At 71.1% G+C, this 56772-nt stretch carries 52 protein-coding genes, 1 rRNA gene and 1 pseudogene (1 of these 54 only partly in view); 25 read left to right on the top strand and 29 right to left on the bottom strand.

Annotated elements, in window-relative coordinates; genetic code table 11:
• Both INP57_RS16935 and INP57_RS16930 read right to left on the bottom strand, forming a co-directional pair.
• On the bottom strand, positions 1–676 hold the 5' portion of the coding sequence (locus INP57_RS16935; RefSeq protein WP_200071220.1) for a metallophosphoesterase family protein. 113 nt of this gene lie to the left of the window's left edge; the window shows 676 of its 789 coding nt (coding positions 1–676); it begins with the start codon at positions 674–676; its stop codon lies off the left edge, out of view.
• Positions 677–707: 31 nt separating this feature from the next.
• The gene (locus INP57_RS16930) at positions 708–1088 is read right to left on the bottom strand and encodes a polyketide cyclase / dehydrase and lipid transport (protein ID WP_200071219.1); all 381 of its coding nucleotides are present in this window, start codon (positions 1086–1088) and stop codon (positions 708–710) included.
• 226 nt (positions 1089–1314) lie between these two features.
• Between INP57_RS16930 and INP57_RS16925 the strand changes: the two genes are divergently transcribed.
• Positions 1315–3117, top strand: coding sequence for an AMP-dependent synthetase/ligase (locus tag INP57_RS16925; protein ID WP_200071218.1), 1803 nt, complete (start codon positions 1315–1317; stop codon positions 3115–3117).
• 59 nt (positions 3118–3176) lie between these two features.
• Here INP57_RS16925 and INP57_RS16920 read toward each other — a convergent pair whose 3' ends face one another.
• The 3 genes from INP57_RS16920 to INP57_RS16910 all read right to left on the bottom strand — a co-directional run bounded on the left by INP57_RS16920 (position 3177) and on the right by INP57_RS16910 (position 7364).
• Positions 3177–4412, bottom strand: a complete 1236-nt coding sequence (locus INP57_RS16920; RefSeq protein WP_200071217.1) for a M48 family metalloprotease — start codon at positions 4410–4412, stop codon at positions 3177–3179.
• A gap of 105 nt (positions 4413–4517) precedes the next feature.
• Positions 4518–5561, bottom strand: a complete 1044-nt coding sequence (locus INP57_RS16915) for a C40 family peptidase (RefSeq protein WP_307850124.1) — start codon at positions 5559–5561, stop codon at positions 4518–4520.
• Positions 5562–5975: 414 nt separating this feature from the next.
• Positions 5976–7364 (bottom strand): NYN domain-containing protein, encoded by a 1389-nt coding sequence (locus tag INP57_RS16910; protein WP_374220953.1) that lies wholly within the window; start codon positions 7362–7364, stop codon positions 5976–5978.
• Positions 7365–7439: 75 nt separating this feature from the next.
• Between INP57_RS16910 and INP57_RS16905 the strand changes: the two genes are divergently transcribed.
• Positions 7440–9146 carry a DEDD exonuclease domain-containing protein gene (locus INP57_RS16905; protein ID WP_200071216.1) on the top strand — a complete coding sequence of 569 codons (1707 nt, stop codon included), beginning with the start codon at positions 7440–7442 and terminating at the stop codon, positions 9144–9146.
• A gap of 139 nt (positions 9147–9285) precedes the next feature.
• Here INP57_RS16905 and qcrB read toward each other — a convergent pair whose 3' ends face one another.
• The 4 genes from qcrB to ctaE all read right to left on the bottom strand — a co-directional run bounded on the left by qcrB (position 9286) and on the right by ctaE (position 13583).
• Positions 9286–10950 (bottom strand): cytochrome bc1 complex cytochrome b subunit, encoded by a 1665-nt coding sequence (gene qcrB, locus INP57_RS16900; RefSeq protein ID WP_200071215.1) that lies wholly within the window; start codon positions 10948–10950, stop codon positions 9286–9288.
• A complete protein-coding gene (gene qcrA / locus INP57_RS16895; RefSeq protein WP_200071214.1) occupies positions 10947–12110 on the bottom strand; it encodes a cytochrome bc1 complex Rieske iron-sulfur subunit in 1164 nt (387 codons plus the stop codon). Before qcrA ends, qcrB begins: the two co-directional genes overlap by 4 nt.
• Entirely contained in the window at positions 12107–12910 is an 804-nt protein-coding gene (qcrC, locus tag INP57_RS16890; protein WP_200071213.1) for a cytochrome bc1 complex diheme cytochrome c subunit, read from the bottom strand. The genes qcrA and qcrC overlap by 4 nt, the downstream gene beginning before the upstream one ends.
• A gap of 61 nt (positions 12911–12971) precedes the next feature.
• Positions 12972–13583, bottom strand: coding sequence for an aa3-type cytochrome oxidase subunit III (ctaE, locus tag INP57_RS16885; protein ID WP_200071212.1), 612 nt, complete (start codon positions 13581–13583; stop codon positions 12972–12974).
• An 88-nt stretch (positions 13584–13671) separates the two neighbouring features.
• Here ctaE and INP57_RS16880 point away from each other — a divergent pair, with 88 nt between their 5' ends.
• The 3 genes from INP57_RS16880 to trpD all read left to right on the top strand — a co-directional run bounded on the left by INP57_RS16880 (position 13672) and on the right by trpD (position 15811).
• Entirely contained in the window at positions 13672–14130 is a 459-nt protein-coding gene (locus INP57_RS16880; RefSeq protein ID WP_233627748.1) for a hypothetical protein, read from the top strand.
• Between the two features lie 111 nt (positions 14131–14241).
• Complete coding sequence (locus INP57_RS16875) at positions 14242–14652, top strand: response regulator (RefSeq protein ID WP_200071211.1); 411 nt, start codon at positions 14242–14244, stop codon at positions 14650–14652.
• Positions 14653–14791: 139 nt separating this feature from the next.
• Complete coding sequence (gene trpD / locus INP57_RS16870) at positions 14792–15811, top strand: anthranilate phosphoribosyltransferase (protein WP_200071491.1); 1020 nt, start codon at positions 14792–14794, stop codon at positions 15809–15811.
• Between the two features lie 102 nt (positions 15812–15913).
• Here trpD and INP57_RS16865 read toward each other — a convergent pair whose 3' ends face one another.
• The 3 genes from INP57_RS16865 to ctaC form a co-directional block, all read right to left on the bottom strand.
• Positions 15914–16195 (bottom strand): Lrp/AsnC family transcriptional regulator, encoded by a 282-nt coding sequence (locus tag INP57_RS16865; protein WP_200071210.1) that lies wholly within the window; start codon positions 16193–16195, stop codon positions 15914–15916.
• A gap of 202 nt (positions 16196–16397) precedes the next feature.
• Positions 16398–16796 carry a cytochrome c oxidase subunit 4 gene (locus INP57_RS16860; protein ID WP_200071209.1) on the bottom strand — a complete coding sequence of 133 codons (399 nt, stop codon included), beginning with the start codon at positions 16794–16796 and terminating at the stop codon, positions 16398–16400.
• Positions 16797–16827: 31 nt separating this feature from the next.
• The gene (gene ctaC / locus INP57_RS16855; RefSeq protein ID WP_200071208.1) at positions 16828–17745 is read right to left on the bottom strand and encodes an aa3-type cytochrome oxidase subunit II; all 918 of its coding nucleotides are present in this window, start codon (positions 17743–17745) and stop codon (positions 16828–16830) included.
• A 385-nt stretch (positions 17746–18130) separates the two neighbouring features.
• On the opposite strand from ctaC, the gene asnB reads away from it, so the two are divergent.
• Complete coding sequence (asnB, locus tag INP57_RS16850) at positions 18131–20059, top strand: asparagine synthase (glutamine-hydrolyzing) (RefSeq protein WP_200071207.1); 1929 nt, start codon at positions 18131–18133, stop codon at positions 20057–20059.
• A 431-nt stretch (positions 20060–20490) separates the two neighbouring features.
• Here the strand turns inward: asnB and INP57_RS29620 are convergent.
• Positions 20491–20639, bottom strand: a pseudogene (locus tag INP57_RS29620) (alpha-amylase family glycosyl hydrolase); the annotation flags it as partial.
• Between the two features lie 131 nt (positions 20640–20770).
• Positions 20771–22351, bottom strand: coding sequence for an alpha-amylase (locus INP57_RS16840; protein ID WP_233627746.1), 1581 nt, complete (start codon positions 22349–22351; stop codon positions 20771–20773).
• Between the two features lie 159 nt (positions 22352–22510).
• Here INP57_RS16840 and INP57_RS16835 point away from each other — a divergent pair, with 159 nt between their 5' ends.
• Positions 22511–22723 carry an RNA-binding S4 domain-containing protein gene (locus INP57_RS16835; protein ID WP_200071205.1) on the top strand — a complete coding sequence of 71 codons (213 nt, stop codon included), beginning with the start codon at positions 22511–22513 and terminating at the stop codon, positions 22721–22723.
• A 100-nt stretch (positions 22724–22823) separates the two neighbouring features.
• Here INP57_RS16835 and INP57_RS16830 read toward each other — a convergent pair whose 3' ends face one another.
• Positions 22824–23186: a HesB/IscA family protein gene (locus INP57_RS16830; RefSeq protein ID WP_200071204.1), complete on the bottom strand. Its 363-nt coding sequence runs from the start codon at positions 23184–23186 to the stop codon at positions 22824–22826.
• Positions 23187–23468: 282 nt separating this feature from the next.
• On the opposite strand from INP57_RS16830, the gene INP57_RS16825 reads away from it, so the two are divergent.
• From INP57_RS16825 to cobS, 6 genes are all read left to right on the top strand, one after another.
• Positions 23469–24107, top strand: a complete 639-nt coding sequence (locus tag INP57_RS16825; protein WP_200071203.1) for a DUF3043 domain-containing protein — start codon at positions 23469–23471, stop codon at positions 24105–24107.
• Between the two features lie 82 nt (positions 24108–24189).
• Positions 24190–24567 carry a hypothetical protein gene (locus INP57_RS16820; RefSeq protein WP_200071202.1) on the top strand — a complete coding sequence of 126 codons (378 nt, stop codon included), beginning with the start codon at positions 24190–24192 and terminating at the stop codon, positions 24565–24567.
• Positions 24568–24685: 118 nt separating this feature from the next.
• Complete coding sequence (locus INP57_RS16815; protein WP_200071201.1) at positions 24686–25672, top strand: aldo/keto reductase family protein; 987 nt, start codon at positions 24686–24688, stop codon at positions 25670–25672.
• Positions 25673–25777: 105 nt separating this feature from the next.
• On the top strand, positions 25778–26338 hold the full coding sequence (gene cobU / locus INP57_RS16810) for a bifunctional adenosylcobinamide kinase/adenosylcobinamide-phosphate guanylyltransferase (protein ID WP_200071200.1): 561 nt from the start codon (positions 25778–25780) through the stop codon (positions 26336–26338).
• A gap of 38 nt (positions 26339–26376) precedes the next feature.
• Positions 26377–27477: a nicotinate-nucleotide--dimethylbenzimidazole phosphoribosyltransferase gene (gene cobT, locus INP57_RS16805; protein ID WP_200071199.1), complete on the top strand. Its 1101-nt coding sequence runs from the start codon at positions 26377–26379 to the stop codon at positions 27475–27477.
• A gap of 246 nt (positions 27478–27723) precedes the next feature.
• Entirely contained in the window at positions 27724–28479 is a 756-nt protein-coding gene (cobS, locus tag INP57_RS16795; RefSeq protein ID WP_200071197.1) for an adenosylcobinamide-GDP ribazoletransferase, read from the top strand.
• 10 nt (positions 28480–28489) lie between these two features.
• Here cobS and INP57_RS16790 read toward each other — a convergent pair whose 3' ends face one another.
• The 3 genes from INP57_RS16790 to INP57_RS16780 all read right to left on the bottom strand — a co-directional run bounded on the left by INP57_RS16790 (position 28490) and on the right by INP57_RS16780 (position 31267).
• Positions 28490–28774, bottom strand: coding sequence for a MoaD/ThiS family protein (locus INP57_RS16790; protein ID WP_200071196.1), 285 nt, complete (start codon positions 28772–28774; stop codon positions 28490–28492).
• A gap of 178 nt (positions 28775–28952) precedes the next feature.
• The gene (locus INP57_RS16785; protein ID WP_200071195.1) at positions 28953–30035 is read right to left on the bottom strand and encodes a WD40/YVTN/BNR-like repeat-containing protein; all 1083 of its coding nucleotides are present in this window, start codon (positions 30033–30035) and stop codon (positions 28953–28955) included.
• A 128-nt stretch (positions 30036–30163) separates the two neighbouring features.
• Positions 30164–31267, bottom strand: coding sequence for a branched-chain amino acid aminotransferase (locus tag INP57_RS16780; protein ID WP_200071194.1), 1104 nt, complete (start codon positions 31265–31267; stop codon positions 30164–30166).
• Between the two features lie 214 nt (positions 31268–31481).
• Here INP57_RS16780 and INP57_RS16775 point away from each other — a divergent pair, with 214 nt between their 5' ends.
• Positions 31482–31778 (top strand): hypothetical protein, encoded by a 297-nt coding sequence (locus INP57_RS16775; protein ID WP_200071193.1) that lies wholly within the window; start codon positions 31482–31484, stop codon positions 31776–31778.
• A gap of 59 nt (positions 31779–31837) precedes the next feature.
• On the opposite strand, the gene INP57_RS16770 is transcribed toward INP57_RS16775, so the two are convergent.
• Together INP57_RS16770 and INP57_RS16765 are read right to left on the bottom strand one after the other, a co-directional pair.
• Complete coding sequence (locus INP57_RS16770) at positions 31838–32503, bottom strand: ribonuclease FAU-1 family protein (RefSeq protein ID WP_200071192.1); 666 nt, start codon at positions 32501–32503, stop codon at positions 31838–31840.
• A 3-nt stretch (positions 32504–32506) separates the two neighbouring features.
• Positions 32507–33778, bottom strand: a complete 1272-nt coding sequence (locus INP57_RS16765) for an APC family permease (protein ID WP_233627745.1) — start codon at positions 33776–33778, stop codon at positions 32507–32509.
• Positions 33779–34109: 331 nt separating this feature from the next.
• Between INP57_RS16765 and INP57_RS16760 the strand changes: the two genes are divergently transcribed.
• Complete coding sequence (locus tag INP57_RS16760; RefSeq protein WP_200071191.1) at positions 34110–35600, top strand: leucyl aminopeptidase; 1491 nt, start codon at positions 34110–34112, stop codon at positions 35598–35600.
• A 136-nt stretch (positions 35601–35736) separates the two neighbouring features.
• Complete coding sequence (locus INP57_RS16755) at positions 35737–36249, top strand: OsmC family protein (RefSeq protein ID WP_200071190.1); 513 nt, start codon at positions 35737–35739, stop codon at positions 36247–36249.
• Between the two features lie 73 nt (positions 36250–36322).
• On the opposite strand, the gene INP57_RS16750 is transcribed toward INP57_RS16755, so the two are convergent.
• A complete protein-coding gene (locus INP57_RS16750; protein ID WP_200071189.1) occupies positions 36323–36676 on the bottom strand; it encodes an oxidoreductase in 354 nt (117 codons plus the stop codon).
• 292 nt (positions 36677–36968) lie between these two features.
• Here INP57_RS16750 and lpdA point away from each other — a divergent pair, with 292 nt between their 5' ends.
• From lpdA to lipB, 4 genes are all read left to right on the top strand, one after another.
• The gene (lpdA, locus tag INP57_RS16745; RefSeq protein WP_200071188.1) at positions 36969–38339 is read left to right on the top strand and encodes a dihydrolipoyl dehydrogenase; all 1371 of its coding nucleotides are present in this window, start codon (positions 36969–36971) and stop codon (positions 38337–38339) included.
• A 61-nt stretch (positions 38340–38400) separates the two neighbouring features.
• Positions 38401–40239 (top strand): 2-oxoglutarate dehydrogenase, E2 component, dihydrolipoamide succinyltransferase, encoded by a 1839-nt coding sequence (gene sucB / locus INP57_RS16740; protein WP_200071187.1) that lies wholly within the window; start codon positions 38401–38403, stop codon positions 40237–40239.
• A 117-nt stretch (positions 40240–40356) separates the two neighbouring features.
• Positions 40357–41241, top strand: a complete 885-nt coding sequence (locus INP57_RS16735) for a TIGR01777 family oxidoreductase (RefSeq protein WP_200071186.1) — start codon at positions 40357–40359, stop codon at positions 41239–41241.
• An 85-nt stretch (positions 41242–41326) separates the two neighbouring features.
• Positions 41327–42058: a lipoyl(octanoyl) transferase LipB gene (gene lipB / locus INP57_RS16730; RefSeq protein ID WP_200071488.1), complete on the top strand. Its 732-nt coding sequence runs from the start codon at positions 41327–41329 to the stop codon at positions 42056–42058.
• A 417-nt stretch (positions 42059–42475) separates the two neighbouring features.
• On the opposite strand, the gene INP57_RS16725 is transcribed toward lipB, so the two are convergent.
• Entirely contained in the window at positions 42476–43423 is a 948-nt protein-coding gene (locus INP57_RS16725; protein ID WP_200071185.1) for an LLM class F420-dependent oxidoreductase, read from the bottom strand.
• A gap of 18 nt (positions 43424–43441) precedes the next feature.
• Complete coding sequence (locus INP57_RS16720) at positions 43442–44041, bottom strand: TetR/AcrR family transcriptional regulator (protein WP_200071184.1); 600 nt, start codon at positions 44039–44041, stop codon at positions 43442–43444.
• A gap of 112 nt (positions 44042–44153) precedes the next feature.
• Between INP57_RS16720 and INP57_RS16715 the strand changes: the two genes are divergently transcribed.
• The 4 genes from INP57_RS16715 (at position 44154) to INP57_RS16700 (ending at position 47704) form a co-directional block, all read left to right on the top strand.
• The gene (locus tag INP57_RS16715) at positions 44154–44669 is read left to right on the top strand and encodes a hypothetical protein (RefSeq protein ID WP_200071183.1); all 516 of its coding nucleotides are present in this window, start codon (positions 44154–44156) and stop codon (positions 44667–44669) included.
• A 181-nt stretch (positions 44670–44850) separates the two neighbouring features.
• Positions 44851–45786: an oxidoreductase gene (locus INP57_RS16710; protein ID WP_200071182.1), complete on the top strand. Its 936-nt coding sequence runs from the start codon at positions 44851–44853 to the stop codon at positions 45784–45786.
• Positions 45787–45853: 67 nt separating this feature from the next.
• Positions 45854–46855, top strand: coding sequence for a lipoyl synthase (gene lipA / locus INP57_RS16705; RefSeq protein WP_200071181.1), 1002 nt, complete (start codon positions 45854–45856; stop codon positions 46853–46855).
• Between the two features lie 123 nt (positions 46856–46978).
• Positions 46979–47704, top strand: coding sequence for a DUF4191 domain-containing protein (locus INP57_RS16700; RefSeq protein WP_200071180.1), 726 nt, complete (start codon positions 46979–46981; stop codon positions 47702–47704).
• A gap of 184 nt (positions 47705–47888) precedes the next feature.
• Here the strand turns inward: INP57_RS16700 and INP57_RS16695 are convergent, their stop codons facing one another.
• Positions 47889–48353 (bottom strand): RDD family protein, encoded by a 465-nt coding sequence (locus tag INP57_RS16695; protein WP_374220952.1) that lies wholly within the window; start codon positions 48351–48353, stop codon positions 47889–47891.
• Positions 48354–48559: 206 nt separating this feature from the next.
• Here INP57_RS16695 and glnA point away from each other — a divergent pair, with 206 nt between their 5' ends.
• A complete protein-coding gene (glnA, locus tag INP57_RS16690; protein WP_200071179.1) occupies positions 48560–49984 on the top strand; it encodes a type I glutamate--ammonia ligase in 1425 nt (474 codons plus the stop codon).
• A 93-nt stretch (positions 49985–50077) separates the two neighbouring features.
• Here the strand turns inward: glnA and INP57_RS16685 are convergent, their stop codons facing one another.
• The 5 genes from INP57_RS16685 to rrf all read right to left on the bottom strand — a co-directional run.
• Positions 50078–50944 (bottom strand): SMP-30/gluconolactonase/LRE family protein, encoded by an 867-nt coding sequence (locus INP57_RS16685; RefSeq protein ID WP_200071178.1) that lies wholly within the window; start codon positions 50942–50944, stop codon positions 50078–50080.
• Positions 50945–51677: 733 nt separating this feature from the next.
• A complete protein-coding gene (locus INP57_RS16680; RefSeq protein WP_200071177.1) occupies positions 51678–52610 on the bottom strand; it encodes an NADP-dependent oxidoreductase in 933 nt (310 codons plus the stop codon).
• A gap of 76 nt (positions 52611–52686) precedes the next feature.
• Positions 52687–55707: a bifunctional [glutamine synthetase] adenylyltransferase/[glutamine synthetase]-adenylyl-L-tyrosine phosphorylase gene (locus INP57_RS16675; protein ID WP_200071176.1), complete on the bottom strand. Its 3021-nt coding sequence runs from the start codon at positions 55705–55707 to the stop codon at positions 52687–52689.
• A 54-nt stretch (positions 55708–55761) separates the two neighbouring features.
• Complete coding sequence (locus INP57_RS16670) at positions 55762–56514, bottom strand: type 1 glutamine amidotransferase (RefSeq protein ID WP_200071175.1); 753 nt, start codon at positions 56512–56514, stop codon at positions 55762–55764.
• A 144-nt stretch (positions 56515–56658) separates the two neighbouring features.
• Positions 56659–56772: ribosomal RNA gene (rrf, locus tag INP57_RS16665) — 5S ribosomal RNA — on the bottom strand; the annotation flags it as partial.

Genomic DNA, 56772 nt, shown 5'->3' with positions numbered 1-56772 from the left:
GCGACCAGCGCGGGCGGTCGCGGTGGATCCGCTCCAGCAGCGCGGCCGAGCCGTGCTCGGCGCGACGTGCGATGACGTCGTAGACCAGATCCGGGACCTTGGGCGGCAGGTGCGAGCACAACACGTCGACCTCGCCGAGCCCGGCGACCGCGGCGTCGAACTCCTCCTCCGGGCGCAGGTGCGGCACCCAAGCCGCGTCCCGGCGCAGCTTCCCGCCCGGAGCCAGGATCGTGCCGCCGACGAAGCCGAAACTCAGCCCGCCGATCTCCACCGTCTCGCCTTCCACGAAGTGCACGCCTTCGCGGGCGAACTCCGGCCACAGGCCCGGCTCGTCCACGTTGCCCGCGATCGCGTAGGTCGGCGCGGTCATCGCGGCGAACAGCTGCGAGTACTGGTCGCGCACCGCGTCCTGCACCACTGCGCGCGGATCGTCCAACGACTCCCACAGCGAGCGCGCGTAGGCGCCGATCTCCGGGCCGCGGTGGTTGCGGCGCAGCTCCGCGAAGTGCGCCACCTTCTCCGCGCCGAACACCGCGCCCAGGATCCCGCGCCCGTGGTCGTGGTAGTCCACGAAGTCGATCAGGTCGCCGAGCACGACCAGCGCGTCCGCCCCGTCACCGGCCCGCTTCAACGCCTCGGCGTTGCCATGGACGTCGGACACCACGTGCACCCGCACACTCTCTCCTCAATCACCGTTGGCTCGACGATCACCGCGACGGGGGTGGGCAGCCCGGTGCCCGGCCGGCCTCCAACCGGGACTTGAGCTCGAACACCAGCTCCCGCACGGCCAGCCTGCGCCGCCGCAGCTCGGCTGTCACCCACCGCCCACGTCGCGGACCGGGCGGGTCGGCGCGCAGGAAGTAGTGCAGCACGGTGCCGTCCAGCACCGGCTGCAACCACACCTCCATGCTGCCGCGCAGGTCACCGGTGAGCCGCCAGCGCATCCCCTCGATGCCGCGGTCGGCCTCGGCGACCGGCGCCAGCCCGGGCCATTGCCGCGGCCAGCGGTCCGGGTCGGCGAAGTGCGGGGCCAGCGCGGCGGGCGCCACGGCCAGGAAGACCTCCTCGGCGAGGTCGATCGCGGACATGCGGACCAGCCTGCCACGAGCGGCGCCACCGGCGGGAACCTCGCAGCCGCGGCGGCAGCCACTTGCGCGGCGGGCGGCGCCGCTGCTCGCGCGCGGGCATGGCAGGCTGCCACCGCACGACTAATCGAGCCCGAAAAGTTTCGCATCAATAACACGGGACTACCGCCGAGTAACCATCGGCGTTAGGTTGTGCCCACAATTAGGACGTTTATCGGAGGTTTCCAAGGTGCGAGAGTTCAGCGTCCCCGCCACCAACACCGTGGCCGACGACGAGAACCTCACCGACATGGTGTGGGCCAACGCGGAACGCTTCGGTGGCACCGTGAGCTTCCGCCGCCGGGTGGAGGGCACCTGGATCGACGTCACCGCGGCCGAATTCGCGACTCAGGTGCTGGCCGTGGCGAAAGGGCTCATCGCCGCGGGAATGCGGCACGGCGACCGCATCGGGCTGATGTCGCGCACCCGCTACGAATGGAGCCTGCTGGACTTCTCGATCTGGGCCGCGGGCTGCGTGACGGTGCCGATCTACGAGACCTCCGCGGCCGACCAGGCCGAGTGGATCCTCACCGACTCCGGCGCGCGGGCGGTCATCGTCGAGACCGAGGCGCACCGCGCGGAAATCGACAGCGTGCAGGACCGGCTGAGCGACGTCGCGCAGGTCTGGCAGATCGACCCGGCCGGCGACGCCTCCGGGGCCGTGGCGGAACTGACCGCGCTCGGCGCCGAGGTCTCCGACCAGACCGCGCACGAGCGCCGCCGCGAGGTGCGCGCGGACGAGATCGCGACGCTGATCTACACCTCCGGAACCACCGGCCGCCCCAAGGGCTGCGAACTGACCCACCGCAACCTGCTGGCCGAGGTGCGCGCGGACGTCGAGGCGTTCCCGCACCTGATGCGGCAGGGCAACTCGATGCTGATGTTCCTGCCGATGGCGCACGTGCTGGCCCGCGCCATCGCCACCGCCTGCGTCTACTCGCGCACCACGCTGGGCCACACCGGCGACGTCAAGGAACTGGTCACCGACCTCGGCTCGTTCCGCCCCACGCTGGTGCTGGCGGTCCCGCGGGTGTTCGAGAAGGTCTACAACACCGCGAAGCAGAAGGCGCACGGCGAGGGCAAGGGCCGCATCTTCGACGCCGCCGAGGACACCGCCGTCGCCTACAGCAAGGCGCTGGACCAGGGCGGGCCGGGCCTGGGGCTGCGGGCCAAGCACCTGCTGTTCGACAAGCTGGTCTACGGCAAGCTGCGCGCGGCACTGGGCGGTCGCTGCAGCGGCGCGGTCTCCGGCGGTGCTCCGCTGGGCGACCGGCTCGCGCACTTCTACCGCGGCGTCGGCGTGCCGGTGCTGGAGGGCTACGGGCTCACCGAGACCACCGCAGCGGCCGCGGTCAACGTGCAGGAGGCGGCCAAGATCGGCACCGTCGGCAAGCCGCTCGCGGGCACCAGCATCCGGATCGCCGAGGACGGCGAAGTGATGATCAAGGGTGACGTGGTGTTCCGGAAGTACTGGAACAACGAGACCGCCACCAAGGAGTCGCTGGAGGACGGCTGGTTCCACACCGGCGACCTCGGCTCCCTGGACGAGGACGGTTTCCTGCGGATCACCGGGCGCAAGAAGGAGATCATCGTGACCGCGGGCGGCAAGAACGTCGCCCCGGCCGTGCTCGAGGACAACCTGCGCGCGCACCCGCTGATCAGCCAGTGCATGGTGGTCGGGGACAAGAAGCCGTTCATCGGCGCGCTGGTCACCCTGGACCCGGAGTTCCTGCCGTCGTGGCTGAGCAACCACGGCCGCTCGCAGGACACCCCGCTGAGCGAGCTGGCCGAGGACTCGGAAGTGCGCGCCGAGGTCCAGTCCGCGATCGATCACGCGAACCAGGCGGTCTCCCGCGCCGAGCAGATCAAGTCCTTCCGCATCCTGGCGAAGGACTTCACCGAGGCCACCGGTGAGATGACGCCGAGCCTGAAGCTCAAGCGCAACAAGGTCGCCGAGAACCACGCGGAGGACATCGAAGCGATCTACTCGTAAGCGCCGGTCGCTGCGCAACCGGCCGGGAACCCAGTCCTGCAACGGCGCAGCCGCTGCCGTCAGCGGAAGCGGTTGGTGAGTTCCTCGTGCCACCCGCGCAACAGCTCGTCGGTGCTGATCCCGGCGAGTTCGCGCAGGGCAGGGTCGACCGCGTCCGGTGTGCCTGCCCGCGCGATGCGCCGGTACAGCTCGACGACCTTCGGCTCGCCCACCCGCCGCACCAGGTGCTCGATCAGCGACCACGACTGCTGGTAGGCCAGGTCCAGCCGCCGCCCCGCCTGGTGGAAGTCCGCTTCGCCGGGCGGGGCGGCGGGCAGCGCACCGGTCCGCGCCTGGGCGCGCAGGTCCGGGGCGATCCGTTCCGGCGGCAGCCCGCTGTCCCGGTACCCGATGTAGTCCGCGAACCCTTCCAGCAGCCACATCGGCGCGCCCTCTGCGGTGTCGGCCCGCGCCGCGACGTGCGCGATCTCGTGCCGGAGCACGACGCGCAGGGACGTGTCGGACAACCGGCTCGCGGTTTCGGTGTTCAGCACGACTCGGGGGCCTTCGACGCGTCCGGACGACACGTCGACCTTGTCGGCCACGGCGACCGCCGCGATGCCGTCCACGGCGAACTCGGCGCCCACCAGGGCGCGCAATTCCTCGCGGGACCGCGGCAGCAGCACGCCCACCTGGCGGCTCCAGTCCGGGCCCCAGACGTCGGTGACGGAAGCGACGGCGCCGTCGAGCTCTCCGGTCAGCCGCTCGGCGAGGCCGTCGGCGCCGTCGTGGCCGACGATCACGCCGTGCTCGGTGCGCAGCACCCGGGATCGGCCGAAGTCCCACGGTTCGTGCGGCGGCCGCGCATCAGCGCTGATGAACCAACGCCCGCCCCGCGCGGTGAAGGTGAAGTTCATCGGCCGCCGGGTGGGCACCGCGTCCACCCCGGCCAGGGCGTAGCTGAGTTCCACCCGCGGGCGAGCCGGGTCCCCGCCGGGAAGCTGCTCGACCTGGTAGTCCCACGATGCCAGCGGCAGCTCGGCGAGATCGCCGAACAGTTCCCGCTGCCGCCGCCGGAACTCGCCGGACGCCGCCGGATCCACCGAGGCCATGAACGCCGCCTCGTCGCGCTGCAACACCGCCTGCGAGCGCTGCCGCAACACGGTCTCCTGCGCCTGCCGCCAGTGGGTCGTCTCGGCACGGGCCGCGATGCTCGGAGCGGGCGGGGCCTGCGCGGGCAACGGGAGCAATGCGCCCACCGCGAGCGCGGCCGCAGCCGCCAACGCCGCCGGCCATCCCCGCGAAAACCCAGGCACGAGGCGGATCGTAGGCCGGGCAGCACCGCGCGGCGAGGCGGATCCCGAACGCGGAACGGGCCGCTACCCCTGTGGGTAACGGCCCGCCGGACGCCTCGCCGGGTCTCAGCCCGCGATGCGGCGCATCGAGCTCACGTCCGCGATGTCCTGGTAGTCGTCGACCTTCACCACGTCGCCCTCGGTCGGCGCGTGCACCGCCTTGCCGTTGCCGACGTACATCGACACGTGGCTGACCGGGCTGTAGTAGAAGATCAGGTCACCGGGTTTGAGCTCGCTCGCCGAGACGCTCTTGCCCTCGGAGACCTGCGACTTGGTGGAGCCGCCGATGCTGATCCCGGCCTGCTTGTAGGCCCACTGCATCAGCCCGGAGCAGTCGAACGTGCTCGGCCCCTTGGCGCCGTAGACGTAGGACGAGCCCTGCTTGCTCAGCGCCGCGGTGACCGCCTCCGCGGCCTTGCCGGAACCGCCGGGGCCGACGTAGTCGGTCTGCCCGCCGCCGGTCAGCGAGTCCTGATCGGCGGAGCTCAGCTGCGAGTACTGCTGCTTGACCTTGGCGATCTGCGCGTCCATATCGGCCTTCTTCTTGCCGATCTCGCCCTGGATGCGGGCGGCGTCGGCCTCGGCCTGGGCGGCCCGGCCGCGGGCGTCCTGGGCGCGCTGCTGCGCGCTCTCCGCCTGGTGCACCGCGGCGGAGAGCTGCTTGATCGCGTCGTTGTTGTCCTTGGCCAGCACGTCCAGCGCGGACGCGCGGTCCAGGAAGTCGTTCGGGGATTTGCTGACCAATAACGCGGAGAGCTTGTTCAACCGGGCGCCCTGGTAGGAGGCGGCGGTCATCTTGTCGACCTGGCCGCGGAAGCGCTCCTCCTCGGCGCGCGCCTGGTTCGCGACCTGCTCGGCCTGGCCCGCCTCGGCGGTGGACCGGTCCAGCTCGGCCTTCTTCGCGTTGTGGTCGTCCTCGGCCTTCTTGTAGTCCTCGGTGAGGGCTTCGGCCTGGTGCGAGAGCTCCCGCACCTGCTTGGCCGCCTCCGAGGCGCTCTCGGGGGGCTTGGGGTCTGCGACAGCCGGCGCGGAGGTCATGCTGACGGCGGCGGCGACCGCCGAGGCCGCCAAGGCTCCGCGCATCGTGCGCTTCAATCGGTGCGACGCCACGTCGCGCACTGCTCCTTCGTCTCTCGACCGCCCACCGAGACCACCCACCGAGGATGCAGCGGCGGTCCGGGGCAGTCCCGGACTCCGGGCACCAGGACGGCGCCCACGCACCCCACGGGGGCAGGTTCCCGGTTCGACTCCCCGAAGCCGATTCGGCGGCGCCGCGCGGAGGACCCGGAGTGGGCCGCTGATCGCCGCGCGGACGCGCTAAGGCTACGAAAGGTCATGCGTGACGTCTATACGAGGGGGGTTAATTCTTCTGTGCACTACACAATCCCACGATAGGATTACTTGTATGTGCAGACAGTGACCAGTGAGGCATCGGCTCACCTGCGCGTCAGCCGACCACCACAGCGCCGGACACCGCGACCGGAAGCAACGGGACCGCTATGACCTCCGCCACGAGCAGCCCGCTCAGACCCGGTTGATCCGCTCCAGCAGCAACGGGGACGACACCGCGTACGCCCCGGCGCGCCGCACCGACGTCACCACCGCCCGGTCCGAAGTCGCCACCACCAGCTGGCGCCCCTGCGGCTCGGCCTCCACGAGCGCGCGGATCACGTCGTCGGCGATCACCCCGGGATCGCTGAACAGCACCCGCACCCCGCGCGGGCCCGCCGTGGGCACCGCCAGCACGTCCGCGCCGTCGAACACCACCGTGACCTCCGCGCCGGTGCGCGCGGCCAGCGCGGCCAGCTGGTGCGCCAGCCGGTTGCGCTGATCGGCCAGCGGCAGGTCCGGATAGCCGGTCTTGGTGACGTTGTAGCCGTCGACGATCAGGTGCACCGCGGGCAGCGCCAGCAGCTTGTCCAGCTCGGCGGCATCGCCGACCTGCCCGGTGGCCCCGGTGTCCGAGCGCACCCGCTGCACCACGTCGGCCGGGCGCGGTCCGCTGCCGCCCGCGCGCAGCTCGCGGCGCAGGCCGCCGAGCGCGCCCTCCATGGTCTCCAGCAGCAGGGCCAGCCGGACCTCGTCGCCCTGCCGGGCTTCCCGCGCGGAGTGCCGTGCGACTTCCGCGTCGGACTCCGCCCGGCGGGCGCGCTCGCGCTCCTCGGCCGCCTTGGCGCGTTCCCGGTCGCGTTGCTCGCGCAGCTCGGCGAGTTCCGACTCGATCTGTTCGCGGGCCGAGGCCAGTTCGGTGCGCGCGGACTCCGCATCGTCCTTGGCGTCGCGGAGCCGCTGCCCCTGCTCCCGCAACCGCTTGCGCAGCCGGTCGGCCTCCGTGCTGGTCTCGTTGCCGACCTGGTCGGCGGCCCGCCGGGCCTCGGCGAGCTCGCCCCTGAGCCGTTCGGCCTCGGCGCTGAGCCGCTGCGCGCGGGCCACCGCGGAATCCCGTTCCCCGCGCAGCTTGCCCTGCTCGACGCGGAACGCGACCAGCTCCAAGTAGTGCGGCGTGGCCGGCGCGGCGAGCAGCAGACCGGCCGCGGCGACCACGACCGGATCGGAGTCGGCCAACTCCAGCGCCGCCGGGCGGTGCTCCCGGCACCAGTCGACGACCGCGGTGCGGAACACCGTCGACCCCCGGAGCGCATCGACCAGCGGGGCCTGGCCGAGCCGGGCGCGCTTGGCAGGCGCGAACCGCATCACCGGGCGCACCGGGGCGGGCACGTCCGCGGGCCGGATGCCGTCGAGGGCTTCCCCGGCGATCTCCGCCAGCCGCGAGCGCACCGGAGCGGGCAGTTCCGGCTGCTCACCGGGACAGGACTCCGCCGCCTCCCGCGCGTCGTCGGCATCCTGCAGCGGACCGTCCACTGCGGACTCATCAGGGCGCGGATCATCGGCACCCGGCGAAGGCGAAACCACGCTCCCAGGCTAGTCGGCCGCCCCACGATCACCCGATCCGGCGGTTGTCGGTGGCCGCCCGTAGCGTGCCCGCCGATGACCGGCCAGCTGACCTTCGACGAGCTCGACGACGATCTCCCGCTGCACCTGGCGACGTTCGTGATCGTCGACCTGGAGACCACCGGCGGCAGCGCCCAGCGGGACGCGGTCACCGAGATCGGCGCGGTGAAGGTCCGCGGCGGCGAAGTGCTCGGCGAGTTCAGCACGCTGGTGGATCCCGGCCAGGAGATCCCGCCCGCGGTGGTCTCGATCACCGGCATCACCGACGCGATGGTGCACGGCGCGCCGCGCTTCGACTCGGTGCTGCCCGCATTCCTGGAATTCAGCAACGGCGCGGTCCTGGTCGCGCACAACGCCCCGTTCGACGTGGGGTTCCTCAAGGCGCAATGCGCCCAGCTCGGCCTGGACTGGCCGAAACCGCAGGTGCTGTGCACCGCCAAGCTCGCCCGCCGGGTGCTGACCAAGGACGAGACGCCGAACCACAAGCTCGGCACCCTCGCCCGCGTGCTGCACGCCCGCACCACACCGGTGCACCGGGCGTTGGACGACGCTCGCGCCACCGTGGACGTGCTGCACTCGCTGCTGGAACGGCTCGGACCGTTCGGCGTCCGCTCGGTCCGGGAGTTGCTGGAGCACTTGCCGGACGTGACGCCGCAGCAGCGGCGCAAGCGCGGGCTCGCCGACGAGCTGCCGAACGCGCCCGGCGTGTACCTGTTCCGGGGCCCGAACGACGAAGTGCTCTACATCGGCACGGCAACCGATCTGCGCCGCCGGGTGCGCCAGTACTTCACCGCGGGCGAACGCCGCGGGCGGATCAAGGAGATGGTCGGGCTCGCCGACCGGGTCGATCACGTCACCTGCGCGCACCCGCTGGAAGCGGAGGTGCGGGAGCAGCGGCTGCTCGGCGCGCACCAGCCGCGCTACAACCGGCGCTCGAAGTTTCCCAAACGCGCCTGGTGGGTGGTGCTCACGGACGAGCCGTTCCCCCGGTTGTCGATCGTGCGCATCGCTCGCGAAGGTGCCCTGGGGCCGTTCCGCTCCCGGGCAGCGGCGGGCGAGGCCGTGGAAGCGTTGCAGTCGGCGACGATGCTGCGCCGCTGCACCGACCGCATTCCGGCGAGGAACCCGAGCGGGCGGCCCTGCGCCGTTCACGAGCTCGGCCGCTGCGCCGCACCGTGCGCGGGATACCAGAGCGTCGACGAGTACGCGCCGGAAGTGATCTCGGTGCGCGAGGTCGTCGAGGGCCGCGGCGACGGCGTCCTGGAGCGGTTGCGCGACGAGCTCACCCGGCTCTCGGTCGAGCAGCGCTTCGAAGACGCGGCAGGCGCGCGGGACCGGCTGGCCGGGCTGGTGCGCGCGCTGGACCAGGCACAACGCTGGGCGGCGCTGGCAGCGGTCGCCGAGCTGATCGGCGCGCGCCCGGACGGATCAGGTGGCTGGCACCTGGCCGTGATCCGGCACGGCAGGCTCGCCGCGGCGGGCCACGCGCGGCGCGGGACGCCACCGATGCCCGTGGTGGACGGCTTGCAGGCCGCGGCCGAAACGGTGCGACCGGGAGCCGGCCCGCTGCGCGGTGCACCGGCGGACGAGGTGCGGGCGGTGCACCGCTGGCTCACCACCGGAGGCACCCGCATGGTCCGCTGTTCGCAGCAGTGGGCGGAGCCCGCGGGTTCGGCCGCGTCCTGGCGCGACTGGCTCGACCGCGCCACCCAGGCCCGCAACCCCTACCCCGCCACCAACTGATCCCCGCCGTTCGGAGTGCACGGCCTCTTCGCCCCACTGGATTGGTCGAACGGTCCGTTCACTCCGGACGCTTGGGGGTCGAACGCAGTGCGGCCCGGCACCCCGTTTCGGGATGCCGGGCCGCGAGTGCGCGATCGGCTTACTCGGTCGGCTGCTGCTGCCTGCCCGAGACGAGTTCGCGTTGCTCGAGCTCCTCGCGCTCGCGGCGCTCGTTCTCCGCGTGCGCTCGCTCCAGCGCCTCGGTCTCCTCGGCCGGGTCCGGCTTGAGCAAGCTGCCCGCGACCGGAGTGCCCGCGGCGCCGAGCTTGTTCATCTTCTTCGGCACCGGAGCGCCCTGGTACGGCAGCTCCTCCGGGTGGCCGTGCGAGTCCACCGGCCCCAGCGGCTGGTGCACCTCGATGAACTCGCCGTGCGGCAACCGCTTGATGATGCCGGTCTCCACACCGTGCTCCAGCACCTCGTGGTCGGCCCGCTGCAAGCCCAGGCAGATCCGGTAGGTGAAGAAGTAGGTGATCGGCGGCAACAGCAGCAGCCCGATGCGGCCCATCCAGGTCATCGCGTTCAGCGAGATGTTCAGCTCGAACGCGATCACGTCGTTCATCCCGGACAGCTGCAGCACCAGGAAGAACGACAGCGCCATCATGCCGAGGCTGGTGCGCACCGGAACGTCCCGCGGCCGCTGCAGCAGGTTGTGGTGCGCGTCGTCCTTGTTCAGCTTGCGCTCGATCATCGGGTAGCTGATCAGCAGCGTGAACAGGATCCCCATGCCGAGGGCGCCGCAGAAGAACACCGGCGGCACCGTGTACGGCCCGATGTAGAGCTCCCACGCGGGCCAGATCCGCAAGATCCCGTCCGCCCACATCAGGTACCAGTCCGGCTGCGAGGCCGCGGAGACCTGCGAGGCGATGTACGGCCCGAGGTTCCAGATCGGGTTGATCTGGAAGACCCCGCCCATGATCGCCAGCACGCCGGTGGTCAGCGCGAAGAACGCGCCGCTCTTGAGCGCGAAGGTCGGCAGGATGCGGATGCCGACGACGTTGCTCTCCTTGCGCCGCACCCCCGGGAACTGGGTGTGCTTCTGGTACCAGACCAGCGCCAGGTGCACCGCGATCAAGCCGAGCATGATCCCGGGCAGCACCAGCACGTGCAGGATGTAGAGCCGCGGGATGATCACCATGCCGGGGAATTCGCCGCCGAACAGCGCCCAGTGCACCCAGGTGCCGATCACCGGCACGGACAGCACGATGCCGGACATGGTCGCGCGGACGCCGGTGCCGGAGAGCAGGTCGTCCGGCAGCGAGTAGCCGAAGAAGCCCTCGAACATGCCCAGGATCAGCAGCAGCGCGCCGATCGTCCAGTTCCCCTCACGCGGGCGCCGGAACGCACCGGTGAAGAAGATCCGGAACATGTGCGCCATCATCCCGGCGACGAACAGCAGCGCCGCCCAGTGGTGCAGCTGCCGGATGAACAGGCCACCGCGCACCTCGAACGAGATGTCCAGCGTGCTGGCGAACGCCTTGGACATCTCCACGTCCTGCAGGTTCCGGAACACCCCGTGGTAGGTGACCTCCTCCATGGAGGGGTCGAAGAACAACGTCAGGTAGATCCCGGTGAGGATCAGGATGATGAAGGTGTACAACGCGATCTCGCCGAGCAGGAACGACCAGTGCGTCGGGAAGACCTTGTTGAGCTGGCGGCGGATGCCCGGCGCCATGTTGTAGCGCAGGTCGGCCTGGTCGGCCGCGTCCGCCGCCTGCCGGTAGAGCTTGCTCTCCGGCTTCGTGGGCGTCGTGATCGAACTCATGCGTTTCGCTCCCAGTACGCTGGCCCGACCGGCTCGATGAAGTCGTGCTTGGCCACGAAGTATCCCTGCTCGTCAACCGTGATCGGCAGTTGCGGCAGCGGGCGGGTGGCCGGACCGAACACCGGCTTGGCGTAGGTGTTGACCACGTCGAACTGCGACTGGTGGCAGGGGCACAGCAGCCGGCCGGTCTGCTGCTCGAACAGCGAGGTCGGGCAGCCGACGTGCGTGCACACCTTCGAGTACGCGTAGTAGTCGCCGTAGTTGAAGTCCTCCTGGCCCTTGCGCCGGACCGGGGCGCTGCCGGGCCGCAGCCGGATGAGCATCACCGGGGCGTCGGAGCGCCGCAGCACCGAGGCCAGCTCTTCCTCGTTGTGCCGGTCGGCCTCGCGGAACGGGAAGACCGTCTCGAACCCGCCCGCGTCGATGTCCTCCGGGCGCAGCAGCGACACGTCGTGCGGATCGCCGGTGTCGCGCCGCAGGTAGACCTTCTCGCCGGGCTTGTGCTGCAACCACGCGGTGTGCTCGAGGTTGTCCGGGCCCGCGGTGGCCCACGGGTCCTTGATGAACCCGCCGATCGCGATCACGCCGGTGCCCAGCCCGAGCGCCCCGGCGCCGAAGCCCAGCGAGCGGCGGATCAGCGAACGCCGCGCGAAACCGCTGCGGTCGCCGGCGTCGGCCAGGATCGCGGTCGCGGTCTGCCGGTCCACCTCATCCGAGCCGTGCCCGTCGTGGCGCTGCTGGACGGCGACCTCGTGCGGGATGAACTTCTTGGTGTACATCACCACACCGGCGCCGACCGCGAAGATCGACAATCCGAGGAACAGGCCGACCAGCGGGTTGTACAGGTGGTAGAGCAGGTAGGCCGCGCCGCCCTCCTGCGGGCTGACGTACTCCCACGGCCACCAGATGAACACCACGATGAACGCCAGCGCGGAGAACCCGGCGAGGGCGAACCAGGCGGCGACGGCGCGCTCGGCGCGGCGCTCGGCCCGGGTGTCCTGCACCGGCCACGGGTCCTGGTAGCTGACCAGCTCGACGTCGTCGAGGGCCAGCCCGAGCCGCATCTTCTCGTCGCGGCTCATCTCGGCCAGCTCGGCTTCGGTGTACTCCCGCTTGGGGGTGTGCCCGCCTTCTCCCTGCGGGCTCTCGTTCTCGCTCATGCCCTGGCTCCGATCCACAGCGTGATGCCGATCAGCGCACCGAGGCCGACGACCCAGGCGATGATGAACTCCGAGGCGGGACCCCAGCCGCCGAGGGAGTTGCCGCCGGGGCTGTTGTTGCTTTCGGTCACGGACTTGACGTAGGCGATGATGTCCTTCTTCTCCTCCGGCGTGAGCTGCCGGTCGGAGAACTTGGGCATGTTCTGCGGGCCGGTGAGCATGGCCTCGTAGATCTGCTGCTCGCTGGCCGGGTCGAGGTTCGGCGCGAACTTCCCGGACGACATCGCGATGCCGCGGCCGGTGAAGTTGTGGCAGGAGGCGCAGTTGAGCCGGAACAGCTCGCCGCCGCGCGCCGAGTCACCGGTCGCCGAGGCGTTGGCCAGGTCCGGGCTCTGCGGCCCGCCGCCGTAGGTCTGCACGTAGGCGGCCAGCGCGTCGATCTGCTCCGGGTCGAACTTCGGCGGCTTGCGCGTCGCCTGCGCTTCCTGCCGCACCATCGGCATCCGGCCGGAGGAGACCTGGAAGTGCGTGGCTGCCTCGCCGACGCCGACCAGGCTCGGCCCGCGGTCCTTGACCCCGCCCAGGTTCGCGCCGTGGCAGCTGATGCAGGCGTTGTTGTAGAGCTGCTCGCCCTGCCTGACCAGTGCCGGGTCCGCCGCCGCGTGCGCGGTCTGCGGCTCGGGGGTCAGGACCGTGTACAGCCCGCCCGCGCCGACCAGCGCGATCCCGAGCGCGAGAGCACCGGAAAGCCTGCGCCGGAACTTCGACCCCGCGCGCTTCCGTTTCTTGATGGTGGTCATGAGTGCGGCAACCCTTGCTGTCAGGTTCGGGTGTTACGTGGCGGCCGATGCGGCCGTCGGGTCACGGAACGAGGTAGATCACGGCGAACAGTCCGATCCACACGATGTCCACGAAGTGCCAGTAGTAGGACACGACGATCGCGGCGATGGCCTGCGCGGGGGTGAACTTGCTCAGCCGCGTCCGCATGATCAGGAACACGAACGCGATCAACCCGCCGATGACGTGCAAGCCGTGGAAGCCGGTCGTCATGAAGAAGACCGTGCCGAAGGCCGACGAAGCCATCGTCGTGTGGTGGGAGGTGACCAGCGTGTAGTACTCCCCGGCCTGTCCGAGCACGAAGATCGCGCCCATGATCAGGGTCACCACGTACCAGCGGCGGAGGCCGAACACGTCCCCGCGCTCGGCCGCGAACACCCCCCACTGGCAGGTGAACGAGGAGGCCACGAGGATCACGGTGAACGGGAGGGCGTAGGCGAGGTTGAGCTCGCTGGGCGGCGGGGGCCACTCGCCCTCGTTCTGCGCCTTCACCGTGAAGAACATGGCGAAGAGCCCAGCGAAGAACATCAGCTCGCTGGCCAACCAAACGATGGTGCCCACGCTGACCATGTTCGGCCGGTTCAGCGAGTGCACACGTGAACTGATTGAGGGCGCTGCCGTTGTCACGCGACGCATTATGTCTCCCGCGATTTTCGCGTGCGCCCTCGGGTCCGGGGCGTGCCGTCCGGGTGATCAGATCGCGACCTGGAGGTGACCCGCTGTGATGAATTTCGGGCGTTTTCTGCCCCGGCTGGCCTTTTGGCGGCGGTCGCAGGAGCCCGCCGCACCCGCACTGGACGATCCGAGCCTGGTCATCGTGGTGCGGGCGTTCGACGACACGGAGGCCGCATCGGCGGTGCTCGCCCGTTCCGAGCGGTGGACCGCGGAACGTCCCGCGGTGCTGCGCCACCACTTGCGGCTGCCGCAGGAATCCGTGGACCAAGCCGGTGAGCTGCTGGAACAGGACGGCTGGCGGCTCCGGCACGCACCGGCCGCGGACGAGAGCGCATCCGACGGGGATGCAACGGCGGGCACGGTCGCCTTGTTCGCGGAGCGTGCGCAGAAACTCGATGCGTTGCATTGCTCACAGGAGAGCTCGCGGATGGCGAGCCTGGCGCAACGGCTGCGCGGCCGCGCGCTCGGCTGGGAAGCCTTGCAACCCGCCGGGCACGACGGGTCTTAGCAGGCCGGAACGGACGCATCTACTGTTCGGCGGCGCGCGGCGGCTAACATCACCGGCAGCGACATCACCACAGCGCCGTGAGCCGATCGTCGAGCAGCGAGGAGCACGCTGATGAGCACCCCGACCACGACCGTTCTCGTGTTCAGCCATCGGCAGGAGGTCCGCGAGGCCATCATCAACGCCATCGGCAGGCGGCCGGCGCCGGACCTGGCGCGGGTGCGGTTCACCGAGGCCGCCGGGGTCGCCGACGTGCTCACCGAGCTCGACGCCGGTCGCGCGGACCTGGTGGTGCTCGACGGCGAGGCGCAGCCCACCGGCGGCATGGGCGTGTCCCGCCAGCTCAAGAACGAGATCCCGAACTGCCCGCCGATCGCGGTCACGGTGCGCCGCCGCGACGACCGCTGGCTGGCGACCTGGTCGCAGGCCGACGCGGTGCTGGTGCACCCGCTGGACCCGCTGACCGCGGCCGAAACGGTCGCCGAGGTGCTGCGCGCCAACGCGCAGGCCGCGGTTCGCGCCTGAGACGCTGTCCTCGGACCTGGCGTCCGGTGCGCGGGGAGCACGTCCGCGCAGGCGCGACCGCGGAACTCGGTCGAGCCAGCCGCGCGGCGCAGGTTCGACGACACGCCATTGACCGAACCGGAGAACGATCGTGGGCACCATGTCGGGCAGCTGGCCTGCACTGCTCGGGCACCTAGTCGCGGGCAACGACCTTTCCGCGCAGGACACCGCCTGGGCGATGGATCTGGTGATGACCGGCGAGGCCACTCCCGCCAGGGTCGCGGCGTTCGTGGTGGCGCTGCGCGCCAAGGGCGAGACGCCGGCGGAAGTCCGCGGGATGGCCGACACGATGCTCGCGCACTCGCTGCCGCTGGAGATCGACCGCCGCGCGGTCGACGTGGTCGGCACCGGCGGTGACCGCAGCGGCAGTGTGAACATTTCCACGATGACCGCGATCGTGCTCGCCTCCTGCGGCGCGACGGTCGTCAAGCACGGCAACCGCGCGGCGTCGTCGAAGTGCGGCACCGCGGACGTGCTGGAGGAGCTGGGCGTAACCATCGATCTGCCGCCGGAGGGCGTGCGGGAGTGCGTGCGCGACGTCGGCATCGGGTTCTGCTTCGCCCCGGTGTTCCACCCCGCGTTCAAGTACACGGCCGGACCGCGCCGGGAGATCGGCATCCCCACCGCGTTCAACATCCTCGGCCCGCTGACCAACCCGGCACGTCCGTCGGCGGGCCTGATCGGTTGCGCGGACCCGCGGCTGGCGCCGGTGATGGCCGAGGTGTTCGCCGCACGCGGCAACTCGGTGCTGCTGGTGCGCGGCGACGACGGCATGGACGAGATCACCACCGCGGCGGGCAGCACGGTCTGGGCGGTCGGCGGCGGTCAGGTCCGGCAGACCCGGATCGAGCCTGCGGAGCTGGGCATCCCGCTCAGCTCGCCGGATGCGCTGCGCGGCGGGGACGCCACGGTCAACGCCCGAGCGGTACGGGACCTGCTGGCGGGCGAGTCCGGGCCGGTGCGCGACGCGGTGGTGCTCAACGTGGCGGGGGCGCTGGCCGCGCACGACGGGATCGCCGAGGACCTGACCGGGCAGTTGCGCGACGGCATCGAGCGCGCCAGGCAGGCGCTGGATTCCGGCGCCGCGGCCGCGCTGCTGGCCCGCTGGGCCGCGCACTGACCCACCGGTTGGTCCGGCGGTCCGTTCACGCGAGAGCCCGGAGCCAGAAGACGCCTGGCTGAGGTTCCGCCACCCGACCAGCTCGCGAACCAATTCCTGAACCTAGTCCTCCAGGCCGATGGAGAAGGCGGCTTCGGTGTCCTGGCGCGAGTAGGAGCGGAAGGCGATGTGCGTGTCGGTGTCGAGCACGCCGCTGACCTTGTTGATCCCGCCGGGCACGATCTCGGCGATCTTCTCGTGGTCGGGCACCCGCACGATCGCGATCAGGTCGACGTCGCCCGCGCAGGAGTAGACCTCGGCGACGCCGTCGATGTCGGCGATCTCCTGCGCCGCCTCGGGCAGGCGGTCGGCGACGGTCTGGATCAGCACGATCGCGGTGATCACGAGAACAACCTCCAAGGCATCCGCCGGACGCGGCGCCCGGCCGGGGAAATCCTAAGCGCTCGGACGCGGTCCCCGAGCGGTCTCGTCCTCCGGCGAGTCCGCCGCTCGGCGGTGCGAGCCCGCCGAGCGGCTCGAAACCCCCGCCGAACGGCGAAACGCCCCCCGGACCGGCGAGGTCCAGGGGGCGCGGAGTTCGCGGAACTCACTCGTGGTTCGGCCCGGTGTGGTACTCGAAGACCAGGCCGGCGACCGTGATCAAGATCGTTCCGACGGCTATCACGATCATCCAGGTGTGGAAGAACGCCAGCGCGACACCGGCGAACGCCGCCGAGGCGGCCACGCCCACCGGCCAGTAGCTGCCGGGGCTGAAGAAGCCCAGCTCGCCGGCGCCGTCGCTGATCTCCGCGTCCGGGTTGTCCTCCGGCCGGGTCTCGATGCGCCGCGCCACGAAGTTGAAGTAGCTGCCGATCAGCAGCGACAACCCGCCGACCAGGACCAGCGCCACCGTGCCCACCGGCTCCTTGGACCAGAGCCCGTAGACCACCGCGGACAGGAAGAAGAACAGCGTGATGATGTTGAAGATCTTCGCTTCGACCTTCATGGAGTCCTCACTCTCGCGCCGTGCGACGGCCTCAGTTGCCTGCCGACCTGCCGCCGATGGTGGATGCCTCACCGGAGGTGCGGTCGGTGTCGAACGGCACCGAGGTCACCGCCCGCGGCGAGCACAGCTCACCGCAGTTCATCGCACCCAACGCCTCGGCCGCGGTGTAGTACTCGCCGGTGGCCGGGTTGGTCTGTTTCCGCAAGTCCATGTACCTGTCGAACTTGTCCGGGGACAGCGCGCGGACCTCGAAGTTCATCATCGAGTGGTAGGTGCCGCACAGCTCCGCGCAGCGCCCGACGAACGAGCCTTCGCGCTGGATCGTGTTCTGGAAGCTGCTGTCCTGGTCGTTCTTGTCCGGGTGCGGGAAGGTGTCCCGCTTGAAGTTGAACTCCGGCACGAAGAACGAGTGGATCACGTCGGTCGAGCTGAGGTTGTACTCGATCCGCTCGTTGGTCGGCAGCACCAGCAGCGGGATCTCGCTGCTGCTGCCGACGGTGCGGACCGGCTGGCCGTCCGGGGTCTTGTGGCCGGGGTAGTTGAACTCCCAGTTCCACTGGAACGACACCACGTTGACCCGCTGGTCCGGGTTCGCGGGCTTGGCCATCACGTAGTTCTGGGTGACCGCGGTGAAGTAGAACAGCACCACGACCATGACGAACGGGACGGCGGTGTAGATGACCTCCAGCGGCACGTTGTACTGGAACTGCCGCGGGAGCTCCTCGCTCTTCTTGCGGTGGAAGGCCACCGACCAGAAGATCAGGCCCCACACCAGGACACCGACCGCCAGCGCAGCGATCACCGACCAGGTCCACAGCTGGCGCATCGACTCCGCCTGCGGGGTGACCCCTTGCGGCCAGCCGAACCGCAGGACCTCATCGGCCGAACAGCCCGTGGCCGCGACCGCGACCAGGCCCACCAGCCCGGCGACTTTGACCAGCCGTGGCACTCGGGTCCCCTCCTTCAGGCGCCCGTGCTGCTGCCGCAAGCCCACTGCGCGACGCCTCCTCGCTGCGTGATCCAACCCGTGCCGCCGGGATGCCGGGGCGCGCTGCGCACCGCGCGGCCCCGCGGCCGGAATGCTGCGGGGAGCCTAGCCCAGCAGTAGCCGCGATACTCCTTCGGGGTGGCGGGGTGAGCTGCACATCACCGAGATCCGCACAGCACGACCGGGTGATCGCGGAGCTGCGCCGGACCGATCACCGGAGGCGCGGCTACGAGCACGCGCGTGCAGGCGGCGACGGAGCACCCGGCATACTTGGGGCTTCCGCCCGCCGAGCACCCGCCGGCGGCGCGGAGCCTATCCATCGCCGACGCGAGAGGTGCACGAGAGCGTGTGCGGCCTGCTTGGACTAGTCAGTCCCACTGAAGAGAACGCCGGTTTCGCCGTCGACGCCGTGGCCAAAGCGCTGCCCTGCCAGCGGCACCGAGGACCGGACGAGAGCGACACCTGGCACGGCGGTGAAGCCGTCTTCGGGTTCAACCGGCTGTCCATCATCGACCTGGAGCACTCGCACCAGCCGCTGAGCTGGGGTCCGCCGGAGAACCCCGGCCGCTACACGATCCTGTTCAACGGCGAGATCTACAACTACCTGGAGCTGCGCGCGGAGCTGTCCGAGCAGTACGGCGCCCGGTTCGGCACCGACGGCGACAGCGAATCGATCATCGCGGCCTACCACTACCTGGGCACCTCGATGGTGGGCAGGCTGCGCGGCATGTTCGCGTTCCTGATCTGGGACAGCGAGCGGCGCGTGGTGTTCGGCGCCCGCGACCCGTTCGGGATCAAGCCGCTGTTCTGCGCGACCGGGCCCGGCGGCACGGCCTTCGCCAGCGAGAAGAAGAGCCTGCTGCACCTGTCGACCACGCTCGGCCTGGACGAGGACATCGACCACAAGGCGGTGCAGCACTACCTGACGATGCAGTACGTCCCGGAGCCGGAGACGCTGCACCGCAACATCCGCCGCATCGAGTCCGGCACCTCGTTCACCATCTCCCCCGGCGGCAAGCTGGTCACCGAGCGGTACTTCGTGCCGAACTTCCACAGCCGCACGATGAACACCGACGCCGACGCGCGGCGGCTGCACGACGACATCGTCGACGTGATGCGGGATTCGGTGGCCAAGCACATGCGCGCCGACGTGACCGTCGGGGCGTTCCTGTCCGGCGGGATCGACTCGACCGCGATCGCCTGCCTGGCCAAGGAGCACAACCCGAACCTGATCACCTTCACCACCGGGTTCGAGCGGCAGGGCTACTCGGAGGTGGACGTGGCCGCCGAGTCGGCCGCGGCGATCGGGGTCAAGCACGTCATCCGCACCGTCTCCGCCGAGGAGATGATGGAGACGTTACCGCTGATCATCTGGTACCTGGATGATCCGGTGGCCGACCCGGCGCTGGTGCCGCTGTGGTTCATCGCCCGCGAGGCGCGCCAGCACGTCAAGGTCGTGCTCTCCGGCGAGGGCGCGGACGAGCTGTTCGGCGGCTACTCGATCTACCGCGAGCCGCTGTCGCTGGCGCCGTTCGAGAAGGTGCCGGGCACGCTGCGCAAGGCGATGGGCCGGGTCTCGACCGCGCTGCCGGAGGGCGTGCGGGGCAAGGACCTGCTGCGCCGCGGGGCGCTGTCGCTGGAGGACCGCTACTACGGCAACGCGCGGATCTTCCGGGACGACCAGCTGGCCGCGATCATGGAAGGGTTCGATCCCGGGGTGTCGCACCGGGACATCACCGCGGCGCCGTACCGGGCATCGGCGGGCTGGGACCCGGTGACCCGGATGCAGCACGTGGACCTGTTCACCTGGCTGCGCGGGGACATCCTGGTCAAGGCGGATAAGGTGACGATGGCGAACTCGCTGGAGCTGCGGGTGCCGTTCCTGGACTCCGAGGTGTTCCGGGTGGCCAGCGGCATCCCGCTGGAGCAGAAGATCACCAGCGAGACCACGAAGTACGCGCTGCGGCAGGCGTTGCAGCAGGTCGTTCCGGCGCACGTGCTCAACCGCCGCAAGCTCGGCTTCCCGGTGCCGATCCGGCACTGGCTGCGCGACGAGATGCACGACTGGGCGCGCAACATCATCCAGCAGTCGCAGACCGAGCGGTTGCTGAACAAGACCGCGATCCTGCAACTGCTGGAGGAGCACCGCTCCGGGGTGCTCGACCACAGCCGCCGGTTGTGGGCACTGCTGGTGTTCATGCTCTGGCACGGGATCTTCGTGGAGGGCCGGCTGGCGCCGGAGGTTCCCGAGCCGCACTACCCCGTCAAGCTCTGAGCGGCCGGCGCCTGCCCGCGAGCAGGCGCCGATCGCCGCAAGTGCGGATCACGAGCACCGCGAGGCCGCCCCGCCCCCAGGCCGGGGCGGCCTCGTTGCGTTTCCGGCAGCTGACCAGCGCCTACCGGCGGATTCGGCCGCGCCTGGACGCACCGCGCCGCGGCGATCACGGCCGATCGAGGAGATCAGATCACGAAAGATCTTGGCAAGAACAGACCATTTCGGCAGTGCTCATCGAAAATCTTTGACGGATGCTCAGCGCTGCTGCCACACGGCCGTGTCGCCGGGGAGAACGGCGGACTCGGCTTCCCCGTCGCCGCGGAATCCGCCGCTGCGCAATAGCGTCCGGCCCGGCAGCTCGACCGGCTCGGCGCCGAAGTTCACCGCGCACGCGAAATGCGGAGGCCGCAGGAACGCCAGCACGCGGCGGAACCCAGGTCGGGCAGCTCCGGGTGCTTGATCATCCCGTGCGCCACGTCGAACCGGAAACCGTCCACCCCGCGGTCCAGCCAGAACCGCAGCGTTTCCCGGAATCCGCGCGCACCTGCGGGTTCCGCCAGTTCAGGTCGGGCTGCCGCGGGCTGGTACACCACGGCGTCGCGCCACCACCGCCGAGCCATTCGTCCTACCGGGGATCCGCCGGGCTCAGCTCTTGCGCGATCGTGCCGGGTGGATGGCGGGGGTGCCCGGACGAGCACCCCCGCCGCTGCCTCAGCTCAGCTTCTGCCCCGCGTGCAGGGCGACCGCCTCGTCGGGCCGGACGGTGACGTTGATCTTGCCGTCCTGGTAGACCTCCACGGTGCCTCCGGTGCACTGACCGTCCTGCAACGAGCCGTGCGCGACATCGCAGTAGGTGCCGGGCGGCAGCGAGGTCTGCAGGCTCTGCTGCCACTGCTCGCCCCCGCGGTTGATCGCGAGGAACCCGGCGTCGCCGCGGCCGAACGCGACCTTCCCGGAACCGTCGTCCCACCAGTTCACCAGGTCCTTGCCCTGCACGGACTTGTAGAACCCGAGCATCCCGGTGATCAGCGGGCTGCGGTGCGAGCAGACCCACGCCTGGTCGTCGCAGGAGGCCGGGCTGGTGGTCCCGTTCTGGTCGGCGGGCGGACCGGCATCGCTGTTGTCGAAGCCGAACCCGGACAGCAGCTTCGGCGTGCCGTACGGGTAGGCGAGCATGAACGCGTTCGCCAGGTCGTAGGCCGCGCCGTCCTTGTAGGTCAGCGTCGGCTCGCTGCGCTGGGTGTCGTGGTTGTCCACGAACACGACGGCCTGGTCCGAGGGCGTGGGCATCTCGTCCGGCGTGTTGCGCAGCCCGGCGATGTCGCCGTTCTTGAACGCGTCGCTGATCTTGTGGTGGTAGGCGAACTCGGTGACGTCGCCGTTACCGGTGTAATTGCTGGTCGGCGCGGCCTGATCCGCGATGACCTCCTGGTAGACGTACGGCTTGCGGTCGGTGCCCGGCAGGTTGTCCACCGCACCGGCGATCGCGCCGACGTCTTCCGGCGCCATGTGCTTGGCGCCGTCCATGCGGAAGCCGGTGACGCCGAGGCTGATCAGGTCGTTGAGGTAGGCCACCGCTTTCGAGCGGACCGCGTCGGACTCCGTTTTGAGATCGGAGAGCCCTTCCAGCTCGCAGGTCCGGACCTCTTCGGCGTTGTTGTAGTCCTCGATGTTGCGGCGGCACCCGTGGAAATCGCCGTCCTGGTAGACACCCGGGTAGTCGTACTTCGAGTAAGTCGACCCGGCGCTGCCCGGTCCGTGCTCGTCCGAGCTGCCCGCGGTCATGTGGTTGAGCACCGCGTCCGCGTAGATCTGCACACCGGCCGAGTTGCAGGTGCGGACCATCGCCGCGAACTGCTCGCGGTCGCCGCGGCGGCTCTGCAGCTGGTAGCTGACCGGCTGGTAGTCCTGGTACCAGGGGTGCGCCTGGTCGGCGAGCTGCACGTGCTCCTGCGGTGGCGAGACCTGCACGGCGCCGATGCCCGACGGCCCGAGGTTGCTGGTGCATTCCTGCGCGACCGATTCCCAGGGCCACTGGAACATCTGGATGATCGGCCCGTTCGCCGGGGCCACTGCCGGTGCGGGAGCCTGCGCGGGAGCACCGGACTGCGCAGCAGCGGTGCCCGGTCCGGGAGTTCCGGCCTGTCCGAGAGCGCTGGTCCGTCCGAGAGCACTGGTCTGCCCGACAGCGCTCGCCTGCCCGAGAACGCTGGGCGGCTCAGGTGCGGCGCACGCAGGTAGCGCTGCTACCGCCGCCATTCCAGCGGCCAGCGCCAGAGCTGATAATCGCAACGAAATCCTCCTAATCGATTCCGAATGCGATTCCATTAGCTCCGGGGCCGACCCGCAATGCGCCGATCAGCCGTCTCCGTAAACAGGGAACGTGTCTGCGCAGCGAATTTCCCGCGGGCCGCCGGAGCGGTCCGCGAGGCGGGCGGGAGAATGTGCGCCATGCGCGACGTCGAGATCCGGGACGGCACCATCCGGCTGGGTCAGCTGCTGAAGCTGGCCGGCCTCGCCGAGCACGGGGCGGAGGCGAAAGCCCTGCTGGAGGACGCCGAGGTGCTGGTCAACGACGAGGTGGAGGTCCGGCGCGGACGTCAGCTCGGCGATGGCGACCTGGTGACCCTCGGCGACGAGACCGTGCGGGTGGTCGCGGCCTGACCCTCCCGGCCGGACGCACCAAGCCCGGCGCACGCCGAGCCGAACGCGAAACGGGCCGGCCCTCCGCCAGGAGGACCGGCCCGTCGTGCGCGCGGGTGCGTCAGTGGAACGAGTCGCCGCAGGCGCAGGAGCCGCCCGCGTTCGGGTTGTCGATCGTGAAGCCCTGCTTCTCGATGGTGTCGACGAAGTCGATGACCGCACCCTGCACGTACGGGGCGCTCATCCGGTCGACGACCACGTCGAGCCCGTCGAACCCGCGCCGCGCGTCGCCGTCCAGTGCGCGCTCGTCGAAGAACAGCTGGTACCGCAGGCCGGCGCAGCCGCCGGGCTGGACGGCGATGCGCAGGTGCATGTCGTCGCGGCCCTCCTGCTCCAGCAGCGCCTTCGCCTTCTGCGCCGCGGAGTCGGTGAGGGTGACACCGTGCGAGGGAGCCTCGCTCTCAATGGTCTGGGCGGTCGTCATGACTCTCCCTAGGGGTCTCGCTCGTCCGCTTCCGGCCTGACGTGCAACGTCGACGCCGACCCGAGCTATTCCGCCGCGGGCGCTCCGCTCGGCTGATCAGCTCGGGGGCGAGTCCGTATCGGATTACCTGCCTCCCATGGTGGCACAGAACGCGCCGGTGCTGGTGTGAACGTCCCCGCACCGGGCCTGCGGCACCCGGCGGGCCGAATCTCGATCACGATCCCGGCACGGACCGCGCCCGTGCCGTGCCTGGCGCGACAGCCCGTCGAATACCCTGTAGGGGTGAGGTTCCTTCGCCGAAACAGCGCTGAGCAGACCGCGACCGCCGACCCCTCGACGCAGGACGGCGAGGTCACCGGGGAGACCGCCCGCGACCACACCCCCGGCAAGGGCCGCCCCACGCCGAAGCGGCGCGACGCCGAGACCCGCAAGCGCGGTCCCGTCGCCCCGCCGCCGAAGAACCAGCGGGAGGCGATGCGGCGCAACCGCGGCAACAAGGACGAGCGCCGCAAGGCCGCGAAGGAACGCCGCGAGCGCATGATGGCCGGCGACGACCGCTACCTCATGCCGCGGGACAAGGGCCCGGTGCGCCAGCACGTGCGCGACATCGTCGACACCCGGCGGCACGTGATGGGCGCGTTCATGCCGCTGGTGCTGGTCGTGTTCGCCACCACGCTGGTGCAGAACATGCTGGTGCAGCAGTACGCCACGCTGGTGTGCCTGGTGCTGCTGCTGGTGATGCTGTTCGAGGGCACGTTGCTGGGCCGTGCGGTGAACAAGCGGGTGCGGGAGAAGTTCCCGGACCACACCGACCGGCCGCTGGCGCTGGGCTGGTACGCGTTCACCCGGGCCATGCAGCTGCGCAGGCTGCGGGTGCCGCGCCCGCGGTACACGCCGAAGGACTTCCAGAAGATCGGCTGAGTCCGCGCGGGCGCCGCCGCTTCCGCCGCGCCCCAAGACCAGCGTGCAACGAGCTCGGGGGCTCGCCGGAGAGGTGACAGAAGTGAATCGGTACGAGGCGACGGTGCGACCGCAGGGGCCCGGTCCTCGTTGGGTCGTCGAAGTGGACGGCATCGGCGCGACGCGGGGCCGGACCGCCTCCGAGGCCCGCGACCTGGCCGCGGACATGGTCGCGGCCGCGCTGCAGGTGCCTGCCGCGGAGATCGCCGTCGACGTGCACTTCGCGCTGGACAGCGAGCTGGAGCGGGAGATCCTGGCCGCCCGGCGGGCCGCCAGGGAAGCGCAGGAGGCGCAGGAGAAGGCCGCGAAGCTCTCCCGCCGGGCCGTGCTGGACCTGAAGGAATCCGGCATGACCGGGCGGGACGTGGCAACCGTTCTCGGGCTGAGCCCGCAGCGGGTGTCCCAGCTCTCGCGCGGCTGAGTTCTCCCGCGGCTGAGTTCTCCGGCGGCTGAGCTCTCCGGCGGCTGGGCGATCCCCGCGGCCGGACCCGGATTTCCGCGGATGTTGGACCCCGCGGCCGCGGCATAGGGTCGGATCCATGGAGTTTCGACGGCTCGGCGACAGCGGACTTTCCATCAGCGAGATCGCCTACGGCAACTGGCTCACGCACGGATCGCAGGTCGAGGAGGACGCCGCGCGCGACTGCGTGCAGGCCGCGCTCGACGCCGGGATCACCACGTTCGACACGGCCGACGTGTACGCGCGGACGAAGGCCGAATCGGTGCTCGGCCGGGCGCTGTCCGGGCAGCGCCGGGAGGGCCTGGAGATCTGCACCAAGGTCTACTTCCCCACCGGTGAAGGACCGAACGACCGCGGCCTCGGGCGCAAGCACGTCATCGAGTCGTGCAACGCCTCGCTGCGGCGGTTGCAGACCGACTACGTCGACCTCTACCAAGCGCACCGCTTCGACCACACGGTGCCGCTGGAAGAGACGATGAGCGCGTTCGCCGACCTGGTCCGCCAGGGCAAAGCGCTCTACATCGGCGTTTCGGAGTGGACCGCCGAGCAGATCACCCGCGGTGCCGAGCTGGCGCGCGAGCTGTCGGTGCCGCTGATCTCGAACCAGCCGCAGTACTCGATGCTGTGGCGGGTCATCGAGCCGCAGGTGGTCCCGGCCAGCGAGCGCGAAGGGCTCGGGCAGATCGTGTGGTCGCCGATCGCGCAGGGCGTGCTCACCGGCAAGTACCTGCCCGGTCAGCAGCCTCCCGCCGGGTCGCGGGCCACCGACGAGGGCGGCGGTTCCACGATGATCTCGCGTTGGCTGCGGGACGAGGTGCTGAACGCGGTGCAGCAGCTCAAGCCGATCGCCGCGGATCTGGGCCTGTCGCAGGCGCAGCTCGCCGTGGCGTGGGTGCTGCAGAACCCGAACGTCTCCGCGGCGATCATCGGCGCGTCCCGGCCGGAGCAGGTCCGGGACAACGCGGCCGCCAGTGGCGTGCAGCTCGGCGAGGACGTGCTGGACCGGATCGACGAGGTGCTGGGCGATCTCGTCACCAGCGACCCGCGGCGGACCAGCTCGCACTGAGTCCGCCGCCCGGAAGCTCCGCGGCGAACGCCTCCGCTCACCCGGCCGAGGGGCGGGCAGGTAGCGTGCCGTGCGGTTGTCCGCACGATCGCAGGAGGTCCGCCCGTGCCCGCAGGCGAGCCCGCGCGGCGGACGCTGGTGCTCGGCGGCGCCAGGTCGGGCAAGTCCGCGCACGCCGAGGGGCTGGTGGCCGCCGAGGACGTCAGCTACCTCGCGACGTCCCGGCAGGACCCGTCCGACGCGGAGTGGACCGAACGCATCGCCGCGCACGTCGCCCGCCGCCCGGCAGCGTGGCGCACCGTCGAAGCCGGCGACCCCGAAGTGCTGGTGCAAGCCCTGCGCACCGCCACCGAGCACGGCCCGACGCTGCTGGTGGACGACCTCGCGACCTGGCTGACCGGGGTGCTCGACGACGCCTCGGCCTGGGACCGCGACCCCGCGGCGATGCGCGCGGTCGACGCGCACTGCGACGCGCTGGCGGCCGCGGTGGCCGAGTGCGCGGCGCGGCTGGTGCTGGTCTCGGCCGAGGTCGGGCTCGGGATCGTGCCCGCCACCAGGTCTGGAAGACTTTTCCGCGACCGCCTGGGCGCCCTCAACGCCCGGCTCGCCGAGGACTGCGACGCGGTGCTGCTGCTGGTGGCCGGCGTCCCCTTGACCCTGCGCTGACCAGCGACAACGCTCGCCCGCAACAACGGAGGTAACGCTTGTCCACCGAGAACACCCCGATCCGCTTCGGCGCCGTGCAGGCCCCGGACGAGCAGGCGCGGCGGCAGGCGGTGGCCCGGCAGGAGCAGCTCACCAAACCGGCCGGGTCGCTGGGGCGGCTGGAAGAGCTCGGCGTGTGGGCCGCGGCCCGCCAGGGAAGCTGCCCGCCGCGGCAGTTCACCCGGCCCCGCGTGGTGGTCTTCGCCGGCGACCACGGGGTCGCCCGGCAGGGCGTGTCGGCCTACCCGAGCGCGGTCACCGGGCAGATGGTGCGCAACTTCCTCGACGGCGGGGCCGCGGTGAACGCGCTCGCCCGCGGGGCGGGCGCGACGGTTCGGGTGCTGGACCTGGCGGTGGACGCGGACACCCCGGACGTGGTCGCGGCGCGCAAGGTCCGGCGCAGCTCCGGCGCGATCGACTGCGAGGACGCGCTGACCCCGGAGCAGGCCCGCGCCGCGATCCAGGCGGGGCGCGACGTCGCCGACGAAGAGGTCGACTCGGGCGCGGACCTGCTCATCGCCGGTGACATGGGCATCGGCAACACCACCCCGGCCGCGGTGCTGATCGCCGCGCTCACCGGCATCGAGCCGGTCGCGGTCGTCGGCCGCGGCACCGGCATCGACGACCGCGCGTGGATGCGCAAGACCGCCGCGATCCGGGACGCGCTGCGCCGCGCCCGCAAGGTCATCGACGACCCGGAGGCGTTGCTGCGCACTTCCGGCGGGGCCGACATCGCCGCGCTCGCCGGATTCCTCGCGCAGGCGGCGGTGCGCCGCACGCCGGTGCTGCTGGACGGGGTCGTGGTCGGCGCGGCGGCCATGGTCGCCGAAGAACTCGCGCCCGGAGCGCGGCAGTGGTGGCTGGCCGGGCACCGCTCCGCGGAGCCGGGCGGTTCGACGGTGCTGGAGCACCTGGACCTGAGCCCGGTGCTGGACCTGGAGATGCGGCTCGGCGAAGGCGCCGGGGCGCTGACCGCGCTGCCGGTGCTCACCTCGGCGGTGCGGGTGCTGGCGGAGATGGCGACGTTCGGCGAGGCCGGAGTGGGCGGCCCCACCGCCGCGGAAGCCGCCGGCCCGGATCCGGCCGAGCAGGAACTCTGAGGTGCGGGGTGTTCTTCCCTGCGCCGGTCGGCGGCTTGCTGATCAGCGTAGATCCGGTCCGGGAACTGGTCAGCGCTGCACCGGTCAGCCCCGCAGCGGTCAGCGCGGTACCGGGCAGCCCGGCGCTGGTCGGTCCCGCACCGATCAGCGCTGCACTGATCACCCCAGCCGCGGTCGGCTCCGTACCGGTCAGCCGAGCACGGCAGTATCCGCGGTGAGCGCAGCAATCACGCACGCGAGGACGCAGTGAACGGCCTGCGGCTCGCGGTGTCGTGGCTGACCGTGCTCCCCCTGCCCGCCCGCACCGTCGACGAACACGCCTGCCGCCGGGCGATCACGCTCGCTCCGCTGGTCGGCGTGCTCGTGGGAGTGTGCGGCGCGGCCGTGCTGTGGGCGCTGACCGCGCTCGGCGCGCCGCCGCTGCTGGCCGGGTTGCTCACCGTGGCGACGCTGGTGCTGGTCACCCGAGGAATGCACGTCGACGGGCTGGCCGACGCGGTGGACGGCCTCGGCTGCTACGGCCCGCCGGAACGCGCGCTGAGCGTGATGCGCGACGGCGGAACCGGCCCGTTCGCCGTGGTCGCGCTGATCGTGGTGATCGGCGTGCAGGCGACCGCGTTCGCGGAGATCGCCGCGTCCGGCCGGTGGGCCGCGGTGGTGCTGGCCTGCGCGGTCGGCCGCGCCGGTTTCGTGCTCTGCTGCCGGCGCGGCATTCCCGCGGCGCGGCCGGAAGGGATGGGAGCGCTCGTCGCGTCCTCGCAGCCGATCGGCACCGTGGTCGCCTGGTGGCTGTTGCTCGCCGCGGCCGCGTTCTGGCTGCCCGGAACCGGGTGGCACGGCCTCGGATGGCTCGGCCCGCTCGCGGTCGTCCTGGCGGCAGCGGCGCTCGCCGCGTTCAGCGCGCACACCCGCCGCAGGTTCGGCGGGATCACCGGCGACGTGCTCGGCGCCGCCGCCGAGCTGGGCTGCACCGTCGTGCTCGCGGTGACCGCGCTGGGCTGAGCAGCGCCGATCAACCGCCCGCGACCGAGGCCACGACCTGGATCTCGGCGCCTTCCCGCAGCCGCGAACCCGCCCCGGCGAGCCCGCGGCACTCCTGCCCGTCCAGGTAGAAGTTGACGTAACGGCGCAGCGCGCGGCTCTCGTCCCGCAGCCGCCGCTCCAACGCCGGATGCCGCGCCGCGACCACGTCCAGCGCCCCGTCCAGCGTCGGGTCGCCGTCCAGGTCGAGGTCCAGCCGCGCGACTCCCCCTGCCTTGTCCTGCAACATCCGCGGCAACACCAACGTCACCTGCATCGTGATCACCTCGAGAAGGTTCCGGATCTCTAAGAAGTTCTTTCAGGATGATTTGCGTAGCGGTGCCGGTAGCGGAATCTCAGCGGCTTCCTCGCTGCCCCTTGCCGGTGTGACCGCGCTTTCTGACGTATGCCCCGTCGGCCGCGATCGACCAGGTCGGCGAAACGCCTGCGAGGACTCACAACACCGCCGCGCGCAGCGACATCACGTCCGGCAAGTGGTCCGCCACCCGTTCCCAGCTGTCCCCGTCGTCGGCGCTGGCGAAGACCTCACCGGAACGGGAACCGAAGTACACGCCTGCCGGGTCGGCGTCGTCCACGCACAGCGCATCGCGCATCACCGCGGACCAGAACCGCTCCGGCAAGCCCTCGGACAGCGCGGTCCACGAATCACCCGCGTCCTCGCTGCGGTACACGCGGCACCGGCCTTCCGGTGGGTAGCGCGTTGCGTCGGCGGTCAGCGGGAAGCCGTAGATCACGTCCGGCCGGTGCGGGTGCGTCACGATCGGGAACCCGAAGTCGCTGGGCAGGCCGTCGGCGATGGATTGCCAGGACTCGGCCGCGTCATCGCTGCGGTACACGCCGTGGTGGTTCTGCAGGAAATAGCGCTCCGGTTTGGCCGGGTGCTGCGCGACCTTGTGCACGCATTGGCCGAACCGCGGGTATTCGTCCTCCGGGAAGAAGTACGCCCGCACGCCGCGGTTGCTCGCCTCCCAGTTCCCGCCGCCGTCGGTGGTGCGGTAGACGCCGCCGGTGGACATCGCGACCACCACCCGCCGGTGGTCGTGCGGATGCGGCAGCACCGAATGCACGGCCATCCCGCCGAAACCCGGCGTCCAGTGCTCCCGGTCCGGGTTGTCCCACAACCCGCGGACCAGCTCGTAGGTCCGGCCGTGGTCTTCCGAGCGGAACAGCGCGGAGGGTTCGGTGCCCGCGTAGACGACCTCGGGCTGGTCCACCGGCCCGGGCGCGAGCTGCCACACCCGCTCCAGCGCCGCGCCGGTGTCGGCGGGGAACGCGATCGGCGCCGCGTCCGGTTCCTGCCAGCTGGCACCGAGGTCGTCGCTGGTGACCACGCTCGGCCCGTAGTGCGTGCTGGACGCGCCGACCAGCAGCCGCGGCGCGCGCCGCCGGGTGTCCACGGCCACCGCGTAGATCTCGGCCATCGGCAGGTGCGGTCCGGTCACGTCCCAGCCCGATCCGGTGCGCCGCGCCAGCCAAAGTCCCTTGCGGGTTCCGATCATCAGTAGTGCGTTCGGCATGGTTGCTCCCCAGTGAGTGATGTGCCTCACCGGGAGAAGCTACTCCGCGCCCCCGACAACGACCCGGGACGAAAGCAACGGCGCCTCTCCGACCAGCGGAAAGGCGCCGTGGGACGTTCCGGAGCCGCTCAGGCGAGCTTGGTCATCCAGCCGTGCTCGTCGGGCTCGGCGCCCTGCTGGATCTTGGTGAGGCGCTCGCGCAGCCGCATCGTGACCGGGCCGGGCTCGCCGTCGGCGATGGTGAACTCGCCTTCCTGGTGCTTGACGTGTCCGACCGGCGTGATCACCGCGGCGGTGCCGCAGGCGAAGACCTCGGTCAGCTCGCCGGAGCGGGCCTTCTTCTCCCACTCGTCGGTGGTGATCCGCCGCTGTTCGACCTGCAAGCCCAGATCCGCGCCGAGCTCCAGCAGCGACGACCGGGTCACGCCGGGCAGCAGGCTGCCGGACAGCTCCGGGGTGACCAGCCGCGCGCCATGGCCCGAGCCGAGCACGAAGAACAGGTTCATCCCGCCCATCTCCTCGACCGCGCGGCGCTCCACCGCGTCCAGCCAGACGACCTGGTCGCAGCCGTTTTCCACGGCCTCGGCCTGCGCGGCGAACGAGGCCGCGTAGTTGCCGGCGAACTTCGCGGCGCCGGTGCCGCCGGGCGCGGCCCGCACGTACTCGTGGCTGAGCCACACCGTCACCGGCTTGATCCCGCCCGCGAAGTACGAACCGGCCGGTGAGGCGATCAACGCGTAAAGGTATTCACTGGCCGGGCGGTTCACCCCGAGGCTGACCTCGGTGGAGATCATGAACGGCCGCAGGTACAGCGAACTCTCGCCCGCCTCCGGCACCCACTGCCGATCGATGGCGACGAGTTCGCGCAGCGAGTCCAGGAACACCTGCTCCGGCAGCTCCGGCATCGCCAGCCGCCGCGCGGAGCGCTGGAAGCGGCGGGCGTTCTCGTCCGGGCGGAACGCAGCGACCGAGCCGTCGGGCTGCTGGTACGCCTTCAGGCCCTCGAAGATCGCCTGCGCGTAGTGCAGCACGGTGGTCGCCGGGTCCAGCTCCAGCGAGTGGTACGCCTCGACCTGCGCGTCGTGCCAGCCCCGCTCGGCGGAGTAGCGCGCGGTCGCCATGTGGTCGGTGAAGAACTTCCCGAAACCCGGGTTAGCCAGTACCTCGGCCCGTTGCCCATCGGTGGCCGGACGCGAACTGGGGAACCGGGAAAACGAGAGGTCTTCGCTCATGGCGCAACCGTATCGCGCGCCTCCGAGCAGTGGATACCGGGACTGCAGCGGTCGGGCCTCCGAGTTTTCCCGCAGCAGCAGCAGAGTTTCCTGGCCCGGGAACGGACCGCGATCGGACGTGCCGCCCCCGTGGCGAATCGATCCGCGGCGGTGCCGCAGAACTGTCCGGAAGAATCCGCGCCAACCCTTCACGGCGACGCTCTATGATGTCGGCATGACCCATCAGAACGACGTGCCCGCGACGACCGGGCCGACGACGGTGCAGCAGGACGCGCTGGCCGCCGCGCTCGGACTGCTGATGCCGTTGGGCGGCGGGCTCCTGGTGCTGTGGGGCTACGCGTGGCTGGGAGTGTTCGGCGCGGTCGTCGGCGTGGCGGCCGTCGCGTTCTGGGGTTTCTGGTGGTACGGCAAGCACCACTCGTTCTTCCCGAAGGATCTGCGCGGCGGCAGCGTCGGCGGGATCGCCGCGCTCACGGCGCTGTTCGGGTTGTTCTTCTTCCTCGCGCTGTAACTGTCACCCGTACGTCGCGGTGAAACCGGACCCGCGATGGAATCGCCGACCGGCTCCGATCACCGCACGAGTTCGGCGGGCAGCGTGGGCAGCGGCCAGGACGGGTCGGGCCGGGCGTCGCAATAGCTGCCGTCGAACGGGAACCGGCCCGCTTCGGCGAGTCCCGCCATCCGCTCCCCTTCGGAGCGCAACCGGCGCAGGTGCGCCTCGTCGATGCGGCCTGCGGCCAGCGCGGGCGCCAGCTCGTCCTCGTCCTTCCACGCCCAGCGGCCGCCGGGGAAGACCTCCAGGTCCAGCACCCCGTCCACGCGGTCCACACCGGTGTCGTCCCGGCCCAGCGGGACCTCCAGGTTCACGTACCAGTTGCGGAACTCCCCGTCCGGCTCGAAGAACCACCACACCGACGACCAGTGCCACGCGGAGACCATCCGCAGCGTGGGCGTGCCGTGCCAGACCGACAGCGCTGGGACGCGCACGCCGGAGAACCGCTCGTGCATCGGCAGCTCCCGGGGTTTGCGCCCGTCCGGCGAGGTCGTGATGCGGATCGGGGTGCCCGCGGGAACCCAGCACAGCGTCCGGTCCGGCGCGTCCTCGACGACCCGCGCGGGGTGCACGGTCCCGAGCGACCCGTCGAGGCGCCAGAAGCGGTAGAGGATCTCCGCGCCGGGCGGCCACTCCGCCTGCGCGATGCCGGACTTCCCGCGTTCCGGACTGCCTTCGAGCATTCGTCATCTCCAGCGCCGTGCGATCGGGCCCGCGGCCAGCGGACCCGCGATGACCACCACCAACGTTGCGAGCATGGCATGGATCGACATGCTCATGGCCAGGATCACCGCCAACCCCATGCCGAGGCAGGCCGAGCGCATCCGCCACACCTGATCGCTCGCCAGCAGCACCCGGGCCGCGGCGTTGGCCAGCGCATGGTGCACCAGCAGGCAGCACGCCGCGAACGCCATCGCCGCCGCTGGCTGCACCAGCACCGACACCGCCGCGGCGAGCAGCCCGCAGCCCAGGTCCAGCAGGTAGGGCGTGCCGTAGCGGCCGTCGCGGGCCAGCACCCGCGGCAGGTCGCCTTCGCGTTGCACCGACAGCGCGGTGGAACGCAGCGATTCCAACAGCGCCAGCAGCACCGGAAGCATCGCGAGGCCGGCGCCGAGCCCGACCGGTCGCCGCAGGTCACTCGCACCCGCGGCGTCCAGCGCGTCCAGCAGCGGCCGGTCCGAAAGCGCCAGCCGCGCGGGGCCGAGCTGGTGCAGCAGCGCCAAGGCCAGCACGCACATCAGCACCGCGGCAACGATCAACGCCGCCGACGTCCCCCATCGGACGACGACGCCGCGTTGCCGGTCCCGGTCCTCGGAGGGTGCGGTGAGGCGCTCGAATCCGAGGAAGCCGAAGAACAGCAACGCGGCCGCTCCGGTGATCCCGATACCGGCGTCGCCCTGCGGCATCCCGGCCGCGGGCGCGGCGGCCGGCTCGATCGCGAAGCAGGCCGCGATCACCACACCGAGCACGGCGCAGGTGAGCCCGAGCCACAGCCACGCCGCAGTGCCGCGGATGCGCAGTCCTGCGGTCGCGGCCAGCACCACCAGCAGCACGACCACCGCGGATGACCCCGGCGGAGCAGCGGGCACCGCGTGCTCCGCGGCGACGCGGGCCACCGCCGCCAGCCCGGCCAGCTGCCCGGCGAGCGCGGTGCTCGCCCCGATCCGGCCGGGCAGCACGCCCAGCCGCGCGCGAGTGCAGGCGATCGCCGCTCCCGGTCCCCGATAGCTGCCGGACTGGTGCGCCGAGGCGAGCGCGCAGCACGCCGCCGTGACCAAGGCGACCGGGATGGCCAGCGGCAGGAACCGCCCCGCGGCCAGCGCCGCGGGCGCGAGACCGGTCAGCAGGCCCGCGCCCAGCATTCCGCCGAGCACCACCGGGAGCGCCTCGGCCGCCTGCGGCCCGGTCCGCGCCGCAGCGGGCGGAGCCGCCGTTGTCCGTGCGAACCGTTCCGCCACGCGACCACCTTCGCAAAACCCACCGCACCCGACGGCTCCGGCCGTCGGAGCCCTGCGCCGAAAGCCTACGCACGAGCGGATGCCGCTGATGCGCGCTCGGCGGCCTCTTGGCGCAATGCGGCTGCCCGATGATCGCGAGGGCGCTAAGCTCGCCGAATGCCGCAAGTTCGCGGCAGGGCACGGACCTCCCGCGGCCGCGAGGCGAGCCACCCGCTGCCGCCGACCGGATCCCAGCGGCGTTCTAGAGTGGCGGAAGGGCGACCGACCAGGTCAGGCCCGTCCTGCAGCGTTCAACCCGCCATCGAAGGCGAACCTCCCGGAGGAAGCACACGTGAGCACGCCGAAACTCGCCCTCACCGACACCAGCGCCGCGAAGCTGACCGTCGAGGCCCTGGTCATCGGAATCGTCGCCGGGGCCGACGGACCGGAGCTGGCCGCGGGCTCGGAGCAGGTAGCGGCCGGGTTCGACGGTGATCTGGCGAAGGTGCTCGGCACGCTCGGCGCGACCGGCAAGGCCGACGAGGTGGTCAAGCTCCCGGCGGGCAACGGCCTGCGCGCGGACGTGCTGCTGGCCACCGGGCTCGGCAAGGTCACCGGCGAAGCACCGACCGGGGAGACGGTGCGCCGCGCCTCCGGTGCCGCGGCCCGCGCGCTGGCCGGTTTCTCGCACGCGGCGACCACCCTCGGTGCGCTCGACCTGTCCGCGGCGGTGCAGGGCACCGTGCTCGGCGCCTACTCGTTCCGGCAGTACAAGTCCGAACGCGGCGACGACCCGGTGGCCAAGGTCGACGTGGTGGTGCCGGACGCCAAGGACGAGGCGGCCAAGTCCGCGCTCAAGGGCGGCTCGGTGATCGGCGAGTCGGTCGGCGCGGCCCGCGACCTGATCAACACCCCGCCGAACGACCTGTACCCGGCCTCGTTCGCCGACCGCGCCGCGGAACTGGCCCGCTCGGCCGGGCTGGAGGTCGAGGTGCTCGACGACGCGGCGCTGCGCAAGGCCGGTTACGGCGGAATCCTCGGCGTCGGCGCCGGGTCGACCCGCCCGCCGCGGCTGGTGCGGCTGCGGCACAAGGGGCCGAAGGCGGCGAAGAAGGTCGCGCTGGTCGGCAAGGGCGTCACCTTCGACACCGGCGGCATCTCGCTCAAGCCCGCCGCCACGATGGACGAGATGACCTCGGACATGTCCGGGGCCGCCGCGGTGATCGCCACGATGGTGCTGGTCGCGAAGCTGAACTATCCGCTGGAGGTCACCGCCACGGTGCCGATGGTGGAGAACATGCCCTCCGGCAACGCCTACCGGCCCGGCGACGTGCTGACGATGTACGGCGGCAAGACCGTCGAGGTGCTCAACACCGACGCGGAAGGCCGGCTGATCCTGGCCGACGCGATGGTGCGCGCCGCCGAGGACGAGCCGGACTACCTGATCGAGACCTCGACGCTCACCGGTGCGCAGGTCGTCGCGCTGGGCAAGCGCACCCCGGCGGTGATGGGCAGCGAGGACTTCCGGGACCGGGTCGCCCGGCTCTCGCAGGCTTCCGGCGAGGGCGCGTGGCCGATGCCGCTGCCGGACGAGCTGCGTGGCGACCTGGACTCCAAGCTCGCCGACATCGCCAACGTCCCGGGGCACCGCTGGGGCGGGATGCTCGCGGCGGGCCATTTCCTGCAGGAGTTCGTGGCAGGCGAGCTGCCGTGGGCGCACCTCGACGTGGCGGGCCCGGCGTACAACTCGAACTCGCCGTGGGGCTACACCCCGAAGGGCGGCACCGGCGTGCCGGTTCGCACGATCGCGGCCGTGCTGGCCGACATCGCCGAGAACGGCTGACACACCTACCTCGGCGGCCTTCTCGCTGCCCCTTGCCGGTGTGACCGCGATTTCTGACGTGGCTCCGCCCGGGGCCGGTGTGAACTCATCCGCGAAAGGAGTCCACACCGGCCCCGGGCGATGCCAGGATGGCCGGGTGAGCGAACCCAGCGGGCGCAGCAGACCGGACGGCACCGCACCGACTCGGCACGGTTTCGCGGTCGAGGTGGTGTGGACCGGCAACACCGGCGCCGGGACCAGCAGTTATCACAGCTACGAGCGCACCCACGAGGTCCGCTCCCCCGGCAAGAACTCCATCGAGGCATCCGCGGACCCCGCCTTCCTCGGCGATCCGGACCGCTACAACCCGGAGGAACTGCTGGTCGCCTCGCTGTCGCAGTGCCACATGCTGTGGTTCCTGCACTTGGCGGCCGAGCACGGCGTCGTCGTGATCGGCTACCACGACCGGGCGCGCGGCACGCTGGCGGAGAACTCCGACGGTTCCGGGCAGTTCAGCGAAGTGGTGCTCAACCCGGAGGTCGCCGTCGAGGACCTGGCCAGCGTCGATGCGGCCGAGGCGCTGCACCGGCGGGCGCACGAGCTGTGCTACGTCGCGAAATCGGTGAACTTCCCGGTGCGCCTGGTCCCGTCCACGCGAGTCGCGAACTAGCGACCCAGTCGCGACGGCGCGCGCACGCGCGTTGCGGAACTCTTCGCAGTGGCGCCGCCGAGCACGCACATTCCTAGCCGATGTCCCCGAGGTCTCTGCGGCGTTGTTCGCGCCGCCGCAGGATCCGTTGCCGCGCCTGGTAATCCCGCATCCGCTGCGGGTAGCCGAGCTTGGCGACCTCGTAGCAGGGCATCCCGAGCCGGTGGGCGAACCGGAACGCCGCGCGCGGCCCGTCCACTCGCCGCCTGGTCCATTCCCCGTCATGCGCGACCAGCAATAACGTGGTTTCGGTGACGTTGGTTCGCGGCTCCAGGAAAGCCTCGACGCCGTAATGACCTTCCGCCCACGCACGCAGGTGCTCGGAATCGCGGGAAGTGGCCGATCCGGCCGGGCGCCGCCGTCGCCGGAAACGATCGAACAGTCCCACCGCATTCGCCTTCCCGCGAGCGTCGCGGGCCGCCGGGTACCAGGCCGGACGGCGTTCCGCCGACTCGTGCAACTCCTGTTCGCGATGATGCCACCGCGACGCTGAGCGGAGGCTGAGAATGCGCCGAAAACGATCCAGTGGCATCCGGCACGTTCCGCTGATCCCCGGCGAGCCCACGTCGCATCGTTCCTTCGGGTGGTGACAAGATGTCTCCCGGGTGTTCCGCGCCTCGTGCGACAGCCGGGCCGGGCGGCACCGAAGCGAGTCAACGATGGCTGTCGAGGAGTGCGAAGTGACCGACACGTCCGCCGATCTGGTCATTCTCGGCGGCGGTTCGGGCGGCTACGCCTGCGCTTTCCGCGCGGCTGAGCTGGGCCTGTCCGTCGTCCTCATCGAAAAGGACAAGCTCGGTGGGACCTGCTTGCACCGCGGGTGCATTCCCACCAAGGCTCTGCTGCACGCCGCGGAGGTGGCCGATTCGGCCCGCGACGGCGATCAGTTCGGCGTCAAGACCTCGCTCGAGGGCATCGACATCAACGGGGTCAACTCCTACAAGGACGGCGTCGTCACCAAGCTGCACAAGGGCCTGCAGGGCTTGGCCAAGGCGCACCAGGTCCAGCTGGTCGAGGGTGCGGGCAAGCTGGTGGACCGCAACACCGTCGATGTCGGCGGCACCCGCTACACCGGCAAGAACGTCGTGCTGGCCACCGGCTCGTACTCCAAGTCGCTGCCGGGCCTGGAGCTGGGCGGGCGGGTCATCGCCAGCGAGGAAGCGCTGAACCTGGACTACGTGCCGGACAAGGTCGTGGTGCTCGGCGGCGGTGTGATCGGCGTGGAGTTCGCCAGCGTGTGGCGCTCCTTCGGCGCCGAGGTCACGATCGTCGAGGCGCTGCCGCACCTGGTGCCGAACGAGGACGAGTTCGCCTCCAAGCAGCTCGAGCGGTCGTTCCGCAAGCGCGGCATCAAGTTCAAGACCGGCGTGAAGTTCACCGGCGCGCAGCAGACCGACTCCGGCGTTTCGGTGAGCCTGGAAAGCGGCGACCAGCTCGACGCGGACCTGCTGCTGGTGGCGGTCGGGCGCGGGCCGAGCACCGCGGGCCTCGGTTACGAGGAGGCCGGGGTCGCGATGGAGCGCGGCTTCGTCACCACCGACGACCGGCTGCGCACCAGCCTCGACGGGGTGTACGCGGTCGGTGACATCGTGCCGGGGCTGCAGCTGGCGCACCGCGGGTTCCAGCAGGGCGTGTTCATCGCCGAGGAGATCGCCGGGCTGAACCCGGCCCCGATCGACGAGGCGGGCATCCCGCGGGTCACCTACAGCCACCCGGAGGTCGCCTCGGTCGGGCTGACCGAAGCCGCGGCCAAGGAACAGTACGGCGAGGTGCAGACGTTCACCTACGACCTCGCGGGCAACGGCAAGAGCCAGATCCTGAAGACGGCCGGGGCGGTCAAGCTGGTCCGCGCCGCCGACGGTCCGGTGCTGGGCCTGCACCTGGTCGGCGACCGGGTCGGCGAGCTCATCGGTGAAGCCCAGCTGATCTACAACTGGGAGGCGCTGCCGGAGGACGTGGCACCGCTGGTGCACGCCCACCCCACGCAGACCGAGGCGCTCGGCGAGGCCCACCTGGCGCTGGCAGGCAAGCCGCTGCACGTGCACGGCTGAGCCGCGCCCGGTCCCGCACCCGCACCACACCCCGCCACACCGCACTAGGAGTCAGCGACCGATGTCCTTCTCCGTCCAGATGCCCGCGCTAGGAGAGAGCGTCAGCGAGGGCACGATCACCCGGTGGCTCAAGCAGATCGGCGACACCGTCGAGGTCGACGAACCGCTGCTGGAAGTCTCCACCGACAAGGTCGACACCGAGATCCCGTCCCCGAGCGCAGGCGTGTTGCAGCAGATCGTCGCGCAGGAGGACGACACGGTCGAGGTCGGCGCCCAGCTCGCCGTGATCGGTGACAGCGCTGCGGGCGGGGAGTCCGCCCCGGCGCAGGAGGCACCCCAGCAGGAAGCTCCCCAGCAGGCAGCGCCGCAGCAACAAGCGCCGCAGCAGGAAGCAGCGCAGCCGTCCGCGCAGCAGGAGCAGCCCGCCGCGCCGTCCTCGGGCGGTTCGGCGCAGGGCACCGACGTGCCGATGCCCGCTCTCGGCGAGAGCGTCAGCGAGGGCACGATCACCCGGTGGCTCAAGCAGATCGGCGACACCGTCGAGGTCGACGAACCGCTGCTGGAAGTCTCCACCGACAAGGTCGACACCGAGATCCCGTCGCCGGTGGCAGGCACGCTGCTGGAGATCGCGGCGGGCGAGGACGACACGGTCGAGGTCGGCGCGAAGCTGGCCGTGGTCGGTGAGCAGGGCGCCGCCCCGGCGCAGCCCGCGGCCGCCACGCAGCCGGAGCCGACTCCCGCGCCGGCCGCGGAAGCGTCGGTGCCCGCTCAGCAGCAGGCCCCGGAGCCGCAGCCGGAGCCGGAGCCGGAGCCCGCGCCGCAGGCCCAGCAAGCCGCGCCCGCCCAGCAGCAGGCCCAGCCGCAGCAGGCCCAGCCCGCGGCCCAGCAGCCAGCCGCGCAGCAGCAGCCCGCTCAGCAACAGCCAGCCGGTCAGGCCCCGTCCGGCAGCACGCCGTACGTGACCCCGCTGGTGCGCAAGCTGGCCAACCAGCACGGCATCGACCTGTCCACGATCCAGGGCAGCGGGGTCGGCGGCCGCATCCGCAAGCAGGACGTGCAGGCCGCGGTGGACGCCGCGAAGTCGCGCAACGGCGCCCCGGCCGCCGAGCAGGCCCCGGCAGCGGCCGCGCCGAGCGCTCCGGCCCCGCGCACCGAGCCGTCCGAGGAGGCTCAGGCGCTGCGCGGCACGACGCAGAAGATGTCCCGGCTGCGCCAGGTGCTGGCCAGCCGCATGGTCGAGTCGCTGCAGACGGCCGCGCAGCTGACCACGGTGATCGAGGTCGACGTGACCCGCATCGCGCGGCTGCGGCAGAAGGCCAAGGACTCCTTCGAGGCTTCCGAAGGGATCAAGCTGTCCTTCCTGCCGTTCTTCGCGAAGGCGTCGGTGGAAGCGCTGAAGCTGCACCCGAAGCTGAACGCCTCCATCGACGAGGAGAACAAGGAGATCACCTACCACGGCTCGGAGCACCTTTCGATCGCCGTGGACACCTCGCGCGGGCTGCTCTCGCCGGTGATCCACGACGCCGGTGATCTGAACCTGGGCGGGCTGGCCCGCAAGATCTCCGACGTCGCCGAGCGCACCCGGAGCAACAAGATCAAGCCGGACGAGCTCTCCGGCGGCACGTTCACGCTGACCAACACCGGCAGCCGCGGCGCGCTGTTCGACACCCCGATCCTGAACCCGCCGCAGGTGGGCATGCTGGGCACCGGGACGGTCGTGAAGCGGCCCGTGGTGGTCTCCGACGAGAACGGCGGGGACACCATCGCGATCCGTTCGATGGTGTACCTGGCGCTGTCCTACGACCACCGGCTGGTCGACGGTGCGGACGCCGCGCGGTTCCTCAACACGATCAAGCAGCGGCTGGAGGACGGCGCGTTCGAGGCCGATCTGGGCATCTGATGCCGGGATTGTGATCGATCCGGCGGCGGGCCGCTCACCTGCGGGTGGGCGGCCCGTTTCGCGTCAGGCGCAGGAAAGCGCCTCGCGCGGGAGAGATCATTGCGGGACGATCGGGCCATGCGAGTGGTAATCGCCGGTTCGTCCGGGTTGATCGGCACGAGCCTAGTGGCGGCGCTGCGGCAGGGTGGGCACGAGGTGGTCCGTCTAGTCCGGCGAGCCCCGGAGGCCCCGGACGAGCGCGGCTGGGACCCGGCGGCAGGCCGGTTGGACGACGGTGCGCTGGCGGGCGCGGACGCGGTGGTGAACCTTTGCGGCGCCGGCTTGGCGGATCGTCGCTGGACTCCGGAGCGCAAGGAGCTGCTGGTGTCCTCCAGGGTGCGCCCGACCGCCGTGCTCGCCGAGGCCGTCGCCCGCCAGGGCGTCCCGGCGCTGCTCAACGGCTCCGCGGTGGGCTACTACGGGGACACCGGGCAGCGGGTGGTGACCGAGTCGACGCCGCCGGGCTCGGGTTTCCTGGCCGACCTGTGCCGCCAGTGGGAGGCCGCGACCGGTCCGGCGCTGGACGCTGGCGCGCGGGTGGTGCTGCTGCGCACCGGCCTGGTCATCGCGCCGTCGGGTGGGCTGCTGGGCCAGCTCAAGCCGCTGTTCTCGCTGTTCCTGGGAGGCAGGTTGGGCGACGGTTCGCAGTACATGCCGTGGATCTCGCTGGACGACGAGGTGGGCGCGTTGCGGTTCGCCGCCGAGAATCGCGAGGTTTCCGGACCGGTGAACCTGACGGGGCCGGATCCGGTGCCGAACGCGGAGTTCACCCGCGCGCTGGCGGCCGCGCTGGGCCGGCCCGCGCCGTGGGTGGTGCCCGGGTTCGCGCTGCGCGCGGCGCTCGGGCAGGTCGCCGACGAGGCGATCCTCGCCGGTCAGCGCGCGGTGCCGGAGATGCTGGAAAAGCACGGCTACTCCTTCGCGCATCCGACGCTCGGCGCCGCGCTGTCGACCATCGCCTGACCCGTGCCGCACGACACGTGCGCGGGGCGTTCGCCCGGACGTCTCGCGCACCGGGCGTAGCCTGGCTGCCGTGAGTCGTGCGGAGATGTCATGCCGCGCTTCGGCCGAGCCGGTCGAGGTGCGCGAGCTGGGAAGAATCGACTACCTGGAAGCTTGGGACCTGCAGCGGCAGCTGTCCGCAGCGCGCGCCGCGGAGTCCGGTCCGGACACCTTGCTGCTGCTGGAGCATCCGTCGGTCTACACCGCGGGCAAGCGCACCGCCCCGGAGGACCGGCCGCAGGACGGCACGCCGGTGATCGACGTGGACCGCGGCGGCAAGATCACCTGGCACGGTCCCGGCCAGCTGGTGGGCTATCCGATCCTCGGCCTGGCCGATCCGATCGACGTGGTGGATTACGTGCGGCGCCTGGAGCAGGGCCTGATCCGCACCTGCGAGCGCTTCGGCGTGCGCACCGGCCGAGTGGAGGGCCGCAGCGGGGTGTGGCTGCCCGCCGCGGACGGCCTCCCGGAGCGCAAGATCGCCGCGATCGGCATCCGGGTGCAGAAGGGCGTGACCATGCACGGCCTGGAGCTGAACTGCAACGCCGACATGGGCGCGTTCGGCCGGATCGTGCCCTGCGGCATCCGCGATGCCGGGGTGACTTCGCTGGCGGCCGAGGCCGGCCGGGACGTGCCCGTCGACGAGGCGCTGCCGTGGGTCCGGCAGGACGTGCTGGCCGCGGTGAACGGCGAGCTGCCGGTGGTGGACTGCGACATCGAGCGCGCCGAGCCGAGCGCGGCCGGGGTGACGCTCGCGCTGGATCCGACGTTGCGCTGACACGGCGCTCCACTCCTCGGGTTTTCCGCGATTGCGGACCACTGGAGGAGTGGGGTCATGCCGCCGTCCCGGCGCACCCCGCTCGGCACCGCAGCGGCGTCGGCGGATTCCGCCGCCCCGGCCTGCGCCGCCGTTTCGGTAGCCGAACCGACCTCGCCAGGCCGCAGGGCTGGCACCCGGCGCGCGGCCGTCGTGCGACCGCTCGCCGCGGAGGGGCGTGCGCCGCGGCGTCGTTGCCGGAGGCAGTCGGCCTCGGCTCGCCCAGGCAGCTCTACCAAGCTGACCGGCTGCGGCTTGGTGGAGCAGGACAAGCGCGGCTCGTACCCGCGGGCCGCGGTTCCCGCGCTGGTCCTGCTCACCGCCGCTTCCGACGTCTCCGGTCGGCTCCGCGGCCGACGCCCGCCGCGGACCGGGGACTCAGCCCAGCTGCCGGGCGACCTCGGCGGCGACCAGGTCGATGTGGCCCAGGTCGGTCAGGTCGAGTACCTGCAGATACAGCCGGGTGATGCCGGTGCGCTCCCGCCAGGCGCCGATCTTGTCGACCGCCTCCGCGGGCGTGCCCGCCAGCCCGTTGGTGCGCAGTTCGGCCACGTCCCGGCCGATGGCCGCGGCCCGCCGCGCGATCTCCGCCTCGTCCTTGCCGACGCAGAGCACCAGCGCGCAGGAGCGCGCGATCTCGCCCGGGTCCCGGCCGATCGCGCGGCAGGCCGCGTCGACCCGCTCGTACTGCGCGGCGGCCGTGTCGACGTCCACGAACGGCAGGTTGAACTCGTCGGCGAACCGGGCCGCCAACTCCGGAGTGCGCTTCTTGCCCCCGCCGCCGATGAGCACCGGCGGCCGCGGGCTCTGCACCGGCTTCGGCAACGCAGGCGAGTCGCTGAGCTCGTAGTACCGCCCGGCGAAGTCGAACGTCTCGCCCGCCGGGGTGCCCCACAGCCCGGTGATGATCTCCAGCTGCTCGGCGTAGCGGTCGAACCGCTCCCGCAGCGCCGGGAACGGGATGCCGTAGGCGGCGTGCTCCTGCTCGTACCAGCCGCTGCCGAGGCCGAACTCGACCCGGCCACCGGACATCTGGTCGACCTGCGCGGCCGCGATCGCCAGCGGCCCCGGCAGCCGGAACGTGCCCGCCGACATCAGCGTGCCCAGCCGCACCCGAGAAGTCTCGCGGGCCAGCGCGCCGAGCGTCACCCATGCGTCGGTCGGGCCCGGGTCACCGCTGACCGACCCCATCTTCAAGTAGTGGTCGGAGCGGAAGAAGGCGTCGTATCCCGCCGCCTCGGTGGCCTGGGCCACCCGCAGCAGGTCGTCGTAGCTCGCCCCCTGCTGGGGCTCGGTGAAGATTCGCAGCTTGAATGATTCGGTCACGTCTGCCGAGGCTAACCGTCACTGCGTGCGCAACCCCCGCAGGACCCGGTCGACGACCTGGCCGACCTCGGTGCTGGTCTGCTTCTGCTTCGCGGAACCGGCGATGGTGCTCGCGCCCGCCGACAACGCCCCGAACACCACGTGCGCCAGCGCGTCCACCGGCAGCGGGGTGATCTCCCCGGCCTCGACCAGCGCCTGCACGGCCTGCCGGATGACGCCGAAGGTGTAGCGCTCCTCGGCCTCCCGCCAGCGTTCCCAGCCCATCACCGCGGGCGCCTCGTGCACCACGATCCGCTGGTACGAGGGTTCCAGGCAGACCTGGATGAAGTCGTCCAACCCGGCGCGCACGGCGTCCCAGGTGGAGCCGGAGCCGAACAGCACCTTCGACAGCCGCCGCACGACGCGCTGCTCGACCTCCTCGAAGGCCGCCTCGAACAGCGCCTGCTTGCCGCTGAAGTGGTGGTAGAGCGCGCCCTTGGTGACGCGGGCGCGCTTGGCGATCTCGTCCAGCGAGGTACCGCCGTAGCCCTTCTTCGTGAACAGCGCGACGGCGGAATTCACCAGGGCCTGCCGGGTGCTCTCGGTGTGCTCGAGCCTGCGGGGCCGCGCTGTAGCCATACTCACAATCATAAAACATACCCGCGGTATGGCCGCGCTGGTAGCTTCGACGGCACATACTCCCGGTATGCCGCACACCGGGAGTACGACAGCGATCCGGTCTGGAGGAACCATGACTTGGGACGACTTCCACCAGCGGCAACGCACGATTCGGGCGATCCTCGAGCACACCGCGCGGCACCCGTCCGCACCGCTGGAGCTCACGGCGGTACCCGGCGCCGATGAGGTCTTCGCCGATCGCGCCGACTTGCTGCGCGCGCTGCACTACAAGTGGACGCAGGTGCTGACCGGGCGGATCGACGTGGGCGTGCAGGACGCCGACGCGGAACCGCACGGCGACCGCGTGGAAGCGGTCGCGAACGCCTGGCGGCGCGCCGCCGCGGACAACCCCGCGCTGCGGGCGATCCTGGACGCGCACGCGGGCGAGCCGGCGCTGGCGCAGGCCGCGCTGCAGGAGCAGCGGATGCTCGCGTTGTCGGCCGGCCTCGCCGAGCAGCACGAACCGGCCTCCGAGACGAACCGCGTCGGCAAGGCGTTCCGGAGCCTGCTGCGCGCCGAGCCCAGCGCACCTTCGGGCAAGTCCCGCCGCCCGCTCTCTCAACTGCGCAAGCTCATCCCGAGCTTCTGAGATCCGCCGCCCACCGCGAAGCCGGACACCCTCTTGTTCGGAGCGTGGCGAGTCCCGCCGCTGCGACCACTGCCCCGCCACCCTGAAAGACCAGCAGCCGGGCCGCAGCGGTCGCGTCGAGTGATCAGATCGTGTCTCGGTGCACCTTTCAAGCACTGCCCCGGGCGGGTAGGAGTGGGGCATGGCGCGATGGACGACGACCGACATCCCCGAGCAGACCGGCCGGACGGTGCTGGTCACCGGCGCGAACTCCGGGCTCGGCCTGCAGAGCGCGCAGGTTCTCGCCGCCCGCGGCGCCCGCGTGCTGATGGCCTGCCGGAACGCCGAGAAGGGCCGCGAAGCCCAGCGGCTGGTCGCCGCGCACGCCATCGCCGAACCCGAGCTGGTGGAACTGGACCTCGCGGATCTCGGCTCCGTGCAGCGCGCCGCCGAGGACATCCGCAAGCGCACCGGTGATGAACTCGACGTGCTGATGAACAACGCCGGCGTGATGGCTCCGCCGCGCGGCAGCACCGAGGACGGCTTCGAGCTGCAGATCGGCACCAACCACCTCGCGCACGCGGCGCTGACCTGGCAGCTGATGCCCGCGCTGCGCGCCCGCCCGGGCGCCCGCGTGGTGACGCTGTCCAGCATCGCCCACCGTGGCGGCTCGCTGGACATCGACGACCTGAACTTCCAGCGCAGGCGCTACTCGCCGAGCCGCGGCTACTCGCAGTCGAAGCTGGCGAACCTGCTGTTCGCCTTCGAGCTCGACCGCCGGGCCCGGCGCGCGGGACTGGACCTGCGCAGCATCGCCGCGCACCCCGGCATGAGCGGTTCCGAACTGGCGTTGAACTCGCTGCGCGCCCGGTCGCTGCCGGATGCGCTGACCAGCATCGCCCGTCCGTTCAACGACCTGATCACCCAGTCGGTCGCGCAGGGGGCGCTGCCCCAGCTGTTCGCCGCGACCGACCCGGCGGCCACCAGCGGCAGCTACTACGGCCCGGACGGGTTCGCCGAGATCCGCGGCTACCCCACCCGCGCGAAGACCACTTCGACGGCGCAGGACACCCGTCTGGCCGAGCGCTTGTGGACCGCCACCGAGCAGCTGACCGGCGTCGACGCCGACCCGCGCTGAGCCGCGGCGAGCGGGATCACTGCTGACGGGTTCGGTCTCGGACGGGTGAGGGCGTATCCTTGCGGCCGTGAGTGTGGCGCCAGAGGGACGGAAGCTGCTGCGGCTGGAAGTGCGCAACAGCCAGACTCCCATCGAGAAGAAGCCATCGTGGATCAAGACCCGCGCCCGGATGGGTCCGGAGTACCAGGAGCTCAAGGGCCTGGTGAAGCGCGAGGGCCTGAACACCGTCTGCGAGGAGGCGGGCTGCCCCAACATCTTCGAGTGCTGGGAGGACCGCGAGGCGACCTTCCTCATCGGCGGTGACCAGTGCACCCGGCGTTGCGACTTCTGCCAGATCGACACCGGCAAGCCCGCCGAGCTGGACACCACCGAGCCGCGCAAGGTCGCCGAGTCGGTGCAGGCGATGGGCCTGCGCTACTCCACGGTGACCGGGGTGGCCCGCGATGATCTCGACGACGGCGGGGCCTGGCTCTACGCCGAGACGGTCCGGCGGATCCACGACCTGAACCCGGGCACCGGCGTCGAGCTGCTGATCCCGGACTTCAACGCGGAACCGGACCAGCTCGCCGAGGTCTTCTCCTCGCGCCCGGAGGTGCTCGCGCACAACCTGGAGACGGTGCCCAGCGTGTTCAAGCGGATGCGCCCGGCGTTCCGCTACGACCGTTCGCTGAAGGTGCTCACGCTGGCCCGCGAGGCCGGGCTGGTGACCAAGTCGAACCTCATCCTCGGCATGGGCGAGTCGCCGGAGGAGGTGCGCCCGGCGCTGCAGGACCTGCACGACGCGGGTTGCGACATCATCACGATCACGCAATACCTGCGGCCCAGCGCCCGGCACCACCCGGTGGACCGCTGGGTCAAGCCGGAGGAGTTCGTCGAGCACACCAAGGCCGCCGAGGAGATCGGCTTCCCCGGCGTGATGGCCGGTCCGCTGGTGCGTTCCAGTTACCGCGCGGGCAGGTTGTACGCGAAGGCGACCCAGCACCGCGGCATGCCGCTGCCGGACAACCTCGCCCACCTGGCGCAGGCGCAGCCCGCCGCGCAGGAGGCCAGCTCCCTGCTCGCCCGCTGATCGGCCCGCTGACCAGCGCACTCGCCGTCCGTCCCGGTCCTGCGGGGCGGACGGCGAATTCGTCCGCGAACCGCAGCGGACGTCCCTGGTCGGGCGTTGAACGGCGGCCGTATCCTGGGGCGCATGGCCAACCAGGACAAGGCAGCCAAGAAGGCGGCGGCGAAGGAACGGCGCAACGCGCTGCGCGGACGCATCTCGCAGATCTTCCAGGCGTTCCAGATGCAGCGCCGCGAGGACAAGCTGCTGCTGCCGCTGATGATCGGCGTCTTCCTGGCGATCGCGGTCGTGGTGTTCGTGATCGGCTTCTTCTTTGGGATGCAGTGGGCGTTCCTGCCGGTCGGCATCGCGCTCGGCGTGCTCGCGGCCGTGATCGTGTTCGGCCGCCGGGTGCAGGCGACCGTCTACCGCAAGGCCGACGGCCAGCCCGGCGCGGCCGGGTGGGCGCTGGACAACCTGCGCGGCAACTGGAAGGTGTCGCAGGCGGTGGCGGGCACCGCGCAGCTGGACGCGGTGCACCGGGTGATCGGCCGCCCCGGCATCGTGCTGGTCGGCGAGGGCGCGCAGCACCGGGTGAAGTCGCTGCTGGCGCAGGAGAAGAAGCGGGTGTCCCGGCTGGTCGGGGAAACGCCGATCTACGAGGTCGTCATCGGCACCGAGGAGGGCCAGGTCCCGCTGCGCAAGCTGCAGACGCACCTGATGAAGCTGCCGCGCAACATCAACTCCGGCCAGGTCGACTCGCTGGAGAACCGGCTCTCCGCGCTGGCGAGCCGGGGCAATTCGATGCCGAAGGGCCCGATGCCGCAGGGCGCCAAGATGCGCAACGTGCAGCGCGCCTCGCGCCGCCGCTGACCCGACCCGGGTGAGCGGACCGGTTCGCCCCGACAGACCGGTCGAGTGGCCCGCTCGCTCCACGGCCGGGCGCTCCCGGCGGATGATGTCCGCGCGTGCTCGGAGCTCCGAGTGAACGGTCCGTTCGCTCGATCTTTTCGGACCAACGGTCCGTTCGCTCCGGACGGAACCGCGCGAACAGCGCTCAGCGGCGCACCACGACCGTCCCGGTGAGCCGATCCAGCCACGTCCGCCCGTCCCGGTTGCGGATCACCGCGGGAACCAGGAACGCCGTCAACGCGCACCGCACGATCGCGCGCCACAACCCCACCGAGTTCGCGCCGCCCAGCCGCGCCACCCAGATACCGGCCAGCAACATCCCCGGCGTGAAGCCGAAGACCGCCACCGGCAGCGCCGTGATCACGAACCAGGTCAGCAGACTCCAGTTGCCGGGCGGTTCGGGAACGGTGAACAGGCCCGCGACCAGCGCGGCCAGCACGATGTCCACGAGGAAGCCGAGCAGCCTGCGGCCACCACCGGCGACCGAGCCGGTCCCGCTCTCCGGCAGGCCCAGCCGCTCGCCCGGCCAGCGCCGCTGCTGCGTCGAGTCCGGGCCGCGCTCGTCGTCCACGCTGCTCACTCCGGGTCCGGATGCGGTCTCTTCGGTCACCCCGCAAGCCTACGGCCGCCCGCACGGAGCCGGTCGGCGGCCGCCCTCCGCAGTCGCGCTCACCCGTTCGGCGGGTCGTTAACAGCCGCGAAACATCGGGGTGATGACCGGGCAACACCGGCGGCATAACGTGGGCATCGAGCCGGTGAGCTCGACGAACGCCCGCCGGTGAGCAGTTCACCAGATGCGTTAAGGAGCCATCGAGGGTGTTCAAGAATCCAGACGAGGTCCTGCGCTTCATCTCCGACGAGGACGTGAAGTACATCGATGTCCGGTTCTGCGACCTGCCGGGCGTCATGCAGCACTTCACGGTCCCCGCCGCGGCCTTCGACCAGGACACCTTCACCGAAGGGCTGGCCTTCGACGGCTCCTCGGTCCGAGGTTTTCAGTCGATCCACGAGTCGGACATGTTGCTGCTGCCCGACCCGTACACCGCCCGCGTCGACCCGTACCGCGCGGAGAAGACGCTGATCCTGAACTTCTTCGTGCACGACCCGTTCACGCTGGAGCCCTACAGCCGCGACCCGCGCAACATCGCGCGCAAGGCCGAGCAGTACCTGGCCGAGTCCGGCATCGCCGACACCGCGTTCTTCGGCGCCGAGGCCGAGTTCTACATCTTCGACTCGGTGAAGTTCGGCGAAGGCCCGAACAAGACCTTCGCCGAGGTCGACTCCGTCGAGGGCTGGTGGAACACCGGGCGCGAGGAGGAAGGCGGCAACCGCGGCTACAAGACCCGCATGAAGGGCGGCTACTTCCCGGTCGCGCCGTACGACCACTTCGCGGACCTGCGCGACCGGATCTCCACCCAGCTGACCAACTCGGGCTTCACCGTCGAGCGGGCGCACCACGAGGTCGGCACCGGCGGCCAGGCCGAGATCAACTACAAGTTCAACACGATGCTGCACGCCGCGGACGACCTGCAGCTGTTCAAGTACATCGTGAAGAACACCACCTGGGAGGACGGCCGCACCGCGACGTTCATGCCCAAGCCGCTGTTCGGTGACAACGGCTCCGGGATGCACAGCCACATGTCGCTGTGGAAGGACGGCGCGCCGCTGTTCCACGACGAGGCCGGCTACGCCGGGCTCTCGGACACCGCGCGGTACTACATCGGCGGCATCCTGCACCACGCGCCGAGCCTGCTGGCGTTCACCAACCCGACGATCAACTCGTACCACCGGCTGGTGCCGGGCTACGAGGCGCCGGTCAACCTGGTGTACTCGCAGCGCAACCGCTCCGCCTGCATGCGCATCCCGATCACCGGCAACAACCCGAAGGCCAAGCGCGTCGAGTTCCGCTGCCCGGACCCGTCCGGCAACCCGTACCTGGCGTTCGCGGCGATGATGATGGCCGGGCTGGACGGCATCAAGAACAAGATCGAGCCCGCCGAGCCCATCGACAAGGACCTCTACGAGCTGCCGCCCGAGGAGGCCAAGGGCGTCCCGCAGGTGCCGGACAACCTGGCGCAGGTCATCGACAACCTCGAGGCCGACCACGAGTACCTGCTCGAAGGCGGTGTGTTCACCCCGGACCTGATCGAGACCTGGATCTCGCTGAAGCGCGAGACCGAGATCGACCCGATCCGGCTGCGTCCGCACCCGCACGAGTTCGCGCTCTACTTCGACGTGTGATCGAACCACCGCTGCCGCGGGCCGGGAGGGACCGAGTCCTTCCCGGCCCGTTTCGCGTTCCGGGCCTCGCGGCTCGTCTGCGGGCTTCCCCGCTCACGTGCCGTTCCACGGCACCGGCTGGCCGCCCGCCGATCCGGGGCGGAAGCGGAACAGCGCGCCCGCGTACGGGTCCGCCACCAGCGCGCGTTCGTCGTAGCCGGAACACGCCGAGGTCACGTACATCTCGTCCAGCCGCCGCCCGCCGAACGCCAAGCCGGTGATGCGCCGCGTCGGTGCCCACAGCACGGTCTCCAGATCACCGCTCGACGCGTAGCGGTGGATGCGCCCGCTGCCGCGCATGGCGACCCAGACGCCGCCCGCGCTGTCCATCGCCAGCCCGTCCGGATGGCCTTCGGACTCGGCGCACACCACCCAGCGGCGGCCCCGGCCTGCCCGGCCGCCTTCCACGTCGTAGTCGAACGCCCAGATCACGCGGGCGACCGTGTCGACGACGTACATCGTCGTCCCGCTCGGGCTCCAGCCGATGCCGCCGGAGCGGGTGAGGCCGTCGACGAGCACTCTGGCCCGGGTGCCGTCCAGCACGTACAGCGCGCTGCGCTTGGCCTCCCGGCTGTGCGTGAGCGTGCCCGCCACGAATCTGCCCGCCGGATCGCAGGCGCCTGCGCTCATCCGGTCGCCCGCCTGCACGCCCGCGATGGGTTCCAGCGCCGCCCGGCCCGGGAACAACCGGGCGAACCCGCGATCGGCGGCCGCGATGAGCTGGCCGTTGCGGGTGGCGGCCAGCGCCGTGACGACTCCCGGCAGGACTTGCACCTCGTCCACCTCGGAATCCCGGTGGTAGGTGTGCAGTTCTCTGCGCAGGACGTCCACCCAGTACAGGCAATTCAACGTGGGCATCCACAGCGGGCCGGCGCCGGAAAGCGCCTGCCGATCGACGAGTAATTCGAAGTCCTCGGACACCATGCACTCCTATTCGGACCGCGCGGCCGCCGGTTCGTGCGCGCACCCTTTCGCGGTGCGCAGCAGGTTACCGCCAGGATAGCGGCGAGCAGACCTCCGAACGGGCAGTATTCGCGGAAAACCCGCGGTGATTGCCAATCGCCGGGAGCATTGGACTTTCGCGGTGGTCTCCACGGAGCAACCGATTCGCCACTTTCCCGCGCGCCGGCCGCCGAGCGGCGGTCTGCAGTGCGCATACCACGAACCGGACCGGCGGCCCGCCGGTTCGGCGAAATTCGTCGGCGCCGGGCGTGCGCAGCGTTGTGCAAAACGCACAACAATGCATTTGCACGTGCAGCAAGGGCATCGGCCGTGTGAATTGCGGAGCCTTCGCACCGCGGACGAATTCAGCCGCGGCTGCGGCGACACCCGCTGAGAATAATCGCGAATATGCGGCGAACCGCTGCCGAACGGGCGGCGCGGCAGCCGAAATCCAGAACCGGCGAGACTCGCCGAACAGACCGCCACCGGAAACACCGGCACCGAGCACGGCGAAAGCCGCACAACTGCCCATTGTGGACGCGAATATCGGGCAGCGACCCGTTCGCACGGTGAATCGACCCCCAGCGATGATCTCCCGGTCGGTCGGCGACAGCGCGACCAACCGGGAGATCATCGCCCGACCGGAGGCCTGCGGAGATCAGCCGCGCGGCATCGACCGCGAAACTCCGGCGGCCTGCCGCGCAACCGGAGCTCAGCCGACGGTGAGCACGAGCTTGCCGCGCACGTGCCCTTCCTCCAGCAGCTCGTGCGCCTTAACGGCCTGCTCCAGCGGGAAGGTCTGCTGCAGGTCCACCCGCAGCCGCCCGGTGTCGACCAGCTCGCCGAGCCAATTGAGCTGACTCGTGTCCGGGCGCACGAACACGTAACGCCCGCCCTGGTTCAGCACCTCGGTGTCCACGACCGAACCGTGCCGCGCCGGGTCGCGCACCAGCCGCGGCGAAACCTCCAGGGCCGCACCGCCGATGAAGTCCACCGCGGCGTCGACGGTTCCGTCCCCGCCGACCAGCTCGGCGACCCGCTCGGGAAGCCCCTCGCCGTAGGTCACCGGCTCGGCGCCGAGTTCACGCAGGTAGTCGTGGTTGCGTTCGGACGCGGTACCGAGCACGCGAGCCGCACCCAGTGCCTGTGCGATCTGCACGGCCAAGTGCCCGACGCCGCCGGACGCGGCGTGCACCAGCACGGTGTCGCCTTCACCCACCTCGACCGCGTTGAGCAGTTGCAACGCCGTCAGCCCGGCCAGCGGAAGCCCGGCAGCCTGCTCGAAGGACTGCGCGCGGGACTTGCGCGCCAGCGCACGCTCCGGCACCGCGACCAGCTCGGCGTAGGTGCCGTTCTGCACGTGGTCCTCGCGGGCGTAGGCGACGACCTCGTCACCGACTTGGTAGCCCGTCACGGCAGGGCCGACCGCTTTGACCACACCGGCCACGTCCCAACCGGGGATCAACGGCGTGTGATGCGGCAGCACGCCCTGCAGATAGCCGCGGCGGATCTTCCAGTCGACCGGGTTCACCCCGGCCGCACGCACCTGCACCAGCACGAAATCGGGGCCCACCAGCGGGTCGGGAAGCTCTTGCACGGACAGCACGTCGGGGTCACCGAACTCGGTGAGCGAAACAGCCTTCATACCTCGTCCAACGACAGTTGATCAGTCGGCATTCCGGCCCACGGACTACCCCTCGGGCAGCAGCGGCACACCGGGCTCAGTCCTCGTAGAACACCCGCTCCACGACGGCACGGGCGTGCCGGGTGACCCGCAGGTAGTCGTCGAGCACTTCACCGGTGTCCACGCTCGCCGGGTAGCCCAGCGCCGCCGCCAACGCGGCCAGTTCCCTGGCCTGCTTGGGAAGCTGGTCCCCGGGTTTGCCGCGCACCAGCATCACCGCGTTGCGCGAGCGCATCGCCAGCGTCCACGCTTCGATCAGCTGCTCCGCGTCGTCCCCGGACAGCACCCCGGCCTTCACCGCAGCCGCGATTCCGTCCACAGTGGAAGTCGTGCGCAGCTCCGGGTGCTGGTGGGCGTGCCGCAGCTGCAACAGCTGCACCGTCCACTCCACGTCGGCGAGGCCGCCGCGGCCGAGTTTGGTGTGCGTGGCCGGATCCGCCCCGCGCGGCAATCGCTCCGAATCCACCCGGGCCTTGATCCGGCGGATTTCCCGGACCTTCGCATCGTCCAGGCCGCCCTCCGGATAGCGGATCGGGTCGATCGCGCCGCAGAACGCCTCGCCGAGTTGCGGATCGCCGGCCACCGGCCGGGCGCGCAGCAGCGCTTGCGCCTCCCAAGCCTGTGCCCAGCGCCGGTAGTAGGTCAGGTAGGAATCCAACGTCCGCACCAGCGCGCCGCTGCGCCCCTCCGGACGCAGGTCGATGTCCACCTCCAGCGGCGGGTCCTGGCTGGGTGCGCCCAGCAGCCGCCGCACGTGCTCCACGACCGCGGTCGCGAACCGCACCGCGGTCGTGTCCTGCACACCCTCGACCGGTTCGCACACGAACATCACGTCCGCGTCCGAGCCGTACCCGAGTTCGGCACCGCCCAGCCGCCCCATGCCGATCACCGCGATCCGCGCGGGCACTGTCTGCCACTCCGCGCGTCCTCCGATCTCGCGGATGGAGGTGTCCAGTGCGGCTTCCAGCACCGCGACCCACACGCTGGACAAGGCCCGGAAGACATCGGTCGGCGGCATCAGCCCTAGCAGGTCAGCGCACGCGATGCGCAGCAGCTCGTGCCTGCGCAGGGAGCGTGCCGCGGAGACCGCTCGCTCCGGTTCGGCATGCCGCCCGACCGCACTGCGCAGCGAAACCGCGACCGCCTTCGGATCGCGCTCGGCCAGCGCCGGGGTGTCCGAAAGCAGCCGCAGCACCTCCGGCGCGCGCACCAGCAGCTCCGGCACCAGCTTGGACGTGCCCAGCAGCAGCGCGAGCCGTTCCACGACCACGCCCTCATCCCGCAGCAGCCGCAGATACCAGGGCGTTTCGGCCAGCGCCTCGGACACCTTCCGGTATGCCAGCAGACCACCGTCCGGATCCGGGGTCCCCGCGAGCAGGTCCAGCAACATCGGCAGCAGCGCACCCTGGATGTGCGCCCGGCGGGAAACCCCAGCGGTCAACGCCTCGATGTGCCGCAGCGCCCCTTCCGGCGAGGTGTAGCCGAGCGCGGCCAGCCGTTGCACTGCCGCGCCGGTGGTCAGCCGCAGCATGTCCGTCGGGACCTTCGCCACCGCCTCCAGCAGCGGGCGGTAGAACAGCTTCTCGTGCAGTCGGCGGACCCGGTTGCTGTGCCTGCGGTACTCGGCGACCAGGACGTCACCGGCACTGCGCCTGCCGCTGGAGCGCAACCCCGCCGAGCGCGCGAGGAAGTGCAGCTCGTCCTTGTCGTCCATCGCCGGGAACAGGTGCGTGCGCCGGAGCCTGCGCAACTGCAACCGGTGCTCCAACGTGCGCAGGAAGCCGTAGGACTCGACGAGGTCCGCCGCGTCGGCGCGGGCCACGTAGCCGCCCTCGCCAAGATCGCGCAAGGCTTCCACGGTGATCGGACTGCGCAGGTCCTCGTCGCTGCGCCCGTGCACCATCTGCAGCAGCTGCACGGCGAACTCGACATCGCGCAAACCACCGGGTCCCAGTTTGAGTTCGCGCTCGGACAACTCCGCGGGAACGTGGTCCTCCACCCGCCGGCGCATCGAGCGAACGTCCGCGACGAAGTCTTCGCGCTCGGCGGCGGTCCACACGAACGGCCGCACCGCCTCGAGATAGCGCCTGCCGAGGTCGGCATTGCCTGCCACCGGGCGGGCTTTCAGCAGCGCCTGGAACTCCCAGGTCCGCGCCCAGCGCCGGTAGTAGTTCACGTGACCGTCGAGCGTGCGCACCAGCGCACCCGCCTTGCCCTCCGGCCGAAGTGCCGCGTCGACTTCGAAGAACGCCGATCCGGCCACCCGCATCATCATGCTCGCGAGCTTGCCCGCGCCCGCCAGGTCGGCTTCGGATTCGGCCACGAACACCACGTCGACGTCGCTGACGTAGTTCAGCTCGTGCCCACCGGTCTTGCCCATCGCGATCACGGCGAGGCGCTCCGCGGCGTCGCTGCCTTCTCCTCCGGCGAGTTCGGCCTCGGCGACCACCAGCGCCGCCCGCAACGCGGCCACTGCGACATCCGACAACGACGCAGCGACCTGCTCGAACGCGGCCGACTCGAGCTCCGGTTCCACGGCGCCCGCCAGGTCCCGCGCGGCGATTTCCAACAACAGCCCGCGATAGCCGGCTCCCAGAGCGATGACCGCGTCCCGGCCGGTCAGCGTGCTGTCCCCGAACCGGACCGGCGCGAGGAGTTCCGCAGTGCACGCCTCCACTTCGCGTGCCGCTGTATTGGCGGAACTGCGCAGCCGCCGCCAATCCTCCGGGTGCGCGACGAGGTGATCGGCGAACGCCGCCGACGTTCCGAGCACGCCGAGCAATCCACCGCGCAGCCGCACGTCGGACGCGAGTTCGTCGCCGAGCTGCGCCCACTCGGATTCGGCGGCTTCTCGGAAGCGGTCGATTGAATGCAGCGCCAGGTCCGGATCAGCCGCACGGGACAGCGCCGCTACGGCTCGCTCGTAGGTTGCGACCGGCCCGGAGTCCGTCCACCAGCCGATCGCGCGCAGCTGCTCTTCGGCCCGGACGGCATCGCTGAAGCCGTACCGAGCCGGGGATGGAGCCGAACCGGACCGGGACGAGCTGCCGTTGCTCATACTTCGCACCGTAGCCCGACCCGGCGAAAAGCAGGCACCCGACCGACTCGAAGATCACGCCAACGGCAACGAGCGGGTCGGATTGCGCTGCTCCGGCGGAGCCGCGGCCAATTGCACGAACCGCTCGGCCACCGGCGCCCAGCTTTCCGCGAGATCATCGTGGAACGCCGCCAAGTGCTCCGGATCCAACTGCCCCGCACGCGCGCGCTCGGCAGCTTCCGGCATCCGCCGCGCCCAGTCCAGCACGGTATCGGGCTCGGTCTCGATGTGGAATTGAAAGCCGTAAGCGCACGGGCCGACCCGGAACGCCTGGTTGTCCGAACTCGGCGAAGACGCCAGCAACTGCGCGGACGGCGGCAACCGCACAACCTCGTCGTTGTGGAACTGCAGGACGTCCGGCGTCAACGGCAAGTCACCGAGCAACGAGTCGTCGGCCGCCGCGTCGCGTTTCGCGACCAGCAAGGTCCCGACCTCCGCACCGTCCCGCCGCGCCGCGACCCGTCCACCGGTGGCCACCGCGAGCAGTTGCGCCCCGAGGCAGATTCCCAACACCGCGGTCCGCCGACTCACAGCCGAGCTGAGCAGAGCACGAACGTCCGCCAACCACGGATGATCCGGGTCGTCGAGGGCTCCCATCTCGCCACCGAGCACGACCAGCCCCTGGTACTGCTCGAGTTCCTCTGCCGCCGGGACCCGCGGCGGCCGCACCACGTCGAGTTCGGCCCCGGCATCTTCGAGCCACTTGCCGAGCCGCCCGACGGGGTCGATCTCCGAGGGCTGCACGACCAGCAAACGCACGCGCTCCATGCCGCGACACTACGAGATCAGCAACCCGCCCGGTAGAACGACCTCGAAGGCCCCGAAAACCACCTCGGTGGCTGTGGTTTCTCGGCCCCGGACAGCAGAAGGCCCCGGAACCGTGGTTCCGGGGCCTTCCCCATTTACGAGTATTGTCGGCGGTGTCCTACTCTCCCACACCCACACAAGTGCAGTACCATCGGCGCTGGAGGGCTTAGCTTCCGGGTTCGGAATGGGACCGGGCGTACCCCGCTCCGCTATACCCAC

Source organism: Saccharopolyspora galaxeae (assembly GCF_016526145.1).
Lineage (GTDB): Bacteria > Actinomycetota > Actinomycetes > Mycobacteriales > Pseudonocardiaceae > Saccharopolyspora_C > Saccharopolyspora_C galaxeae.
Note: the sequence above shows the minus strand (reverse complement) of the source record. Positions and strands in the feature narration are given on the sequence as shown.

Coding starts and splice junctions, on each gene's coding strand:
- ctaE (WP_200071212.1), bottom strand. CDS start 13,583: ATGCGTCGCGTGACAACGGCAGCGCCCTCAATCAGTTCACGTGTGCAC.
- INP57_RS16720 (WP_200071184.1), bottom strand. CDS start 44,041: ATGGCTACAGCGCGGCCCCGCAGGCTCGAGCACACCGAGAGCACCCGG.
- INP57_RS16815 (WP_200071201.1), top strand. CDS start 24,686: ATGGAGTTTCGACGGCTCGGCGACAGCGGACTTTCCATCAGCGAGATC.
- lipB (WP_200071488.1), top strand. CDS start 41,327: ATGTCATGCCGCGCTTCGGCCGAGCCGGTCGAGGTGCGCGAGCTGGGA.
- INP57_RS16930 (WP_200071219.1), bottom strand. CDS start 1,088: ATGTCCGCGATCGACCTCGCCGAGGAGGTCTTCCTGGCCGTGGCGCCC.
- INP57_RS16880 (WP_233627748.1), top strand. CDS start 13,672: ATGAATTTCGGGCGTTTTCTGCCCCGGCTGGCCTTTTGGCGGCGGTCG.
- INP57_RS16905 (WP_200071216.1), top strand. CDS start 7,440: ATGACCGGCCAGCTGACCTTCGACGAGCTCGACGACGATCTCCCGCTG.
- qcrC (WP_200071213.1), bottom strand. CDS start 12,910: ATGACCACCATCAAGAAACGGAAGCGCGCGGGGTCGAAGTTCCGGCGC.
- INP57_RS16830 (WP_200071204.1), bottom strand. CDS start 23,186: ATGACGACCGCCCAGACCATTGAGAGCGAGGCTCCCTCGCACGGTGTC.
- INP57_RS16710 (WP_200071182.1), top strand. CDS start 44,851: ATGGCGCGATGGACGACGACCGACATCCCCGAGCAGACCGGCCGGACG.
- INP57_RS16780 (WP_200071194.1), bottom strand. CDS start 31,267: ATGAGCGAAGACCTCTCGTTTTCCCGGTTCCCCAGTTCGCGTCCGGCC.
- INP57_RS16700 (WP_200071180.1), top strand. CDS start 46,979: ATGGCCAACCAGGACAAGGCAGCCAAGAAGGCGGCGGCGAAGGAACGG.
- INP57_RS16735 (WP_200071186.1), top strand. CDS start 40,357: ATGCGAGTGGTAATCGCCGGTTCGTCCGGGTTGATCGGCACGAGCCTA.
- INP57_RS16860 (WP_200071209.1), bottom strand. CDS start 16,796: ATGAAGGTCGAAGCGAAGATCTTCAACATCATCACGCTGTTCTTCTTC.
- INP57_RS16770 (WP_200071192.1), bottom strand. CDS start 32,503: ATGCTCGAAGGCAGTCCGGAACGCGGGAAGTCCGGCATCGCGCAGGCG.
- INP57_RS16835 (WP_200071205.1), top strand. CDS start 22,511: ATGCGCGACGTCGAGATCCGGGACGGCACCATCCGGCTGGGTCAGCTG.
- INP57_RS16675 (WP_200071176.1), bottom strand. CDS start 55,707: ATGAGCAACGGCAGCTCGTCCCGGTCCGGTTCGGCTCCATCCCCGGCT.
- INP57_RS16670 (WP_200071175.1), bottom strand. CDS start 56,514: ATGGAGCGCGTGCGTTTGCTGGTCGTGCAGCCCTCGGAGATCGACCCC.
- INP57_RS16790 (WP_200071196.1), bottom strand. CDS start 28,774: ATGCAGGTGACGTTGGTGTTGCCGCGGATGTTGCAGGACAAGGCAGGG.
- qcrA (WP_200071214.1), bottom strand. CDS start 12,110: ATGAGCGAGAACGAGAGCCCGCAGGGAGAAGGCGGGCACACCCCCAAG.
- INP57_RS16680 (WP_200071177.1), bottom strand. CDS start 52,610: ATGAAGGCTGTTTCGCTCACCGAGTTCGGTGACCCCGACGTGCTGTCC.
- qcrB (WP_200071215.1), bottom strand. CDS start 10,950: ATGAGTTCGATCACGACGCCCACGAAGCCGGAGAGCAAGCTCTACCGG.
- INP57_RS16875 (WP_200071211.1), top strand. CDS start 14,242: ATGAGCACCCCGACCACGACCGTTCTCGTGTTCAGCCATCGGCAGGAG.
- INP57_RS16715 (WP_200071183.1), top strand. CDS start 44,154: ATGACTTGGGACGACTTCCACCAGCGGCAACGCACGATTCGGGCGATC.
- INP57_RS16785 (WP_200071195.1), bottom strand. CDS start 30,035: ATGCCGAACGCACTACTGATGATCGGAACCCGCAAGGGACTTTGGCTG.
- INP57_RS16775 (WP_200071193.1), top strand. CDS start 31,482: ATGACCCATCAGAACGACGTGCCCGCGACGACCGGGCCGACGACGGTG.
- trpD (WP_200071491.1), top strand. CDS start 14,792: ATGTCGGGCAGCTGGCCTGCACTGCTCGGGCACCTAGTCGCGGGCAAC.
- sucB (WP_200071187.1), top strand. CDS start 38,401: ATGTCCTTCTCCGTCCAGATGCCCGCGCTAGGAGAGAGCGTCAGCGAG.